The organism is Devosia sp. UYZn731 (genome assembly GCF_040546795.1).
Lineage (GTDB): Bacteria > Pseudomonadota > Alphaproteobacteria > Rhizobiales > Devosiaceae > Devosia.
On the sequence record NZ_JBEPOL010000002.1, the window covers coordinates 284969 to 340855 of the forward strand.

Annotated in this window: 56 protein-coding genes and 1 tRNA gene (2 of these 57 only partly in view); 35 read left to right on the plus strand and 22 right to left on the minus strand. The window is 62.6% G+C overall.

What is annotated here, in order from left to right; all coding sequences use genetic code 11:
- The 6 genes from ABIB57_RS05800 to ABIB57_RS05825 all read left to right on the plus strand — a co-directional run.
- Positions 1-808: the 3' portion of an aspartate carbamoyltransferase catalytic subunit gene (locus tag ABIB57_RS05800; protein ID WP_354039156.1), read on the plus strand. It extends 182 nt beyond the left edge of the window; only the last 808 of its 990 coding nucleotides appear in the window; its start codon lies off the left edge, out of view; the stop codon is at positions 806-808.
- Complete coding sequence (pyrC, locus tag ABIB57_RS05805; RefSeq protein ID WP_354039158.1) at positions 805-2106, plus strand: dihydroorotase; 1302 nt, start codon at positions 805-807, stop codon at positions 2104-2106. Before ABIB57_RS05800 ends, pyrC begins: the two co-directional genes overlap by 4 nt.
- On the plus strand, positions 2103-2708 hold the full coding sequence (plsY, locus tag ABIB57_RS05810; RefSeq protein WP_354039159.1) for a glycerol-3-phosphate 1-O-acyltransferase PlsY: 606 nt from the start codon (positions 2103-2105) through the stop codon (positions 2706-2708). The genes pyrC and plsY overlap by 4 nt, the downstream gene beginning before the upstream one ends.
- Entirely contained in the window at positions 2705-3835 is a 1131-nt protein-coding gene (gene dprA, locus ABIB57_RS05815) for a DNA-processing protein DprA (RefSeq protein WP_354039160.1), read from the plus strand. Before plsY ends, dprA begins: the two co-directional genes overlap by 4 nt.
- 292 nt (positions 3836-4127) lie before the next feature.
- On the plus strand, positions 4128-6770 hold the full coding sequence (gene topA / locus ABIB57_RS05820; protein ID WP_354039161.1) for a type I DNA topoisomerase: 2643 nt from the start codon (positions 4128-4130) through the stop codon (positions 6768-6770).
- 68 nt (positions 6771-6838) lie between these two features.
- A complete protein-coding gene (locus ABIB57_RS05825; protein ID WP_354039162.1) occupies positions 6839-7549 on the plus strand; it encodes a polysaccharide deacetylase family protein in 711 nt (236 codons plus the stop codon).
- Here the strand turns inward: ABIB57_RS05825 and ABIB57_RS05830 are convergent.
- Positions 7546-8583 (minus strand): dipeptidase, encoded by a 1038-nt coding sequence (locus ABIB57_RS05830; protein ID WP_354039164.1) that lies wholly within the window; start codon positions 8581-8583, stop codon positions 7546-7548. The two genes, ABIB57_RS05825 and ABIB57_RS05830, sit on opposite strands and share 4 nt — an antisense overlap.
- 142 nt (positions 8584-8725) lie before the next feature.
- Between ABIB57_RS05830 and rnr the strand changes: the two genes are divergently transcribed.
- The 3 genes from rnr (at position 8726) to rpmG (ending at position 11698) form a co-directional block, all read left to right on the plus strand.
- Positions 8726-11023, plus strand: coding sequence for a ribonuclease R (gene rnr / locus ABIB57_RS05835; protein ID WP_502914359.1), 2298 nt, complete (start codon positions 8726-8728; stop codon positions 11021-11023).
- A 4-nt stretch (positions 11024-11027) separates the two neighbouring features.
- The gene (locus ABIB57_RS05840; protein WP_354039168.1) at positions 11028-11423 is read left to right on the plus strand and encodes a DUF983 domain-containing protein; all 396 of its coding nucleotides are present in this window, start codon (positions 11028-11030) and stop codon (positions 11421-11423) included.
- Positions 11424-11530: 107 nt separating this feature from the next.
- Positions 11531-11698 (plus strand): 50S ribosomal protein L33, encoded by a 168-nt coding sequence (rpmG, locus tag ABIB57_RS05845; protein ID WP_299723999.1) that lies wholly within the window; start codon positions 11531-11533, stop codon positions 11696-11698.
- A 535-nt stretch (positions 11699-12233) separates the two neighbouring features.
- Here the strand turns inward: rpmG and ABIB57_RS05850 are convergent.
- Entirely contained in the window at positions 12234-13601 is a 1368-nt protein-coding gene (locus ABIB57_RS05850; protein ID WP_354039170.1) for a PleD family two-component system response regulator, read from the minus strand.
- Between the two features lie 80 nt (positions 13602-13681).
- The gene (locus ABIB57_RS05855) at positions 13682-14053 is read right to left on the minus strand and encodes a response regulator (RefSeq protein ID WP_299723993.1); all 372 of its coding nucleotides are present in this window, start codon (positions 14051-14053) and stop codon (positions 13682-13684) included.
- Positions 14054-14140: 87 nt separating this feature from the next.
- Between ABIB57_RS05855 and ABIB57_RS05860 the strand changes: the two genes are divergently transcribed.
- The 10 genes from ABIB57_RS05860 to ABIB57_RS05905 all read left to right on the plus strand — a co-directional run bounded on the left by ABIB57_RS05860 (position 14141) and on the right by ABIB57_RS05905 (position 22205).
- Positions 14141-14431, plus strand: a complete 291-nt coding sequence (locus ABIB57_RS05860) for a DUF3572 family protein (RefSeq protein ID WP_299723991.1) — start codon at positions 14141-14143, stop codon at positions 14429-14431.
- 3 nt (positions 14432-14434) lie between these two features.
- The gene (locus ABIB57_RS05865) at positions 14435-15793 is read left to right on the plus strand and encodes a DNA polymerase IV (protein ID WP_354039172.1); all 1359 of its coding nucleotides are present in this window, start codon (positions 14435-14437) and stop codon (positions 15791-15793) included.
- Positions 15790-16254 carry a RidA family protein gene (locus ABIB57_RS05870; RefSeq protein ID WP_354039173.1) on the plus strand — a complete coding sequence of 155 codons (465 nt, stop codon included), beginning with the start codon at positions 15790-15792 and terminating at the stop codon, positions 16252-16254. The genes ABIB57_RS05865 and ABIB57_RS05870 overlap by 4 nt, the downstream gene beginning before the upstream one ends.
- 203 nt (positions 16255-16457) lie before the next feature.
- Entirely contained in the window at positions 16458-17219 is a 762-nt protein-coding gene (locus ABIB57_RS05875) for a glycerophosphodiester phosphodiesterase family protein (protein WP_354039174.1), read from the plus strand.
- Positions 17155-18384 carry a GNAT family N-acetyltransferase gene (locus ABIB57_RS05880; protein ID WP_502914349.1) on the plus strand — a complete coding sequence of 410 codons (1230 nt, stop codon included), beginning with the start codon at positions 17155-17157 and terminating at the stop codon, positions 18382-18384. Before ABIB57_RS05875 ends, ABIB57_RS05880 begins: the two co-directional genes overlap by 65 nt.
- Positions 18385-18578: 194 nt before the next feature.
- Positions 18579-19703 (plus strand): hypothetical protein, encoded by a 1125-nt coding sequence (locus ABIB57_RS05885; protein ID WP_354039177.1) that lies wholly within the window; start codon positions 18579-18581, stop codon positions 19701-19703.
- 79 nt (positions 19704-19782) lie between these two features.
- Positions 19783-20202, plus strand: a complete 420-nt coding sequence (locus tag ABIB57_RS05890; RefSeq protein ID WP_354039178.1) for an HIT family protein — start codon at positions 19783-19785, stop codon at positions 20200-20202.
- A 96-nt stretch (positions 20203-20298) separates the two neighbouring features.
- The gene (locus ABIB57_RS05895) at positions 20299-21171 is read left to right on the plus strand and encodes an alpha/beta hydrolase family protein (protein WP_354039180.1); all 873 of its coding nucleotides are present in this window, start codon (positions 20299-20301) and stop codon (positions 21169-21171) included.
- Positions 21172-21230: 59 nt separating this feature from the next.
- Complete coding sequence (locus ABIB57_RS05900) at positions 21231-21881, plus strand: YoaK family protein (RefSeq protein ID WP_354039182.1); 651 nt, start codon at positions 21231-21233, stop codon at positions 21879-21881.
- Between the two features lie 75 nt (positions 21882-21956).
- Positions 21957-22205 carry a helix-turn-helix domain-containing protein gene (locus ABIB57_RS05905; RefSeq protein WP_354039184.1) on the plus strand — a complete coding sequence of 83 codons (249 nt, stop codon included), beginning with the start codon at positions 21957-21959 and terminating at the stop codon, positions 22203-22205.
- 235 nt (positions 22206-22440) lie between these two features.
- On the opposite strand, the gene clpA is transcribed toward ABIB57_RS05905, so the two are convergent.
- The 3 genes from clpA to maiA all read right to left on the minus strand — a co-directional run bounded on the left by clpA (position 22441) and on the right by maiA (position 26006).
- The gene (gene clpA / locus ABIB57_RS05910) at positions 22441-24795 is read right to left on the minus strand and encodes an ATP-dependent Clp protease ATP-binding subunit ClpA (protein ID WP_502914350.1); all 2355 of its coding nucleotides are present in this window, start codon (positions 24793-24795) and stop codon (positions 22441-22443) included.
- A 9-nt stretch (positions 24796-24804) separates the two neighbouring features.
- On the minus strand, positions 24805-25230 hold the full coding sequence (gene clpS, locus ABIB57_RS05915) for an ATP-dependent Clp protease adapter ClpS (protein ID WP_354039185.1): 426 nt from the start codon (positions 25228-25230) through the stop codon (positions 24805-24807).
- A gap of 131 nt (positions 25231-25361) precedes the next feature.
- The gene (gene maiA, locus ABIB57_RS05920; protein ID WP_354039187.1) at positions 25362-26006 is read right to left on the minus strand and encodes a maleylacetoacetate isomerase; all 645 of its coding nucleotides are present in this window, start codon (positions 26004-26006) and stop codon (positions 25362-25364) included.
- Between the two features lie 245 nt (positions 26007-26251).
- On the opposite strand from maiA, the gene ABIB57_RS05925 reads away from it, so the two are divergent.
- The 3 genes from ABIB57_RS05925 to ABIB57_RS05935 all read left to right on the plus strand — a co-directional run bounded on the left by ABIB57_RS05925 (position 26252) and on the right by ABIB57_RS05935 (position 28993).
- Positions 26252-27826, plus strand: coding sequence for a serine hydrolase (locus ABIB57_RS05925; protein ID WP_354039188.1), 1575 nt, complete (start codon positions 26252-26254; stop codon positions 27824-27826).
- Between the two features lie 130 nt (positions 27827-27956).
- A complete protein-coding gene (locus ABIB57_RS05930) occupies positions 27957-28226 on the plus strand; it encodes a hypothetical protein (protein ID WP_354039190.1) in 270 nt (89 codons plus the stop codon).
- A 59-nt stretch (positions 28227-28285) separates the two neighbouring features.
- Positions 28286-28993 (plus strand): hypothetical protein, encoded by a 708-nt coding sequence (locus tag ABIB57_RS05935; RefSeq protein ID WP_354039191.1) that lies wholly within the window; start codon positions 28286-28288, stop codon positions 28991-28993.
- Here ABIB57_RS05935 and ABIB57_RS05940 read toward each other — a convergent pair.
- From ABIB57_RS05940 to mgtE, 6 genes are all read right to left on the minus strand, one after another.
- The gene (locus ABIB57_RS05940) at positions 28990-30210 is read right to left on the minus strand and encodes a GGDEF domain-containing protein (RefSeq protein WP_354039193.1); all 1221 of its coding nucleotides are present in this window, start codon (positions 30208-30210) and stop codon (positions 28990-28992) included. The two genes, ABIB57_RS05935 and ABIB57_RS05940, sit on opposite strands and share 4 nt — an antisense overlap.
- A gap of 180 nt (positions 30211-30390) precedes the next feature.
- A complete protein-coding gene (locus ABIB57_RS05945; protein WP_354039195.1) occupies positions 30391-31281 on the minus strand; it encodes a division plane positioning ATPase MipZ in 891 nt (296 codons plus the stop codon).
- A 220-nt stretch (positions 31282-31501) separates the two neighbouring features.
- The gene (locus ABIB57_RS05950) at positions 31502-32362 is read right to left on the minus strand and encodes a division plane positioning ATPase MipZ (RefSeq protein ID WP_354039196.1); all 861 of its coding nucleotides are present in this window, start codon (positions 32360-32362) and stop codon (positions 31502-31504) included.
- Between the two features lie 273 nt (positions 32363-32635).
- Positions 32636-33061, minus strand: a complete 426-nt coding sequence (locus tag ABIB57_RS05955; RefSeq protein ID WP_354039197.1) for a DUF1489 family protein — start codon at positions 33059-33061, stop codon at positions 32636-32638.
- Positions 33058-33735, minus strand: coding sequence for a glutathione S-transferase family protein (locus ABIB57_RS05960; protein WP_354039198.1), 678 nt, complete (start codon positions 33733-33735; stop codon positions 33058-33060). Before ABIB57_RS05960 ends, ABIB57_RS05955 begins: the two co-directional genes overlap by 4 nt.
- 365 nt (positions 33736-34100) lie before the next feature.
- A complete protein-coding gene (gene mgtE, locus ABIB57_RS05965) occupies positions 34101-35516 on the minus strand; it encodes a magnesium transporter (protein WP_354039199.1) in 1416 nt (471 codons plus the stop codon).
- A gap of 171 nt (positions 35517-35687) precedes the next feature.
- On the opposite strand from mgtE, the gene ABIB57_RS05970 reads away from it, so the two are divergent.
- Entirely contained in the window at positions 35688-36056 is a 369-nt protein-coding gene (locus tag ABIB57_RS05970) for an MmcQ/YjbR family DNA-binding protein (protein ID WP_354039200.1), read from the plus strand.
- Positions 36057-36307: 251 nt separating this feature from the next.
- Complete coding sequence (locus ABIB57_RS05975; RefSeq protein WP_354039201.1) at positions 36308-36538, plus strand: hypothetical protein; 231 nt, start codon at positions 36308-36310, stop codon at positions 36536-36538.
- Between the two features lie 42 nt (positions 36539-36580).
- On the opposite strand, the gene ABIB57_RS05980 is transcribed toward ABIB57_RS05975, so the two are convergent.
- The 6 genes from ABIB57_RS05980 to ABIB57_RS06005 form a co-directional block, all read right to left on the minus strand.
- A complete protein-coding gene (locus tag ABIB57_RS05980) occupies positions 36581-38122 on the minus strand; it encodes a DHA2 family efflux MFS transporter permease subunit (RefSeq protein WP_354039203.1) in 1542 nt (513 codons plus the stop codon).
- A 97-nt stretch (positions 38123-38219) separates the two neighbouring features.
- A complete protein-coding gene (locus ABIB57_RS05985) occupies positions 38220-39362 on the minus strand; it encodes an HlyD family efflux transporter periplasmic adaptor subunit (protein ID WP_354039205.1) in 1143 nt (380 codons plus the stop codon).
- On the minus strand, positions 39359-39859 hold the full coding sequence (locus tag ABIB57_RS05990; RefSeq protein ID WP_354039207.1) for a MarR family winged helix-turn-helix transcriptional regulator: 501 nt from the start codon (positions 39857-39859) through the stop codon (positions 39359-39361). Before ABIB57_RS05990 ends, ABIB57_RS05985 begins: the two co-directional genes overlap by 4 nt.
- Positions 39860-40041: 182 nt before the next feature.
- Positions 40042-40482 carry a pseudoazurin gene (locus tag ABIB57_RS05995; RefSeq protein ID WP_354039209.1) on the minus strand — a complete coding sequence of 147 codons (441 nt, stop codon included), beginning with the start codon at positions 40480-40482 and terminating at the stop codon, positions 40042-40044.
- 161 nt (positions 40483-40643) lie between these two features.
- A tRNA-Leu gene (locus tag ABIB57_RS06000) sits at positions 40644-40728 on the minus strand.
- A 359-nt stretch (positions 40729-41087) separates the two neighbouring features.
- Positions 41088-41321, minus strand: coding sequence for a FliM/FliN family flagellar motor switch protein (locus tag ABIB57_RS06005; protein ID WP_299723924.1), 234 nt, complete (start codon positions 41319-41321; stop codon positions 41088-41090).
- Between the two features lie 137 nt (positions 41322-41458).
- Between ABIB57_RS06005 and lipB the strand changes: the two genes are divergently transcribed.
- Positions 41459-42223, plus strand: a complete 765-nt coding sequence (gene lipB, locus ABIB57_RS06010; protein WP_354039210.1) for a lipoyl(octanoyl) transferase LipB — start codon at positions 41459-41461, stop codon at positions 42221-42223.
- Positions 42224-42363: 140 nt separating this feature from the next.
- Positions 42364-42894, plus strand: a complete 531-nt coding sequence (locus tag ABIB57_RS06015) for a DUF4282 domain-containing protein (RefSeq protein WP_354039211.1) — start codon at positions 42364-42366, stop codon at positions 42892-42894.
- A 60-nt stretch (positions 42895-42954) separates the two neighbouring features.
- On the opposite strand, the gene ABIB57_RS06020 is transcribed toward ABIB57_RS06015, so the two are convergent.
- A complete protein-coding gene (locus tag ABIB57_RS06020) occupies positions 42955-43332 on the minus strand; it encodes a DoxX family protein (RefSeq protein WP_354039212.1) in 378 nt (125 codons plus the stop codon).
- Positions 43333-43571: 239 nt separating this feature from the next.
- Between ABIB57_RS06020 and rimO the strand changes: the two genes are divergently transcribed.
- Positions 43572-44903, plus strand: a complete 1332-nt coding sequence (gene rimO, locus ABIB57_RS06025) for a 30S ribosomal protein S12 methylthiotransferase RimO (RefSeq protein ID WP_354039214.1) — start codon at positions 43572-43574, stop codon at positions 44901-44903.
- A gap of 201 nt (positions 44904-45104) precedes the next feature.
- Here rimO and ABIB57_RS06030 read toward each other — a convergent pair whose 3' ends face one another.
- On the minus strand, positions 45105-47012 hold the full coding sequence (locus tag ABIB57_RS06030; RefSeq protein ID WP_354039216.1) for a diguanylate cyclase: 1908 nt from the start codon (positions 47010-47012) through the stop codon (positions 45105-45107).
- Between the two features lie 322 nt (positions 47013-47334).
- On the opposite strand from ABIB57_RS06030, the gene cysP reads away from it, so the two are divergent.
- The 3 genes from cysP to cysW all read left to right on the plus strand — a co-directional run bounded on the left by cysP (position 47335) and on the right by cysW (position 50059).
- Entirely contained in the window at positions 47335-48333 is a 999-nt protein-coding gene (gene cysP / locus ABIB57_RS06035) for a thiosulfate ABC transporter substrate-binding protein CysP (RefSeq protein WP_354039218.1), read from the plus strand.
- A gap of 68 nt (positions 48334-48401) precedes the next feature.
- Complete coding sequence (cysT, locus tag ABIB57_RS06040) at positions 48402-49244, plus strand: sulfate ABC transporter permease subunit CysT (RefSeq protein WP_354039220.1); 843 nt, start codon at positions 48402-48404, stop codon at positions 49242-49244.
- Positions 49244-50059 carry a sulfate ABC transporter permease subunit CysW gene (gene cysW, locus ABIB57_RS06045; RefSeq protein WP_354039222.1) on the plus strand — a complete coding sequence of 272 codons (816 nt, stop codon included), beginning with the start codon at positions 49244-49246 and terminating at the stop codon, positions 50057-50059. The genes cysT and cysW overlap by 1 nt, the downstream gene beginning before the upstream one ends.
- Positions 50060-50122: 63 nt before the next feature.
- Here cysW and ABIB57_RS06050 read toward each other — a convergent pair whose 3' ends face one another.
- Positions 50123-51058, minus strand: a complete 936-nt coding sequence (locus ABIB57_RS06050) for a phytanoyl-CoA dioxygenase family protein (RefSeq protein ID WP_354039223.1) — start codon at positions 51056-51058, stop codon at positions 50123-50125.
- Positions 51059-51189: 131 nt separating this feature from the next.
- Between ABIB57_RS06050 and ABIB57_RS06055 the strand changes: the two genes are divergently transcribed.
- The 5 genes from ABIB57_RS06055 (at position 51190) to folK (ending at position 55323) form a co-directional block, all read left to right on the plus strand.
- Positions 51190-52047 (plus strand): helix-turn-helix domain-containing protein, encoded by an 858-nt coding sequence (locus ABIB57_RS06055; protein WP_354039225.1) that lies wholly within the window; start codon positions 51190-51192, stop codon positions 52045-52047.
- A 75-nt stretch (positions 52048-52122) separates the two neighbouring features.
- Positions 52123-53277: a hypothetical protein gene (locus tag ABIB57_RS06060; RefSeq protein WP_354039227.1), complete on the plus strand. Its 1155-nt coding sequence runs from the start codon at positions 52123-52125 to the stop codon at positions 53275-53277.
- 338 nt (positions 53278-53615) lie between these two features.
- Entirely contained in the window at positions 53616-54488 is an 873-nt protein-coding gene (gene folP / locus ABIB57_RS06065) for a dihydropteroate synthase (protein ID WP_354039228.1), read from the plus strand.
- Positions 54489-54492: 4 nt separating this feature from the next.
- A complete protein-coding gene (gene folB, locus ABIB57_RS06070; protein ID WP_354039229.1) occupies positions 54493-54873 on the plus strand; it encodes a dihydroneopterin aldolase in 381 nt (126 codons plus the stop codon).
- 6 nt (positions 54874-54879) lie between these two features.
- Positions 54880-55323 (plus strand): 2-amino-4-hydroxy-6-hydroxymethyldihydropteridine diphosphokinase, encoded by a 444-nt coding sequence (gene folK / locus ABIB57_RS06075; protein WP_354039230.1) that lies wholly within the window; start codon positions 54880-54882, stop codon positions 55321-55323.
- On the opposite strand, the gene ABIB57_RS06080 is transcribed toward folK, so the two are convergent.
- On the minus strand, positions 55320-55887 hold the 3' portion of the coding sequence (locus ABIB57_RS06080) for an ATP12 family chaperone protein (protein ID WP_354039231.1). Its footprint extends 209 nt past the window's final position; only the last 568 of its 777 coding nucleotides appear in the window; the start codon falls outside the window, past its right edge; its stop codon occupies positions 55320-55322. The genes folK and ABIB57_RS06080 overlap by 4 nt on opposite strands.

The following is a 55887-nucleotide window of genomic DNA, read 5'->3' on the forward strand; positions in this document are numbered from 1 at the left end:
TACCCTTGCGGGTAAGACCCAGATCAACCTGTTCTTCGAGGCCTCGACCCGCACCCAGGGCTCGTTCGAAATCGCCGGCAAGCGCCTTGGCGCGCTGGTGATGAACATGTCGGTCAAGACCTCTTCGGTCTCCAAGGGCGAAACCCTGATCGACACGGCAAGCACCCTCAATGCCATGCGCCCCGACGTCATCGTCGTTCGCCATTCGGCTGCGGGGGCGGTGGAATTGCTGAGCCAAAAGGTCGGCTGCGCCGTCATCAATGCCGGCGACGGTGCCCATGAGCACCCCACCCAGGCCCTGCTCGACGCGCTGACCATCCGCCGCCACAAGGGCCGCATTTCCGGGCTGACCGTCGCCATCTGCGGCGATATAGCCAATTCCCGCGTCGTCCGCTCCAATCTGCTGCTGCTCGGCGCGCTCAACGTACGCACCCGCGTTATTGCCCCGCGCAACCTGCTGCCCGCCGGCATCGAATCGCTCGCCACGGAAGTGTTCACCGACATGCGCGAGGGCCTTGCCGGCGCCGATGTCGTCATGATGCTGCGCCTGCAGCACGAACGCGCCAATGGCCGCATGATCCCATCGGTGCGCGAATATTACCGCTTCTACGGCCTCGATGCCGAAAAGCTCGGCTTCGCCAAGCCCGACGCCATCGTCATGCATCCCGGCCCGATGAATCGCGGCGTCGAGATCGATCCCGCCATTGCCGATGGCGTGCAATCGGTCATCAACGAACAAGTCGAAATGGGCGTCGCCGTCCGCATGGCCGTGCTCGATGCGCTGCTACCCGCCGGAGACCAGTCATGAGCCGGCCCGTCCTCATCGAAAACGCCCGCATCGTCGATCCGGGCTCCATGACGGACCACCAAGGCGCGGTGCTGATCGAAAACGGGCTGATTTCGGACATCGTCCAAGGGGGCCCGGTCGGCGTGCCCGAGGATGCCGAAGTCATCAATGCCAGGGGCCTGATTCTCGCCCCGGGCCTCATCGATATGCGCGTTTTCACCGGCGAGCCCGGCAAAGAATATCGCGAAACCCTGCAATCGGCCGGCGAAGCCGCCGCCGCCGGTGGCATCACCAGCTTCGTCATGATGCCCGATACCACCCCAGTGGTGGACGATGGCGCGCTGATCGACTTCCTCATCCGCCGGGCCGGTGCCACCAGCAAGGTCAACGTCCTGCCGGCCGGCGCGATCACCAAGGGGTTGAACGGCTCCGAAATCACCGAATTCGGCCTGCTCAAGGAAGCCGGCGCGGTCTGCCTCACCGATGGCCGCCGCTCGATCCAGTCCAACAGCCTGCTGCGCACCGCCTTCAGCTACGCCGCCAATTACGACATGCAGATCATCCACCACGTCGCCGATCGCGAACTGACCGGCGATGGCGTGATGAACGAGGGACTGTTCGCCACCATTCTGGGCCTGCGTGGCATTCCGCTGGAGGCCGAAACCATCCCGCTGGCCCGTGACCTCCAACTCGCCGTGCTCACCGGCACCCGCTACCACGCAGCGCAAATCTCGACTGCATATTCGGCCTCGCTGGTCCGCGAAGCCAAGCGCCGGTCGAAGAAAATCACCTGCGGCATCTCGATCAACAATCTGTCGCTCAACGAAAACGACATCGGCCGCTACCGCACTTTCTTCAAGCTCGCGACCCCTCTTCGCACCGAGGACGACCGCCAGGCCATGATCGAAGGTCTCCGCTCCGGCGTCATCGACACCATCCATTCCGATCACGATCCGCAGGATAGCGAGGTCAAGCGCATGCCCTTTGCCGAAGCGTCGGACGGTGCTATCGGCCTCGAAACCCTGCTCGCCGCCGCGCTGCGCCTGGTGCATTCGCGCGATGTCGACCTGATGACTGTGCTGCGCGCTATGACCTTCCGCCCAGCGCAAATCCTCGGCTTGCCGTCCGGCCGCATCGCCAAAGGCGCCCCGGCCGACCTCATCCTGTTCGATCTCGACTATCCCTGGCAGGTCGCCGAGCGCGATTTCCACTCGCGCTCGCGAAATACCGCCTTTGAAGGCGCGCGACTTGCTGGCAAGGTGATGCGAACCATCGTGGGCGGCCAAACCGTCCACACCTTCGCCGAGGAGATTTCGTGACCATCACTTTTCTTTACGCCGCCATCCTCGGCTATTTCTGCGGCTCCGTGCCATTCGGCCTGCTGCTCACCCGTGCCGCCGGCCTGGGCGATGTCCGGTCGATCGGCTCTGGCAGCATCGGCGCCACCAACGTGCTGCGCACCGGCAATCGCTGGCTGGCCGCCGCCACGCTGATTCTCGACGCTAGCAAGGCCGCGCTGCCGGTTCTGTTCGCTCGCTACTTCTGGGGCGAGCAGGCCGCCATGCTGTGCGCTATCTTTGCTTTTCTCGGCCACTGCTTTCCGGTCTGGCTCAACTTCAAGGGCGGCAAGGGCGTCGCCGTGATGATCGGCTCGCTACTGGCTTTGTCTTGGCCCGTGGGGCTGATCTTCTGCGCGGTCTGGCTGGTCATCGCGTTCGCCCGCAAGATGAGCTCGCTGGCCGCCCTGACCGCCGCCGCGACGGCCCCGATCTTTGCCTATGTGGTGGTCGATGAATGGCTGGCGGCCACCGCGGCAGTGATGGCGATTTTGTTGTTCTACCAGCACCGCGCCAATATCGCTCGTCTGCTCAACAATACTGAGCCCAAGATCGGCTCGGAGAAGAAAGCCCCCACGGCGTGAGCCTCGTCGCGCCAGGCCTGGTCCTGACGCGGTCGCAACGCACGGCTTGGCTTCGGCTGATCCGCACCGAAAATGTTGGCCCCGTCACCTTCCGCCAATTGCTCAACCGCTTCGGCTCGGCAGAAGCCGCTATCGAGGCACTGCCCGGCCTGCTCAAGCGCACCGGCAAGGCCCCTCGCATCACCACGCAAATGCAGGCCGAGGACGAACTCGCCGGCCTCGAACGCTACGGTGCCAAGCTCGTGGCCACCGGCGAAGCCGACTACCCGGACCTGCTCAATTACATCCCCGCCTCGCCGCCGCTGGTCACCATGGCCGGTGGCGAAAACCTCGATTGGGCCCGCACCGTCGGCATGGTGGGCGCCCGCAACGCGTCCTCTGCCGGCATCAAGATGACGCGCATGCTGGCGCTTGACCTTGGCGAGCGCGGCTACACGGTCGTCTCCGGCCTCGCCCGCGGCATCGACACAGCCGCCCACCGCGCGAGCCTCAACACCGGCACCATCGCCGTCCTCGCCGGCGGCTTCGACAAGATTTATCCCGACGAGAATATCCCGCTCGCCCACGACATTCTCGACAATGGCGGCGCCCTGCTCACCGAAATGCCACTGGGCTGGGAGCCCCGCGCCCGCGATTTCCCGCGCCGCAACCGGCTCGTCTCGGGCCTGTCGCTGGGCATCGTCGTGGTCGAAGCCGCCAAGCGCAGCGGCTCACTGATCACCGCCCGGCTAGCGCTGGAGCAGAACCGCGACGTCTTCGCCGTCCCCGGCTCGCCCCTCGATCCGCGCGCTGAAGGCGGCAACGCCCTGATCCAGCAAGGCGCCAAGCTGATCACCAATGCGCAGGACATAATCGACTCTCTCGGCAGCGCCGATCCCGCTCGCAATGCGCTGTTTGATCCCGACTGGGAACCCAATTTCAGCCAAACCGAACCCGCCGAAGCTCCGACCGACAGCGACAAGTCCCGCCTGCTGTCCTCGCTCAGCACCACGCCGGTCGAGGTGGATGAGATCATCCGGCAGACCGGGCTTTCGGTTTCGAGCGCTCAGTTGTTGCTGCTTGAGCTAGACCTGGCTGGCGAAATCGAATGGTCCAGCGGCCAGTTGGTGGCGCTGCGGTATAAGTAAAACCGCTGACACCAATACCTCAGTCGACACCTCCCCCTTCCAGGGGGAGGACCAAGGTGGGGGGCCTCGCTGACAAATTCGGGACTATCCAACCCCCACCCGGCCTCCCCCTGGTAGGGGGAGGAGCCAGACGGTGGCGCTGGAAAGATGGCGCTACCACCCTCCTCAAACACCCCCAAATTTTCCTCTCTCTTAGAGAGACCCCCACACCCTCATTTCATCCCGTTGACACGCCCGCTCGGCTTCACCATGTTGCGCCACTTCCAGAAGACGTGTGCGGATTGGGTAATTCATGAAGGTCGTGGTCGTTGAGAGTCCGGCTAAAGCCAAGACAATCAACAAATATTTGGGCTCGGGCTATGAAGTCCTGGCCTCGTTCGGCCATGTCCGCGATCTGCCGGCCAAGGACGGCTCGGTGCGTCCCGACGAAGATTTCGCCATGTCCTGGGAGGTCGATACCGCCTCCAAGAAGCGCATTGCCGACATTGCCAACGCCCTCAAGGGCGCAGATGAACTGATCCTCGCAACCGATCCGGATCGCGAAGGCGAAGCCATTTCCTGGCACGTGCTCGATGTGCTGCGTCAGAAAAAGGCGCTCAAGAAGGACACTCCCGTCCGCCGTGTGCTGTTCAACGCCATCACCAAGGATGCCGTTACCGCCGCGATGCTGCTTCCGCGCGATATCGACCAGCCGCTGGTGGATGCCTACCTGGCCCGCCGCGCGCTTGATTACCTCGTCGGCTTCACCCTCTCGCCGATTCTCTGGCGCAAGCTGCCGGGCTCGCGCTCGGCTGGCCGCGTGCAGTCCGTTGCCCTGCGCATCGTCTGCGACCGCGAATCCGAGATCGAAAAATTCAAGGCCGATGAATATTGGTCGGTCGAAGCCAAGCTGGCCCAGGCCGGCAAGAGCTTCCTCGCCCGCCTCTATTCCGTCGACGGCAAGAAGACCGACAAGCTCGGCATCAAGACTGGCGAAAACGCCGCTGAGCTGAAAGCCCTCATCGAAGCGGGCCAGTTCAACGTCTCGTCGGTCGACAAGAAGCCCACCAAGCGCAATCCGTATGCACCGTTCACCACCTCCAGCTTGCAGCAGGACGCCTCCTCCCGCCTCGGCCTCAGCCCCTCGCGCACCATGCAGATCGCTCAGCGCCTGTATGAAGATGGGCTGATCACCTATATGCGAACCGACGCCGTGCAGATGGCGCCCGAAGGCATTGCTATGGCCCGCAGCGCCATCGGCAAGTTCTACGGCGACGACTACCTGCCGGAAAAGGCGCGCATCTATCAGACCAAGGCCAAGAACGCCCAGGAGGCGCACGAGGCTATCCGTCCGACCGACATGTTCAAAAAGCCCGAGGCGCTCCACCTCGATGCGGACCAGTCCAAGCTCTACGGCCTGATCTGGCGCCGCACGCTGGCGTCGCAGATGAAGTCTGCCGAGATCGACCGCACCACCGTCGATATCGCTGTCAACGTCCCCGGCCGCGCCGTTGAACTGCGCGCCATCGGCTCCGTCGTCACCTTCCCAGGCTTCCTCGCGCTCTACGGCGTCGAGGCCAAGTCGGACGAAGACGAGGTCGATGAGGACAGCCGCGAACTGCCCGCGCTCGCCGTCGGCGACAAGCCCGCTTTGCAGGCCGTCGAGATCGAGCAGCACTTCACCCAGCCGCCCCCGCGCTATTCCGAAGCCAGCCTGATCAAGAAGATGGAAGAGCTCGGCATCGGCCGTCCCTCCACCTATGCCGCGACCCTGACCACGCTGAAGGACCGCGACTACGTCAAGCTGGAAGGCAAGGCGCTGCATCCCGAGGATCGCGGCCGCATCGTCACCGCCTTCCTCGAAAGCTTCTTCAACCGTTATGTCGAATACGGCTTCACCGCCAATCTCGAAGAGCAGCTCGACCAGGTCTCGGCCGGCGCGCTCGACTACAAGACCGTGCTGCGCGATTTCTGGACCGAATTCTCGCGCCACACCGCCGAGATCAAGGATCTACGTGTTACCGAAGTTCTGGACGCGCTGAACGACCTGCTGCAGGACCACATCTTTCCGCCCAAGCCCGATGGCGGCGACCGTCGCCTCTGCCCCACCTGCGGCACCGGCCAGCTCTCGCTCAAGCTGGGCAAATACGGCGCCTTTATCGGCTGCTCTAACTATCCCGAATGCAAGCACACCATGCAGCTTTCGGACGCCGCCACCGGCCAATCCTCGGAAGCCGCAGCCGGCGACGGCATTCTGGGCACCGATCCCGTTTCCGGTGAGGAAGTCCACCTCAAGGCCGGCCGTTTCGGCCCCTATGTCCAGCTCGGCGACGGCAAGGAGCCCAAGCGCTCATCCCTGCCCAAAGGCTGGGAGCCTGCCGCGCTGACCCTCGACAAGGCCCTGCAATTGCTGTCGCTCCCCCGCGATGTCGGCCCGCACCCCGAAGGCGGCCTACCCATCGTCGCGGGTCTCGGCCGCTATGGCCCGTTCATCCTGCATGATGGCAAATACGCCAACCTGCCCGATGTCGAGGAAGTGTTTACCGTCGGCCTCAATCGCGCCGTCGATCTGCTCGCCCAAAAGGCCGCTGGCGGCTTCAAGCGTGGTGGCTCGGCCGTCGCGGCCATCCAGACGTTCGAACACGACAATGGCCCCATCACCGTGCGTAGCGGCAAATACGGCCCCTATGTCAATCAGGGCAAAGTCAACGCCACTATCCCCAAAGATGTGGCCCCCGAAGCAGTTACCCTCGAGCAGGCACTGGTCTGGATCGCCGCCCGCGCCGAAGCCACCGGCACCAAGATCAAGAAGGCGCCCGCCAAGAAGGCTGCCGCGAAAAAGCCGGCTGCTGCCAAAGCCACTGCTGCAAAGAAGCCTGCTGCCGCCAAAAAGGCGCCAGCAAAAAAGCCGGCTGCCAAGAAGGCCACCGTTGCTGACGAAGATGTGCCTTTCTAGGTGCTAGCGCCCGCCTGACCGAAAGCGTAAACCGTCGCCGCGGCACATGCCGCGTCGACGGGGTTTCGATGGTTCGCATAGTGCTCGCCGCGCTTTTGGCACTGGTCTCGGTTTCGGCTGCGCATGCCGACAAGCTGCTGGAGCCGACGCTCCACATCCCGCACTCGAGCGATGCCCACCCCCATATCGCGGTGACGTTGGATGCCTGCTCGGGCAATGTCGACCACCGCATCCTCGATGTGCTGGTCGAACAATCCATCCCCGCCACCATCTTCGTCACCCATCGCTGGCTGGTACGCAATGCCGACGCGATAGCGATCCTCGCCGCCCATCCCGATCTGTTCGATATCGAGGATCATGGCCGCGACCATATTCCGGCCGTCACCGGCACCGAAAGGCCCTACGGCATCAAGCCGGCGGGTACGCTGTCGGCAATCGACGATGAAGTGAACGGCGGCGAGGCGGCCATCGTGTTGGCCTTTGGCAAGCACGCAAAGTGGTTCCGTGGCGCCACGGCGCTCTACACGCCGGACGCAATCGATGAAATCCACCACCTCGGTTACCAGGTCGCCGGCTTTTCGCTCAACGCCGATCTCGGTGCCTCGGTCTCAACCAAGATCGCTACCCAACGTCTAGAAGGCGCCAAGGACGGCGACGTGGTCATCGCCCACATCAACCAGCCCAAGCGCGCCTCGGGCGCCGGCATCGCCGCCGGCCTGCTCGATCTCAAGCAGCGCGGCTACGACTTTGTCCGCCTCTCCGACGTGGCCGCAAGCTAGCCGATCGTCCGCTCGAGCACCGATAGCCAATTCCCCAGCGCGATCTTGCCCACCAAGTCTGCGCCATAGCCCTTGTCCAGTAGCGCCTGCAGCAGCTTTTGCACGCCGGTGATGTCCCCGATCGCTTCGGGCATCATCGCTCCGTCGAAATCCGAGCCCAGTGCCACGCCGTCCTCGCCGAGCGCCTCCACCAGCGCATCGACATGGCGAACCATCAGCTCGATCTCGGTATCGGCGCGGAACAGTCCGTCCGGCCGCAAGAATCCGACGGCATAGTTCAGCCCCACCACGCCACGGCTTTCGGCGATGGCCGCCAGTTGCCAATCCACCAGATTGCGCGCATGCGGGCAGATCGCGTGCACATTGGAATGCGTCGCCACGATCGGCTTGTCGCTGATCGCCGCCACGTCCCGGAAACCAGCAGCATTGAGATGCGACATATCCAGCATCACGCCCATTGCATTGCAGACGCGCACCAATTCCTTGCCAGCGTCGGTCAGGCCCGGCCCGATATCGGGATCGACATTGTGGCGAAACGGCACCCCGGTCGCGAAGGCGTTCTGCCGGCTCCAGACTAGTCCCACCGACCGCAGCCCCGCCGCATAGAGCACGTCCAGCGACCGGAAATCGGTATCGATCGCCTCGGCGCCCTCGATGTGGAACACCGATGCCAGCGTCCCCGCATCGATCGCTGCGCGCAGTTCGGCGGCACTGCGGCAGACCGCCAGCGCCCCGGCCCGCTCCAGTCGCAACAGGATCGAGGCCATGCCATTGGTTGACTGTTGCGCATCGGCCCAAGCCAACAGCGGCGGCAGGTTTTCCGACAGCCCCACCGGGGGTGGGCCAGCCGTCTTCAACGGCGGCGGGAACATAGCAAAGAACCCACCCACCATGCCGCCGGCCTTGGCGCGCGGCAAATCGATATGCGCCCCCGCCATCCCCTCGATGAACGGCTTTTCCTTATCGGCCCCCTCCGCCATCCACAGTTTGAGCAGCGTATCGTTGTGACCGTCGAAGAAAGGGATATTGGGCATGAGGGGACCTAGCAGGGAGTCGGTTGGCAAACGATAGGGGCAAGCGACGGGCGATGCCAACCTCTTGCGCTGAACAACTCAAGATTTCGCGCCCAACCGGCACCCTCACCCCAAAATTGTCGAATCCGCCGGGATGCCCTACATATCGCTTATGCCCACACAAAAACCTGCCCCCAGAACGCCCCGCACCTCCGGTCCCAAGCGTCCGCGCCAGCCCGCCGCCGGTGAATTGCCCACGCGCGAGCAACTGCTCGAAGCGCTCGCCAATAGCGATGACATCAAGGGCAAGCGCGATCTTGCCAAAGTATTCGGCATTCGCGGCGATATGCGGCGCCCGTTCAAGGCCATGCTGGCCGAGCTTGAGGGCGAAGGCGTCATCACCCGCACGCGCAAAGCCTTGCGCCGCACCGCCGCCCTGCCCGCCGTCACCGTGCTCGATATCCCCACCGATGCCGATCCCGAAAACCTGCACGCCTATCCGGCCCAGTGGAACCCCGAGGAAGGCGATCCGCCGCGCGTCACCGTGCTGAGCGGCCGCGACGCCCGCGTCGTACCCGGCCCCGGCGATCGTATCCTGGCCCGCATCGATGCCGGCGAGGCCGAAGTGCCGGTCTACACCGCCAAGGCGATGAAAATCCTCGACAAGCCGCGTCGCGGCCAGATCGGCATCGTGCGCCTTGACGATGAAGGCGCCCGCCTGATCCCGGTCGATCGCAAGCAGAAGGAAATGCGCATCCCCCTCGGCGATCTGATGAATGCTGGCGAAGGCGACCTGGTCGAAGTCGAGGTCAAGCTCTCCGGCCGACTGATGATTCCACGCGCCAAGGTCACCGCCGTCATCGGCAATCCGATGTCCGAAGGCGCTATCAGCCTGATCGCCATCCACAACCTGGAAATTCCCTTCCGTTTCCCGCCCGCTGTCATCCGCGAGTCGGAGGAAGCCAAGGAAGCCACGCTCAAGGGCCGCGAGGACTGGCGCGACCTGCCGCTCGTCACCATCGATCCATATGACGCCAAGGACCATGACGACGCCGTCTATGCCGAGCCCGACACGGACGAGAAAAACCCCGGCGGCCACATTGTCTATGTCGCCATCGCCGACGTCGCCGCCTATATCCGCCCCGGCACCGCGCTCGACCGCGAAGCCTATCTGCGCGGCAATTCGGTCTATTTCCCTGACCGCGTAGTGCCCATGCTGCCCGAGCGCATCTCCAACGACCTCTGCTCGCTCAAGGAAGGCGAGGCCCGCGCCTCGCTAGCCGTGCGCATGGTCTTCGACAAGGGCGGCCACAAACTCAGCCACACCTTCCACCGCGTGCTGATGCGGTCGGCCGCCAAGCTCAGCTACCAGCAGGCCCAGGCCGCAATCGACGGCCGTCCCGACGACAAGACAGGCCCGATTCTCGAACCGATCCTCAAGCCGCTCTACGCCGCCTATGCCGTCATGGCCAAGGCCCGCGACCAGCGCGGGCCCCTGGACCTCGATCTGCCCGAGCGGAAAATCATCCTCGACGACAAGGGCATGGTGAAGGACATCCGCGTCCCCGAACGCCTCGATGCCCACCGCCTGATCGAAGAAATGATGATCGCCGCCAACGTCGCCGCCGCCCAGACGCTGGAGCAAAAGAAGTCGCCCCTGCTCTACCGCGTCCACGACGTCCCCAGTTCCGAAAAGCTGATGGCCCTTCGCGACTTCCTTGGCTCGCTCGATATCTCGGTGAAGAAATCCGACGCCGTCCGCGCCAGCGACTTCAACGGCATCCTCGCCCAGGCCCGCAAGGCCGGCAATGTCGAGCAGGTCTCGGAGATGGTGCTGCGCAGCCAGGCGCAGGCCGAATATTCCGCCGAGAATTACGGCCATTTTGGCCTCAACCTCGAGCGCTATTCTCACTTCACCTCGCCCATCCGCCGCTATGCCGATCTCATCGTCCACCGCGCTTTGGTCAAGGCCATGGGCTTTGGCGACGACGGTCTCAGCGACAATGAGGGGCTAAAACTCCCCGGCATCGCCCAGCACATCTCGTCCACCGAGCGCCGCGCCATGCTGGCCGAACGCGAAACCGCCGATCGCCTGCTGGCGCAGTTCCTCGCCGGCCAGATCGGCGCCCGTTTCGAGGGCCGCATTTCCGGCGTCACCCGCTCCGGCCTGTTCATCCGCCTGCGCGATACCGGCGCCGACGGCTTCATCCCCGCCTCCACTCTCGGGCAGGATTACTACCGCTTCGAGCAGGAGCAACAGGCCATGATCGGCGACCGCACCGGAGAGAAATTCACGTTGGGCGACAACGTCACCGTGCGCCTGCTGGAAGCCGCTCCGGTGGCCGGCGCCCTACGATTCGAACTGCTTTCGGAAGGCGTCCGCGGCAATCCGTCATCTGCTAAACGCAGCGGAAAGCGCCCATCTAGTAGTTACGGCCCCAAGGGCCGCAGAAAGAGGTGACGCGATGGGTGTGCAGGTCAAGACCATGGAAGATCGTAAGGTCGGCCAGGCGATGTGGCGCGGTGCGCTGTGCAAATGTCCGAACTGCGGCCAGGGCCATATGTTTCGCGCCTACTTGAAAGTCGCCGATAGTTGCGACGTTTGCGGCGAAGAACTTTTCCATCACCGGGCCGATGATTTCCCGCCCTATATCGCCATCATGATCGTCGGCCACCTGCTGGTTGGCCTGATGCTGCATATGGAAATGACCTGGCACATGAACCCGGCGGTTTATCTCTACACCCTGGTACCACTCGCCATCGTCCTGCCGCTCGCCATCCTGCCCTCGATCAAGGGCGCCATCGTGGGCATGCAATGGGCCGCGCGCATGCACGGCTTCGATCCCGCGCATCGGGCCTGAGCCCAAGTCAACTCTGGCTTGACAATCTGCGGCAAATCCGTAGGTTGCGCCCAAATTCAGCGTCGCTTCCAAGCGGCGCCATTTGTTTTCGTAAAAGGTAGTCCCAAATGGCCAAAGCCGCTTCCGTCAAGATCAAGCTCGTGTCGACGGCTGATACTGGCTTCTACTACGTCACCAAGAAAAACGCCCGCACCCAGACCGAGAAGCTCTCGTACAAGAAGTACGATCCGGTTGTGCGCAAGCATGTCGAATTCAAGGAAGCCAAGATCAAGTAATCCACGCCTGATCAAGCTGCTCTAAAGTAAAAAGCCCCGCATCAATGATGCGGGGCTTTTTCATGCTCGTGACGTGAGCTTTGGAGTGCAGTTTGAACGAACCACCCAGTTGCGGCGAAATTTAGGTGAAATAAACCCTCACGCCCGGAATCAAGGATGGGGTAGTTCACGTCAGGCCGAGTCGAAAATGATGATCTTCGAGAACCGGAGCGGAGCGTAAGTACGTGAGCACCGGAAGCGCAGAAGATTATCATTTGCAGACCGGCATCACGTGAACAGTGGCTGGTCCGGAGCGGCATGTCGAAGAGGCCACTCTGTCCGCGTCCGGACCAACCGCCCTACGGACCCAAGCGTTGCGGCGGACTTGGGTGGATCGTAGGGAACTGTGAGCGAAACCACGTAGATGATTGCGGCCCGCTGTTGAGGCGAACCTACGCCACCGCGGCAAAAACTCAAGCAATACCAGGCCTTTCGGCTCGGCAATGCTTTGTTAAGTATAAGAGATAACCCTAACGCGGCGGAATTGACTTATGAATCAAGCCGCATCGAACACAACGCGGTTCCGCCCCTCGCGCTTGGCGCGATACAGCGCCACGTCCGCCCGCTTGATCAGCGTCTCGGGCGTATCGGCCAGGCTTTCCTGCAGCGTGACACCCACCGATACGGTGACGGTCAGCGGCCGAGCCGTGCCCACTTCGAAGCCGCGATCCGCCACCGCTTCGCGCACCCGCTCGGCGACGGCTTCGGCCTGTCGGAAATCGGTATCGGGCATCAGGACCACAAATTCCTCGCCGCCGAACCGGCAGGCCAGGTCCACGCCACGAATATTGCGCTTCAGTCGCAGGGAGAATTCCTTGAGCACCGCATCGCCGATATCGTGGCCATGGGTGTCGTTGACGCTCTTGAAGTGATCGATATCGAGCAACATCACCGCCATGTCGCGCTCTTGCGACTGCGCCTTGCCCAGCATCACGCCAAGATGCCGGTCGAAATAACGCCGGTTATAGAGCCCCGTCATATCGTCGGTGACCGCTAGCGCCATGGTGTTGCTGACGCTCTGGCGCAGTTCCAGCGCATAGCGCTGCCGCCGGATCTGCGTGCGCACCCGGGCCGCCAACTCGTTGCGCTCCACAGGCCGCGAAATGAAATCGTTGACCCCAAGGTCCAGCGCCCGCACCACGCGCGGCTTGTCGCCCTCATCGGCCATCAAGATGATGGGGAGAGTGCGTGTATGCTCCAGCGTGCGAATTTGCGAGCACACCCGCAGTGGATCGAAATCGTCCAGCGCCATCGACACCAGCGCTAGCTCATACTGCGCACCGGTCACCTGGAATACCGCATCGGCTGGCTGCGTCAGCACGTCGACCCTGTGGTCGCCCAGATAGCCCTTGATCCGCTCGGCATGGCGCGCATCGGTATCGATGATCAGGATCGAGCCACCGGTGGTGGTGATCTGGTCCATCACCCGCATGGCGTCTTCGATGGCAATCTGTTGGCCGGTCAGTGCCCGTGCCCGCAATTCGTCGGTCAGCGACTTCAGCCGCACCAGGCTTTTGACGCGCGCCATCAGCTGCATGTCGTCGACAGGTTTGGTTAGGAAATCGTCGGCGCCCACTTCCAGGCCCTTGACCCGGTCGGACGGCTGGTCGAGCGCGGTGATCATCAGCACCGGCACGTGATGGGTCTTGGGATTGGATTTCAGCCGCCGGCAGACCTCGAAGCCGTCCATGTCCGGCATCATCACGTCCAGCAGCACGATATCGACGTCGGAATTATTGCAGATTTCCAGCGCCTGCGGTCCCGACGAGGCGGTGACCACTTCATAATATTCGGCCGTCAGCCGCGCTTCGAGCAGCCGCACATTGGTCGGAATGTCATCGACGATCAGTACACGTGCGGTCACTGCAGAGCCCCGGAATACAGCAAGGGCCCGTAGCGTCCACCACAGGCGTCCAGCTTAGCGCTTGAGGCCGTTTGACGGCCTTAAGCGGGTCCAATGTAGCGGGCAATAGTTTCCAAAAAGTGAGGCACGGAGATCGGTTTACTGATGTAACCCTCGCAACCGCCTTGCAGAATCCGCTCCTCATCGCCCTTCATCGCAAATGCGGTGACGGCAATAACCGGAATGTGAGCCAGCTCATCATCGTCCTTGAGCCATTTGGTCACCACCAGGCCAGAAACCTCCGGCAGCTGGATATCCATCAGGATCAGATCGGGCCGATGCGCGCGCGCCAGATCGAGTGCTTCCATGCCATTGCGGGTCTGGATCACGGCGTAACCACGCGATTCGAGCAGATCGTTGAAGAGCTTCATGTTGAGCTCGTTGTCTTCCACGATCATGACTGTCTTGGGCATTCGTCCTCGCTTGCGCTTATCAGCGCTGGCAGCACTTCGTTTTGCCGCCTATCTCGGGTAACATTGAATCTCTTTACAAAACACCAAATGAGCCTGCCGGTGCCCATCCAGAAGTCCGTCTCAATCGATGCAACCCAGCTGGCTGAACTTTGCCTCGGCTACCTGGCCGAAAACAGCGACGAACTGCTGCGCTTCATGGACTTTGTCGGCTACGATCCCGCTTCGCTTCGACTTTCCGTCGGGTCCACCCAACTGAATTCTGGTCTCATCGACTACTTTGCCTCAAACGAATCGATTCTGCTCGCCCTCTGCGCAAATGCCGGGATCACGCCCGAACAATTCATGCGCGTCTGGGCCAAGCTGAACCCGGCAGGATGATATATGGGTGCGCCCTGGCTCTGCCGCGATTGCCTGGAAAGCGGCTACGCCGCCGCCGCTCCCGCGCGCTGCCCGGCCTGCGGCTCGCCGCGCATTCGCAGCCATGACGAGCTGTTCGCGCTCTCCATCGCCCACGTCGATTGCGACGCCTTCTACGCCTCGGTCGAAAAACGCGACGACCCCAGCCTGCGCGACAAGCCGCTGATCATCGGCGGTGGCACGCGCGGCGTCGTCTCGACCTGCTGCTACATCGCCCGCCAGTTCGGCGTCCGCTCCGCCATGCCGATGTTCCAGGCCCGCAAGCTGTGCCCCGATGCCGTCATCATCAAGCCCAACATGGCCAAATATGTCGACGTCAGCCGCCAGATCCGCACCTATATGGATGCGTTGACGCCGCTGGTCCAACCCATCTCCATCGACGAAGCCTTCCTTGATCTCACCGGCACCCAGGCGCTGCACAAAGCCCCGGCTGCAGTGGTTCTTGCTCGCTTCGCCAAGGCCATCGCCAACGACATCGGCGTCACCATTTCGGTCGGTCGCAGCCACAACAAGTTCCTCGCCAAGCTCGCCTCCGATCTCGACAAGCCGCGCGGCTTTGCCGCCATCGGCGCCGCCGAAACCCTGAGCTTCCTCGCCCCCAAGCCGATCAGCATGATCTATGGCGTCGGCAAGGTGTTCACTGAAACGCTGCGGAAGGACGGGCTCGTCACGATCGGCCAGCTCCAGGAAGAGCCGCCGGAAAACCTGATGCGCCGCTATGGCGAAATGGGCGCGCGCCTCGCCCGCCTGTCCCGCGGCCAGGACAGCCGCAAGATTTCCAGCGACGGCGAGATGAAGACGGTCTCGTCCGAGACCACGTTCAACAGCGATATCAGTACGCTGGAAGCCCTTTCCACCGAACTGCTGCAAGTGACCGAGCGCCTGTCGGAACGCCTTAAGGCCAAGAACATCGTCGGCGACACGGTGACGCTCAAGCTCAAGTCCGCCGGTTTCCGCTTGCGCACCCGAGCGCGCCACCTGATGATCCCCACGCAATTGGCCAATGTTATCTACGAGGCCGGCCTGCAATTGCTGGCCCGCGAGATCGACGGCACCGCTTTCCGGCTGATTGGAATCGGCGTTTCGGGTATCGATACTGCCGATGGCACGGATCCGGCCGATTTGCTGGAGCCGGCCATCGCCCGCAAGGCGGCAGCCGAGCGCGCCATGGATCGCGTTCGCACCCGGTTCGGGCGTGACGCGGTGGTGCGTGGCAAGCTATACAAGCTCAAGCCGGTGCTCGATCCGGCCGAGGCCGATACCAGTCCGGAACACGCTTTAGACGTGTCCGACCCCGACCAAACGCAAGGTAAGACGCGATGACCAGCCCGATCGAAAAGCTCCGAGAATACGGCTACGAACTCCCCGCCCCCAAGCCCCCCGTCGCCAGCTATGTACCGATCACTCGCAGCGGCAACATCGTCTATGTCTCGGGCCAGATTTCCAGCGGCGAAGGCGGCGTCGTCACCGGCCGCCTTGGCGAAAACATGAACGTGGTGCAGGGTGGCAATGCCGCCGAACTCTGCGCGGTCAACATCCTGGCCCAGGTCGTCCATATGGGCGGCATCCGTCTCGAAGACATCAAGCGCGTGCTCAAGCTGACCGTCCTCGTTGCCTCGGACCCAGAATTCTTCGAACAGCACCTGGTCGCCAACGGCGCTTCCAACCTTCTGGTTGGCGTCCTCGGCGATAAGGGCAAGCACGCCCGCGCCGCGTTTGGTGTTGTGGCTTTGCCGTTTGGCGCGGCGGTTGAAATTGACGCGGTGTTTGAGATCGAGGGATAGGCCCCCCTCACCCTGCTTACTTCGCTGAACGCGTCGGAAGCTGTCCCTCTCCCACAAGGGCGAGGGTTGATGACTGAGAGGTATCGGCTCCATCCCTTCTCCCCTCGTGGGAGAAGGTGCCCGAAGGGCGGATGAGAGGGCCGTTACACCCCCGTCACATTCCCCTGCCACACGAGACCCCGTCCCCATTCAGGAGGTCCCTTATGACCACCGCTCTGTTCCCCCGCCCCATCGCCCATCGCGGCCTGCACAATCGCGCCGCCGGCATCAACGAAAACAGCGCCGCGGCCTTCGAGGCCGCGATTGCGGGCAATTTCGCTATCGAATGCGACCTGCAACTGACCAGCGACGGCGTCCCCGTCGTCTTCCACGACGATGATCTGGAGCGCCTCACCGGCAAAACCGGTCCCGTCTCAGCGATCACCAGCGCCGAACTCACCAGCACCCCCCTGCTCGGCAGTGCCGATGGCAATTGCCCACAGCGCTTCACCGATTTCCTGACCCAGATCGGCGGCCGGACCCTGCTTCAGATAGAGTTGAAGCATCAGACCGATGTCGCCGGCACCCAGCTTCTCGCCCGCAGCGCCGCCGAACTCCTCAAGTCCTATACCGGCCCCGTCACAGTCGAATCGTTTGATCCGAACCTGCTCACCCAGATCCGCCAGTTCGGCTTCACTGGCCCGCGCGGCATCATCACTTATGATTACGAACCCAATGAATGGGACAGTCACCTCAGCGACGACCAGCGCTATACATTGCGCCATCTGCTGCACTGGCACGAAACCCAGTTCGATTTCATTTCCTGCGACAAGGACGCCCTGGAATTGCCCGCCATCAAGTTCTGGCGAGCGCTCGGCAAACCCGTGACCGCCTGGACCATTCGCAGTAAGGTTGAAGCCGATGCGGCTGCCCCTTACATTGACCAGATTGTTTTCGAAGGGTTCGATCCCGAACTTGCCAGCTAATTCCTATACGGCGACGATCCATGCGACCACGGCGGCCATTCCCGCCGCGGTCTGGAACAGCCTTGTGCCGTCCACGGGCGGCAAGCCCGACAACCCCTTCCTCGATCACGCGTTTTTCCTCGCTCTCGAACAGTCCGGCTGCGCCACGGGCAAAACCGGCTGGCAAGCCCAGCACATCACCATCGACGATGCGGACGGCAAGCCGATCGGCCTGATGCCACTATTCCTCAAATCCCATTCCATGGGTGAATACGTCTTCGACCACGGCTGGGCCAATGCGTTGGAACGCGCCGGCGGCCACTACTACCCCAAGCTGCAATGCTCGGTGCCATTCACCCCGGCCACCGCGCCCAAACTGCTGGTGCCATCGGGCGATGCCAATATCGAGGCCGCCCTACTTTCAGCTGCCCAACAATTGGCCATTCAGCGCGACGCCTCCTCTGTCCACGCCACCTTTGTGCCCGAGGCCGAGGCCGATTTGATCGAATCGGACGGCTGGCTCAAGCGCGTCGACACCCAGTTCCACTGGCACAATGACGGCTTTGCCACCTTCGACGACTTCCTCGAAACCCTGTCCTCGCGCAAGCGCAAGACCATCCGCCGCGAGCGCCGCGACGCATTGGCCGATGGGCTCACAGTCAAATGGCTGACCGGCAGCGACCTGATGGAGCACCATTGGGACGCCTTCTACGATTTCTATGAGGACACCGGCGCCCGCAAATGGGGCCGCCCCTACCTCAATCGCAAGTTCTTCTCGCTATTGAACCAGACCATGGCCGACCGCATCGTGCTGATGCTGGCCTATGACGGCGACACCCCCATCGCTGGCGCCATCAACTTCCTCGGCCATGACCGCATTTTCGGCCGCAACTGGGGCGCCATCCGCGAAGTGCCGTTCCTGCATTTCGAGCTGTGCTACTATCAGGCCATCGATTTCGCCATCCAGCACAAGCTCAAGGTCGTCGAAGCCGGCGCCCAGGGCGAGCACAAACTGGCCCGCGGCTACGCCCCCGCCAGCACTTATTCCGTCCACTGGATCGCCCATCCGGGCCTGCGCGCCGCCGTCGCCGACTTCCTCGAACAGGAACGCGTCTCGGTCGAGCACCAGCAGGAAATGCTCGAAGAATACACGCCGTTTAGGAAGGGCGAGCGGACGGACAAGTAGCCTCTTCACCTCTCCCTCCGGGGGAGAGGTCGACCCCCTTGGGTCGGGTGAGGGGGCCTTTCCCAAGCACCTCACCCAGTAAAGGCCCCCTCACCCGTCGCTACGCGCCGACCTCTCCCCAAAGGGAGAGGTGAACGACAGCCGTGGCACCGTGCCCCCTTCCCTCCGCCTGCCATCGGCCTTATCTAAATCCGATGATCTGGGACATAATCACCTTCGCGCTCCAAGCCATTTTGGCCTTCGTCGTCTCGACGGCGCTGTTCGATGCCCTGCATTGGGTTCTTCACCGATGGGAAAGCTCGCGCTTCCAGCTTCTGCGCACCTTTTCGTCCTGGCATTGGGTGCATCACAAGTTCCTCGGGCTCGATATGCAGATCAACCCGGCCTATGCCCGTCAGAACATCTGGTTCCACATCCTGCCCGAATACCTGACCTCGATCCTGGGCACGCTGATTTTCCTCGTGATTTTCCCCTGGCCACCCATCGCCCTGGTCGTGGTCATCCGCACCATCATGCTGGGCATGACGCTCAAGGAAGAGGGGCTCGACTACAACCACATGTCGATGTCCCGCGTCGGTGGCCAGCAGGGCCTGCTCTGGGTGGATAACAATTACCACGCCATGCACCACGTCTATCCGCACAACTTCTTCTCGTCCTTCACCAATGTCTTCGACCTGATGGCCGGCACGTCATGCCAGATCAAGGGCCGCAACTTCCTCATCACCGGCGCCAACGGAGCCTTCGGCTCCGCCATGGTCGAAAAATTGCAAAAGGCCGGCGGCATTGTCGAAACTGCCAAATCCGGTGTGGATTTCTCCGCCGGCAATTACGCCGCAATGCGCGAAAAACTCGACCGCGCCGACGTCCTCATCCTGGCCCACGGCGCCAAATCCGAAGACGCCTGGAACGCCAATTACGTCACCTTCACCGACCTGATCGACCTGTTCACCGATCTCGGCAAAGCCCGCCTCGCCCCGCCCGAAGTGTGGGCCTTGGGCTCCGAAGTCGAGTTCCACGGCGATATGGGCATGGCCGAGCTCAAGGATTATTCCGCCTCCAAGCGCGCCTTTGCCCTCCGCGCCCGCGATTACTACCGGTCCGATGCCCTGCTCTACCGCCATATCGTTCCCTCGTCCTTCACCTCCCCCATGGGCAAAGGCCCCATGAGCGCCGGCACCGCCGCGTCCATCGCCCTCTTCTTCATCCGCCGCGGCTTCAAATATGTCCCCGTCACCCTCACCGGCCTCGCCGTCCTCAACTACTTCCGCTTCCGCTATGTCCAGAAGCCGGCCGCCGAAGCCTTGACGCCTGCTGAGTAGCGCTCGGTTCCATCGCCCCCTTGAGGGGAGGGCCAGGGTGGGGGTAAGCCTGATCAACCTCGAACAGCGAGAATCACCGGTGACCTACGACCCCTCCAACATTTTCGCCAAAATCATCCGCGGCGAAATTCCGGCGCATAAGGTCTACGAGGACGAGGCCGCCCTCGTGATGATGGACATCTTCCCCCAGTCCCGTGGCCATCTCCTGATCATCCCCAAGACCGCCTCCCGCAACCTGCTCGACGCTGATCCCGCCACGCTCTCCGCCGTCATGCCACTGGTCCAGCGCGCCGCCAAAGCCCTGCTCGCCGTCACCGCTGCCGATGGAATTCGTTTCGTCCAATTCAGCGAGGCACCGGCGGGCCAGAGCGTTTTCCACCTGCATTTCCATCTGATCCCGGCCTATGAGGGCATGTCCCTAGCCCCCCATGCCGCAGGCAAGGCCGATGATGCCGAACTGGCTGCCTTGGCCAAGACTATAGCGGCGCACCTGGCCTAATCTTGCATCCGACCAATGCACTGGTTGCCAGGCCGCTGATTTGGCTAAACACTCGTTCCGGCGCTCCAAGGCGCGTAGCAATGGGATGGTGCAACAATGTTCAAAGCCTTGATACCCGCCTGGATGGCAATCGGTTTGACAGTGAGTTCCGTGCAGGCACAGACGACAGAAGAGACGATCAACTACCCGGTCGACGGTCTCAATATCGTCGGCACCCTGTCGGTGCCCGCCGGCGATCCGGCGCCGGTCGTCCTGCTCCTGCACGGCTTCGGCGGCACCCGCGACGAATTGGAAATACCGGCGGTCAAGGAGGGCATTTACACCCGCGCTGCCCGCCAGTTGGCTGAGGCCGGCTATGCCAGTCTCCGCATCGACTTCCCCGGTTCGGGCGACAGCGGCGGCGAATTCGCCGACATGACCTATTCCGGCCAGATCGCCGCCGCAACCGCTGCGCTCGACTTCCTCAAGGCGGATCCGCGCGTCAATGGCAGCAAGATCGCCGTGATCGGCTGGAGCCAGGGCGGCCTTGTGGCCAGCGCCATTGCCGGCCGCACAGGTATTCCCGTCGCTACCGCGCTCTGGGCCGCGGTCGGTGAGCCCGAAGTTACCTTCGCCAAGCTGCTCGGTGCCGACAAGATCGCCGCCGGCCTCAAGACCGGCGCGACGCCCCTCGAACTGCCCATGCCCTGGGGGTTCTCGCTCTATCTCAAACAGCCCTATTTCGAGGAAATCCTCACCACGCACCCGCTCGAAGAAATCGTGGCCTATAAAGGCCCGCTCTTTGTCGCCGAGGGACTGAATGACGAGGCGATCCCGGTCGGCACCGGCGAAAAGTTCATCGCCGCCCATGACGGCCCGGAGGAACTGTGGATTCGCCCGATGGACCACGGCTTCAATTCCGCGACCGGCGTGGAAACCGTCGACGAAATGGTCGCCGCCACTATCGCCTTCTTCAAACCCTATCTCTAACGCACGGGGGCCGCGAGCAATCCCCGCTCACGCCCTTCCTCCAACGGACCGACCGTAACGTGACCCCTGCCCCCCAGCTTAGCCTCGGCCTCCTGCTGACCGCCGCGGCAGGGTTCATCGACGCCATCGGCTTCATCAAATTGGGCGGCTTCTACACCTCGTTCATGAGTGGTAATACCACCCAGCTTGGCGATGCCCTCGCCAATGGCGTCTGGCCGGCCGCGCTGCTCACCGCTTCGCTGGTGCTGCTATTTTTCCTTGGTAGCGTTGCCGGCTCGGCGCTGGCGCTCACCGGCCGCCGCTGGGGCCCAGTCTTTACCCTCGCATTGGTACTGCTCGCCCTCGTCACCGCACTGTCGCTCACGCTGACCGGGTATCCCGCCTCCCAGGCCATGCTGGCGCTCGCTATCGCCGCCGGGGCACAGAATGCCGTGCTGCTCTCGGAAGGCTCGGTGCGCCTTGGCACCACTTTCGTCACCGGCACCTTGTTCACCGCGGGCCAGGATCTCGCCCGCGCCTTGCGCCGCGAGGCGCCGCCCTGGCGCTGGGCGCAGCACCTGCTGGTGTGGGCGTCGTTGCTGGCGGGCGCAGCCGGTGGCGCTCTAGGCTACCGCGCCACCGACATTTATGCCCTCGCCTTACCCCTGGCGGTCTATGCCGCCTTCCTCGTCGGCTTTGTCATCTTGGGACCGCGCGCCGCCAAACTCTAACCCTGACTCGCCCGCAGTTGAACTTTTTCCCCGCCGCCGGCTTATCTCCTCACCACACAGCACGAGGAGGTGACAATGACCGAGCCAGTCTATGACGACGAGCGATCACCCAAAGGCGACCACAATCGCCGTATCGCCCTCGGCTTCAGCCTTGAGGAGTTCGCCGCCGAGGCCGGGGTGATCCCCGAGGCCCTGCGCGAATACGAAACCACCGGGCCGGACGACGACTTCAATCTCGCCGTCGCCCACCAGGTTGGTGTGACCCTGGACCGGCTGGAAGCCCTCGCCAACCAGCCCAGTACCAACCCGCCAACGTTTATCTAAAGGCGACACGCGCTACGGACTAAACGTACCGCTCTTCCTGCCTTCCCGCGGGGTTGACCCGCGGGCCACTCTCAGTGCGGCATGCGCGGCGAGAGGCCCGCGGATCAAGTCCGCGGGAAGAAAGGCAGAACGGGAAAGAAGATACGCGTCAAACCGGGCCCTCAGCACCTTAATACTTCAAATACAAAAAAGGCCGGGATCGCTCCCGGCCTTTTCAATTCATATCGAGCTTGGCCTAGTTGTCTTTTTCGACAGTCGCCTTGCTCTTCTTTGGCCGCGGCAGCGCCTTCGGCTTGGCCGGACGCGGCGGCACAGCCACCAGCTCCAGCTTGGCTTCCGAGCCCTCGCCGACGACGGCCACCGTCACCGAACCGCCATTGACCAACTCGCCGAACAGCACCTGCTCGGCCAGCGGCTTCTTGACGTATTCCTGGATAACCCGGCCCAGCGGGCGGGCGCCCATGCGTTCATCATAGCCATGCTCAGCCAGCCAATCGGCGGCTTCTGGCGTCAGGTTGATGGTCACGCCACGCTCGGCCAACTGGCCTTCGAGCTGCAGCACGAACTTCTCGACCACGCGACGCACGACTTCGCGCGGCAGCGGAGCAAACGAAATGATCGCGTCCAGACGGTTGCGGAATTCCGGCGTGAACAGGCGGTTGATCGCCTCTTCGTCGTCGCCCTGTTCGCGCTTGCGGCCGAAACCGATCGGGCTCTTCTGCAAGTCCATGGCCCCGGCATTGGAGGTCATGATGAGGATGACATTGCGGAAATCCACCTGCTTGCCGTTATGGTCGGTCAGCTTGCCGTGGTCCATCACCTGCAACAGGATGTTGTAGAGATCGGGATGCGCCTTCTCGATTTCGTCGAGCAGCACCACGCAATGCGGATGCTGGTCTACGCCATCGGTGAGTAGGCCGCCCTGGTCGAACCCGACATAGCCCGGAGGCGCGCCGATCAAGCGCGACACGGTGTGGCGCTCCATGTACTCCGACATGTCGAAGCGCAAAAGCTCCACCCCAAGGGTGTCGGCGAGCTGTTTCGCCACTTCGGTCTTGCCGACGCCGGTCGGGCCGGTGAACAGGTACGAGCCGATCGGCTTTTCCGGTTCACGCAAGCCAGCACGGGCCAACTTGATCGCCGAGGCCAGCGAGGTGATCGCCACATCCTGCCCGAACACCACGGTGCGCAGGTTGGATTCAAGGCTCCGCAGCATTTCGGAATCCGACTTGGAGACCGATTTTGGCGGAATGCGCGCGATGGTCGCGATGGTCGCCTCGATGTCCTCGACGTCGATGATCGCCTTGCGATCCTCGAGCTTGAGCAGCATCTGGCTGGCCCCGGTCTCGTCGAGCACATCGATGGCCTTGTCCGGCAACTTGCGGTCGTTGATGTAACGGGCCGATAGCTCGACCGCCGCCTTCAGGGCTTCGTCGGTATACTTGATCTTGTGGAACTCTTCGAAATAGGGACGAAGGCCCTTCACGATCTCGATGGCATCGGGGATCGACGGCTCATTGACGTCGATCTTCTGGAAACGACGCACCAGCGCCCGGTCCTTCTCGAAGAACTGGCGATATTCCTTATAGGTGGTCGAACCGATGCAGCGGATCGCGCCCGAGGCCAAAGCAGGCTTGAGCAGGTTCGAAGCATCGAGCGCACCGCCCGAAGTGGCGCCGGCACCGATCATGGTGTGGATTTCATCGATGAACAGCACGGAATTGGGAAGCTTCTCCAGCTCCTTCATCACCGCCTTGAGGCGTTCCTCGAAATCACCGCGATAGCGCGTGCCGGCCAGCAGCGAGCCCATATCGAGTGAGTAGATCACGGCTTCCTTGAGCACTTCAGGCACATCGCCCTCGACGATCTTGCGCGCAAGACCCTCTGCGATAGCCGTCTTGCCCACGCCGGCATCGCCAACATAGATCGGATTGTTCTTGGAGCGACGGCACAGGATCTGGATGGTCCGCCGCAGTTCGGCATCGCGGCCGATCAGCGGATCGATCTTGCCGGCTCGCGCCTTGGCATTGAGATCGACGCAGAAATCGGCGAGCGCCGAGCTCTTGGCGTTCTCGCCGCGGCCACTTCCGCCTTCGCCATTGCCTTCATTGCCGTCCTCGGCTCCGCGCACTTTGCGTTCCTCGCTGGCACCCGATTTGGTAATGCCGTGGCTGATGAAATTGACCGCGTCCAGCCGGCTCATGTCCTGCTGTTCGAGGAAGTATGCTGCGTGGCTCTCGCGCTCGGCGAAAATAGCGACGAGCACATTGGCACCGGTCACTTCTTCGCGGCCCGACGACTGGACATGGATGACGGCGCGCTGAATGACGCGCTGGAACGCGGCGGTCGGCCGCGCGTCCTGGCCATTGGCCACGATCAGGCTGTCCAGCTCTTCATTGATAAAATCTTCGAGGTCGCTCTTGAGCGCGTCGACATCGACATCGCAACCGGTGAGCACCGCAATGGTCTCCCGGTCGTCGGTGAGTGCGAGCAGCAGGTGCTCGAGGGTTGCGAACTCATGGTTGCGCTCACGCGCCAGGTTCATCGCCTGATGCAGAGCCTTTTCAAGTCCGCGAGAAAATGAGGGCATCTGATGTTCCTATTGCTTTTCCATCACGCATTGCAGCGGATGCTGGTTTTTGCGTGCAGTATCCATGACGCGGGTCACCTTGGTTTCGGCGACCTCGTATGGAAAGACGCCGCATTCACCCACCCCCTTTTGGTGAACGTGCATCATGATCTGCATGGCCTCTTCACGCGATTTGTTGAAGACGTCCTGCAGGACCAGAACGACGAATTCCATGGGCGTGTAATCGTCGTTCAGCAGCAGCACTCGATACAGGTTCGGCCGCTTGGTCTTGGTCCGCGTTTTGGTCGCGGTTCCGGTTTCGGTGCCGCCTCTCCCGCCCCCGTCAGTGCCCTTGTCGCCGTCATCGTCCTTTGGCCCGGCCCAGGCAGGAACCGCAGACAACCGCAGGGCGGTGTCCACTTCGGGATTCTGGGCGAGCAGGCGGGATGGCGTCATGGCGATACATCTGTCGTGGGAGAAACGAAGCAGCATGGTGGACCCATTATGTAGGCAAAATCCAGCCGGTGTTAAGGGCCAATCCTTCTCTAATTCGTGACCGGCCAAAACGCCCTGAAATCGGGCGATTGTCAGCGTGGGACGGGTTCACCTGGATAGTCGGGCTGCATTTGCGGCTCCGCCAGGCGGAACGGCTCGAGCCGGCGACACCGATCAGCGATTTCCGTCACGCGCCGATAATCCCCCAGCTCGATTCCAAGCCGGCGGCCATTCGCGACCTGCGGAACCATGAATAGATCGGCCCAGCCGGGCTCGTCACCGAAACAAAACTGCCAATCTGCCGAGCGCGCCGCCAGCAATCCCTCCAGCGTGGCAAAACCCAGCCCCAGCCAATGCGCCACCCAGTGCTGCACGCGGGCCTCGCCGGCACCCATCTCACTCGTCAGGAACCGCCGCACGCGCTGCACCGTCAGCGCATGCATCTCCGCGGCAACCACGGAGCCAAAGGCGAGGGCCTGTGCTCGCACTACGGGATCGGCCGGCAACAACGGTCGTTCGGGAAAAGCCACCTCCAGATAATCGAGGATTGCCGCCGACTGCGTGATGACGCGCCCGTCGACCTCCAAAGCCGGCAGCAGTTCCTGGGGATTGATCCGGGAATACTCGCCGGGGCCAAGCATCGAGACCGCCACATACTCATAGGCGATACCCTTGAGGTTGAGCGCGATACGCACCCGCTCCCCGGCCGAATTCTGCGCCCTTGTATAAAGCTTCATGTCCATCCTTCCCGCTCGCTTCTACCCATCAGCTGCCTCCCAGACACACTCTCACCCAAATCGTTCGCATTTTACGGATTCGTAACACGCTGTAGCTAGATTGCCCCGGTAACGGATGCATTGGCGGATGGGGGCATCGTCAGGCCCCGGCTTTGTAAATTGTGTACGGGCGGTGTTTGCGCCCGAGAGTTATGTTGGAGTACCGGGTGGCTTCCCAGGCGAAATCCCCTTGGCGCGCAGTTCTTATGCGCACCCTTGCCGCAGTCCTTGTGTCCTTCGCCATCCTGGCGCCCATGGTCGCGCCGGCTCAGGCCATTGAAAATCTTCGTAAATATGCCGGCATCGTGGTCGACGCCAAATCCGGCAAGGTCATGTACGAAGAAGCCGCGGACAGTAAGCGCTATCCCGCCTCGATCACCAAGGTGATGACGCTCTACATCCTGTTCCAGGAACTGTCGGCCGGCAATCTGAGCCTGACCACCAAGATGACGGTCTCGCGCCATGCCGCCGCTGCCGAGCCAACCAAGCTCGGCCTGCGTGCCGGCGCCACCATTTCGGTGGAAGACGCCATCAAGGCCATCGTCACCTTGTCGGCCAATGACATGGCCCGCGTCATCGCCGAGCACATTTCGGGCTCGGAAGAAAAATTCGCCCAGCGCATGACCGCAACTGCCCGCGCGCTCGGCATGCGCAACACCACATACCGCAATGCCTCGGGCCTGCCCGATGGCGGTCAGCTCACCACGGTGCGCGATCAGGCCGTTCTCGGCATTGCCATTTATCAGCACTTCTCCAATTATTACGAATTCTTCCAGACCCGCAGCTTCAGCTATGGCCGCCGCACTTATGGCAACCATAACCGCGTGCTGGGCTACATGGACGCCGTCGACGGCATCAAGACCGGCTATATCAATGCCGCCGGCTCCAATCTGCTGACAGCCGCCCGCAAGGATAATCGCCATATCGTCGTCGTCGCCTTCGGCTTTAACAGCGGCGGCGCTCGCGACCAGAAGGTGCGCGAACTCGTCGCCACCTATCTGCCGAAGGGCCGCCAGGGCAATTATCTGCAGACCGCAATGATCCCGCAGCCTGGCCGTCAGGGCAATATTCAGGTCGCCGTGGCGCAATCGCCCGCCGAGACGCCAGCCGTCGGCACCTTTGTCATGCCCATGCCCCTGCCCGGCTTCCGCCTGGCGCAGCTCGTCGCCGGCAACGGTGCCCAGCCACAGCAAGTGCCGTTCCAGCAGGCCGCGCCCGAAGTCACCCTCGCCAGCGTCGCGCCGCAACCGGCTCCCATGCCCGCCGATCTGGGCCTGCAGCCGGCCGTCCAGGCTGCCAATACGCTCGCTGCGCCGAGCCAGGCGCCATCGCCTGAATATCCCAGCCAGGACGTCATCGGCGCTTGGCTCAGCGATACCTATAGCCTTGGCGCGCCGCCGGCTGCGCTCGGCCAGACCGCCCCGTCCGCGCCGCTGCTGCCACCTGTCGGCGTTGGCGCCGAGGGCCAGCCGGTCGATCTGTTGACCAGCGGTTCGATCGGCACCGCCGCCAATGACAACAAGGCAGCCGTGCCGCCCGGTGGCTGGATCGTCCAGATCGGCGCCGCTCCGTCCGAATCCAATGCCCAGGGCATGTTGACCGACGCCGCCGGCAAGGTCGCCAACCTTGGCGATTTCCGCTCCTACGTCGAACGCTTCGAGAAGAACGGCAAAGTGTTCTACCGCGCCCGCTTCGTCGGCTTCGGTGGCCGCGATGCGGCGACCGACATGTGCAACCGCCTCAAGCAGCAGAACCTCTCGTGCCTGGCAATGCAGGGCTGATCGCCAGCCCAACCGTGGCGGACCTGCTGCTGCGGCGATTGAAACGACAATGAGCCGGACGCGCCGTGTATGAGCGTCAAATGTTCGGCCGATAGGGAAGCAAATTGGTGCCTGTGTTTGGAGTAGCCCAATGAGCGAACGTACTGCCTTGAACGAGCTGGCCAATTTCGTCGGCCGTTCCAAGCTTGCCTCCCCCGATCCGAAAGTGCGTCGTCGCACCATGGACGGGATTTCCGCTCGCCTGCTGCATCAGCGCCGCACCGTCGGCGAGCTGCTCGCCGCCGTGCTGGCCCTCTCCTCCCGGACCCGCCGGGTGGTACAGCCGCGCGTTACCATCGAGATCGATGTTTTTGCCCCCGGCGGCAAGCGCGCCCTCGATCTCACCTTCGGCCAGGACTGAACCGCTTCATTCCCGGTTCACGCAGCTTGGGCTAGCCATCCTTCAACCGGAGGCTGCCAATGTCCAAGCTCACTCTCGCCGCGCTGCTCTGCCTGCTGGCTAGCCCCGCTATGGCCGCCGATTGCGACGGCCTTAGCGACCTGCGCGGCGACAATCCCCACCCCGAGACCTATCAGGTCTCCGGCCCCGGCCTGCTGACACTGCAACCCACTGCCATCGAGGGCTGCCCGCAAGGTGGCGAGGCCTGTGCACCGGTCAGCCGCCAACTGCATCCCGGCGCCGTCGTCATCGTCACCAGCAGGATCGGCGACATGGTCTGCGCCTCGATCCTGGGCGAGGCTCCCAATTACGTGCTTATCAGCGCCCTGCTGCCCAGATCGGCGCTGGTGACGGCCGATTACTCCGGCGCGGTCTGGACCGGCTCCTGGCGCTATTCCATCGAACAGCAGATCGTCATCAAACCCGCCCCTGAAGGCAAGATCGCCATCGACGGCATGGCCACTTGGGGCATGTTCGATCCGCTGCGGGTCTCCAGCGGCGGGGTCAACCAAGGCAGCATTGTCGCCACCGTGCAGCCCAAGAAGAGCCGCGCGTCCTTCACCCAAGACGATGACGAGACACCGCTGCCCTACGATCCCGCATCCACCAACTGCTCGTTCCGCATGTGGCAGCTCGGCCCCTACCTGGCCGTCGCCGACAACAACGCCTGCGGCGGCATGAACGTCACCTTCACCGGGCTTTACGCCCATGGCAGTTGGGCAGATTAGGCCCGCAACTTGGCCCGGATATCGGTGACGTTATCAATCGTCGGCGTTACCGCTGCCACCGGCTTGGCAATTGCAACCACTGCGCGATTGCGCCCGCTCGCCTTGGCCTCGTAGGTCGCGGCATCGGCCTCGTTGAGTAGGTCTTCCAGCACATAACCGCAGATATCGGTCGAGGAAATGCCGATGCTCACAGTGCCGCGCACCGAGCCGCCTAGCACTTCCACCGTGGTTGCCTGGAACGCCTCGCAAATCCGTTCGGCCGTCGCCTGCGCCTCGCGGATGGTTAGCCCCGGCAACAGGCAGCAGAATTCCTCGCCGCCCATACGGTAGCGGAAATCGTCTCGCCGCAGAGCGCCGTCGAGCACCGCCCCGAATTCCACCAGCACCCGGTCGCCGGCATCGTGCCCAAAGCGGTCATTGATCGACTTGAAGTGATCCAGATCCAGAATCAGCAGCGCCAGCGGCGCTCGGTTATATTTCTGCCGGCGCATTAGCCGCTCGGCCTCGGTCGCAAAAGCTCGCCGATTGGGCAAGCCCGTCAGGGCATCGCTTTCCGCCAATGTCCGCTGCGTGGACTCGCGGCGTTCCTTGGTCATGCTGATCATCAGCACCGTCAGGAACATCGCATGCACGAACGTGATGAAATTAAATGCCGCCGTCGCCAGTGGATGGATGCTCAGCCCGCCCAGCGGAAACGGCAAAGCACCCACGGAGACAATGCGGAACGCAAAAAATAGTCCCGCACTAACGTGAAATGCGATGGCTGCCTTGCGCGATGGCAGAATCTCGAACCGGCCGCGCCAGAGTTCCAAGCCGCCCAGCAACAGGAAGGTCGAGGCCGGGATTGAGGCAATCACCACCCTCAGGCCCAGCATATTGCTGAACTCGGGGATCAGAAAAGAAGACAGCCATAGCGCGGGAGCCATGACCAGCGCCCACCACACAGCCTTGCGGCGCTCGAAGGCCCGCGCGCCCGTCCACATGCAGCCGAAACACAGCAGCAGCAATGCGGTGGCCACGCCGGTATTGAAGAAGGTTGGGCCGCTGGCGCGCGTCCCCAGCAGGATCGCCGCCGATGCTCCGAATATATAAGCCAGTCCCAGCCAGCCGAACCATGGCGCGCTGCGATCCTGGCGCCACATGTAAAACAGCACGAAACCGAGTACGCAGATCACCGCGCCCGATGCAGCCACCAGTGTGAAATTGTCGATGGCCATCCGGGCTCCGCTTCGTCCAGCGCCGCTACCGGCTAGAAGCCGGCAGGTCGGTCACTCGAACAATCGCGGCCAGACTCGTTTCACCCGAAACGGCCACCCGCATGTTCATCCTATGGTGCGATGGTTTCCGCAACCTGAACGGGGCGACCCCGATAGGGATTTCTTTGTATGGCCAGGTTTCTAGATTTCGCTGCCCAGCATTTCTTCAAAGCCCTGCAAATCCGCATCCCCCGGCACATCTGCGACCCGTGCCGGCTTGCGCATCGGCAAATGCAGCGCCGCCACCAGCGTGCGATATTCCTGCCGCGCGCTCATATGCGACATCGACGGCAACCCGCCCAGCAAGTCGTCATCGAGCGTATCGAACACCGTCATCCCCGTTGGAAACAACGAGCGAAAGATCACCCGCTCGGCAATGCCATCGACCACCCGGCACCCCAGCCGCGCCGCGATTCGCTCCAGCAGGGTCTGCACCTGCCGCGTATTGCGGGACGACAACATCGAAATGCGATTACGCACCAGCACCCAGTCGATGCTCTGCCCGTCGACCGCCATCCGCTCCGAACGCGCGCGCTGCACCAGCCGCGCATAGTGGCTCATCTCGGTCGGTTCGCCGCTGACCGGATCGATATGGGCCATCACGTTGATATCGATCAGGCTGTCATTGACCGGCGTCACCAGCGTATCGGCCAGGCAATGCGCCAACCGCGTCATATGCGTGTCGAAACCCGGAGTATCGATGATGAGGAAATCCACCTCATGCTCGACGTCCCCGATAGCCTGTCGGAACAGGTCGAACTCGGCGCCCTGGTTTTCCTTGATGGAATCCCCGCGTGCCAGCGGCAGGTGATAGTGAATGGGATGCAGCAGCGTCAGGCCCTTGTTCCGAGCCCAGTCGCGGCGGTTGCGCACGTAATGCGTCAGCGTCTGCTGCCGGCTATCCACGTCCATGGTAGCCACGCTATGGCCCTGATGCAGTAGATAGACGGCCAGATGAAAAGCGGTCGTGGACTTGCCCGACCCACCCTTCTCATTGCCCACGACAATGACATGCGCCCCGTTCCGCGTCATCCCATACCCCAAATCACTCGGCGCGGAGTGTTGCCGCTTCCCCCGTCGCATACAAGGGGCGGCAAACCGCTCAGACGCGTTTGGAAACTCGCTTTGGGGAGTCAGTTGCCGTGGTTTTCGAGACCGGAGCGCAGCGTATGTTAGGTACGTGAACACCGGAAGCACAGAAAATCGCGGCATATGGCCGCCAAAGTAGAGTTTCCAAACGGCCTCTAAGGACTTATGCGGACAACAGCAACGGTTCGGCCGGCAGATCCGCCTTGGGCTTGATGATCGGCAGGTGCATCGCCGCCACCAGGTCGCGATACTCGTTGCGGGCCGTGATATGGGAAACCGATGAAGGTCCGCCCATTGAATCGCCATCCAGCGGATCGAACACCGTCATTCCCGTGGCAAACAGCGAGCGGAAAATCATCCGCTCGGCAATGCCATCGGCAACCCGGCAGCCGAACCGCTCGGCGATCCGCTCCATCGTCGCATGCACCTGCTTGGCATTGCGCGATGCCAGCATGGAAATGCGGTTGCGAACCAGCACCCAGTCAATGGTCTTGCCGTCCATGTTCAGCCGCTCAGCGCGGGCCCGCTGCACCAGCCGCGAATAATGGCTGGCCTCGACCGGGCCGTCCCCGCTCGGGTCGATCCGCGCCAGCACGTTGAGGTCGATCAGGCTGTCATTGACCGGGGTCAGCAGCGTATCGGCCATGCAATGCGCCAACCGCGTCAGATTGGTGTCGAAGCCCGGCGTATCGATCACCAGGAAATCGACATTGTCCTCGACCTCAGTCACTGAGCGGCGGAACACGTCGAATTCGGCCTTCTGATTTTCCTTGACCGAGTCGCCCCAGGCCGATGGCAGGTGGAAATGCCGCGGCGTCGGCACCGCCAGCCCTTTTTCCTTGGCCCAACTGCGGCGGTTGCGCACATAGTGGGTAAAGGTCTGTTGCCGGCTATCCGCATCGATGGTGGCGACCCGATGCCCCTGATAGCTCAGATAAATGGCCAGGTGGAACGCGGTGGTCGATTTTCCCGACCCGCCTTTTTCGTTTCCCACCACAATGACATGCGCGCCTTGACGCCCCATCGCTGTCCCCAAATCAAGGATAATTCCTATCCTCCAAACAGGGCCGTTATGGTTAACACCGCCTTAACGCCATCGGTGTGAAGGCTGGGCAACGAGCAAATATCGGCCTTGACCATGGTGCCCAGCTTTCCGCTTCCGCATACCGCCCCGACGCTGCCGCACCCACCGCCCTTCCCGCGGGCTTGACCCGCGGGCCACTCTCAACCCGGCACGGGCGACGAGAGGCCCGCGGGAGGCACACGGAGGGATTGGTGAGCGGGAAAGCAGAAACCCCTAAATAAGCCCCAACCGCGCCAGATCCCGCGCGATCTCTTCCGCCCCTTCATTGCCGTTCGCCGCCAGGTCCGGCGGCGCATCGGCGGGGGGCAGATAGCGCCAGCCCTGGAACGGTCGCTTCGGATACGGCACCGTCCGCACCATGTCGGGGCTCATGATGATGTCGCAATAATTCTTGCCCTCGCCATCGGTGTATTGGGCCAGCCGCAAAATCGGCTGCCGCACCCCGATCACCCCGGCAATCACCCAATAGATCGAGGCCTTGCCCTCCATCTCGGCGGCGCGCTTGGGCATCATCCGGGTGCGGTTCACATGCACGTCCTCGCCATAATCGGCGTCCCACCAATGCGCCCGTTCGTTGCGATAGCTCTCCAGCTCCTCGATGCTGGACACGCCGACGCACAATTTCACCATATGGATCATGCCAGCGCGCCCCGTGCCACACGGCCCTGAATGACGTCGATCTCGTCGTCGTCGACAATCCATGGCTCATGCAGCGCCAGCCCCAGCCATTGCTGGAACGCCGGCAGGCTGTAGATCGCCTCGACATACCCGCTAGCCACGTCCGACACCGCCAGCCCATAGGTGCGAATGCGCGTCGCCATCGGCGCAAACATCGCGTCCGCCGCCGTGAACTCGCCGAACAGGAACGGGCCGCCCGACTTGGCCAGCAACTCGCCCCACAGCGTCTCCAGCCGGTGCATGTCCGTGGCCACCGACTCCGGCGAAACCTTGCCCACATGCGACGCCCGCAGATTCATCGGCGCATGGCTGCGCAGCGCCATAAAACTCGAATGCATCTCGGCGCTCACCGCCCGCGCCATCGCCCGTTGACGGATATCGGCAGGCCAGATCGCCTTGTCGGGAAACCGGTCGGCCAGATATTCGATGATGGCGATGGTTTCGGGCACCACAAGTTCGCCATCGATCAGAACCGGCACCCTGCCGGTCGGCGAGCGCTCCGCCAACGTCTCCCGCCAACCTTCGCCCGCCAACATCAGCACTTCGTCCTCGAACGGGATGCCGAAATGCGCCAGCACCAGCCACGGCCGCAGCGACCAGCTGGAGTAATTGCGATTGCCGATCAGCAGCTTCATGGAATTGTCTCCTAGACGAGCAGAAGGGCGCCCCGTGGCCGGGCGCCCTTCCTTATTCGTTTCGCTAATAAGTGGGGTCCTAAACCCCTGCGACGACGGAAAAAACCAGTCCCATTGAAAGCAGGCACACCAGTGTCCAGGTTGCAGCCCGCCAGATATTGGCCTTTGGTTGACTTCGCATATGCCGCTCCTTGTCAGCCTCATCCCCCGCGGACTGCCAGTGGTGTGACCCCCCAGCAGCACCCGGTCATAAAGCGTTAACTGCGACATAAACTCTTGGCAAGCGGCAGAGTTGCCACACTCCACAGCCTTGGAGTGAATTTCGTTAACCGTCCGAAACCACGATCTGTAAAGGTTTAGCGACCTCAGAACAGGTGGAACCACAAGCCCGCGATCCCGAGGAACGCGAAAAATCCGACACAGTCGGTAATCGTTGTCACGAACACCGACGACGACACCGCGGGATCGGCCTTGACCTTGTCCAGCGCCACCGGGATCAAAATCCCCGCTGTGCCGGCCACGATCAGGTTGATCACCATGGCCAGCGCGATGACGATACCCAATTGCACATCGCCGAAGCGAATTGTCGTCACTATCCCGATCAGGATGGCGAAGATAACCCCATTGACCAGCCCGACGATCATCTCGCGGGTGATCAGGCGGCGCAGCCTTCGCCCGTCCAGTTCGCGCATCGCCAGCGCCCGCACCGTCACCGTCATGGTCTGCGTGCCGGCATTGCCGCCCATCGACGCGACGATCGGCATCAGAACCGCCAGCGCCACCATCTGCTCCAGCGTCGCGTCGAACAGGCCAATCAGCAGCGAGGTCAGCACCGCCGTGATCAGGTTCACCACCAGCCAGGGCGAACGGCTGCGCACGGTGTCGAACGTGTTGTCGGAGGTGTCTTCGTCGCCGACGCCGCCAAGCAGCTTCATGTCCTCGTCGGCTTCTTCGTGGATGACGTCGACCATGTCGTCGATGGTCAGCACGCCGACCAGCCGCCGGCTCTCGTCCACCACGCCCACTTCGACCAGATCGTAGCGCTCAAAATCGCGCGCGGCTTCTTCCTGGTCCTCGCTGGCATCCACCAGGATCACCTGGCTGTTCATGATGTCCTCGATCCGCGTCTCGCGGTTCGAGCGCAGGAACTTGTCCAGCGGAATGGTGCCCTGCACCTGATAGCCCGCATCCACCACATAGATCTGGTAGAATTCGTCCGGCAGGTCCTGATCGGTGCGCAGATAGTCTATGGTCTGCCCCACCGTCCAGAATGGCGGAATGGCGATGAAATCGGTCTGCATCCGCCGCCCGGCGGATTCCTCGGGAAAGTCCAGGCTGCGCTTGAGGCTGAGCCGCTCGAATGTCGGCAGCTTGGACAGGACCTCTTCGCGGTCCTTGTGTTCCAGGTCCTCGAGAATGAATACGGCGTCGTCATTGTCGAGGCCCGACACGCCGCGCGCGATGTCGGCATTGGGCAATGCCTCCATCAGTTCGACGCGCACGCTCTCGTCGATTTCGGTCAGCGCCGAATAATCGAAGCGGTCGCCCAGCGTCAGCACCAGCGCCAGCCGCTCGTCGTGATCCAGCGATTCCAGCACGTCGCCGGTATCGGCGGCATGCAGCGGCTCCATCAGCGCGACGACGTCCTCGACCTCACCTTCAGCCAGCGCTTCGCGTAAATTCCATAGCCAGTTCGCACTGATGCGGTCTTCGCTGTCGCGAAGCATATTGGCATTGATCCCGGTCTCGGTTCCGGGTGCAGTATCTGGCTCTGTGCTCATTGGGAGCCCTTTGCGTGTCGCGGGTTTCAGGGGCACTCCAAGCCATAGCCAATGCTGTTCCGATGCGCCAGACTCAGGCAGCGCCTTTCCGTCCGCACGCGATCATTTTTTAGGGGTCGCATCTTAGGGCCCGGCCGGCGCATTGTGTTTGCAGCAGAAGGAGTTGATCGCATGACCGATCTCGACGCCGCCTTCGCCCGCATCCTCGCCTTAGCTGAGGCCCGCGGCTTGCCGGGCCTGACGCGCTCCACCAGCTATGGCACTCCTGCTCTCAAGGTCGCCAGCAAGTCGTTCTGCCGTCTCAAGGACGGGCAGACCTTGGTGTTGCTTTGCCCGGCCGAACAGAAGACGCTGCTGATGGAAATTTCCCCCGAGATCTATTTCGAAACCGACCACTATGTCGGCTGGCCAGCGGTGCTGGTCCGTCTCGACGTCATTGTCGATGAGGAACTGTCACTGCGGCTGGAAGACGCCTGGCGCTCCAAGGCGCCCACAGCCTTGGCCCAACAACGCCCGCTCACCACACGCGCGCCGGACTGAACATCAAGGTAAAGGGCAGGCACTTTGCCGCCGCCCACTGCAACCGCCAAGAATCGGCAAAACGCCAGCCGGTTTTCCGGCGTCGGTCGTCCGGCGATTATTGGCCCGCGCGCCCTCTGACTCGGAACAATCTTGTCCTGATATGCAACGATTCAGCACCTGGGGCCATTATGGTCGCATCTTTGCCTTATTAGGCCACGACGTTCACGTGCGCTTGAACACAAATTCAAAAGCAAATCATAAGGTGACTAATGTCCAAATTCCTGCTCGTCCCCGCTGCCTTCGCGCTTGCCCTGACCCTGGCCGCTTGTGGCGGCGACGCTCCGAAAAATGCGACACCGCCGGCAGCCGAAACCACGGCGCCCGCCACCACTCCGGCACCAGCGACGCCAGCCCCAGCGACCACGCCGGCGCCGGCCACCACCACCCCCGCTCCCGCCGATACGATGGCGCCTGTGGCTCCGGCTCCAGCCTCCCCCTGATCCAAACAAAAGGCCGCCCCTCGGGGCGGCCTTTTTCTGTGTCTAGTCGGCTATCGCGTGCGCCGGATCGACCTTCACCGGACCTTTCGCCGGTCGCAACAGGAACACGATCGGCATCGATACCAGCGTCACGATCATCATCAGCTTGAAATCGTCGAGGAAGCCCAGCATCGCGGCCTGCTGGGAGATCATGCCGTTGAGCGCACCAACCACGTTCTCGAACCCGCCATGGGCCGCCGCAAAGTCCCGCAGCGGCGCTGAATCCAGCGTAATTCGCGCCGTCAGTTCGCTGTAGTTCACCATCTGCATCTGCGCCAACACGGTCGTGACGATCGAGATGCCGACGCCCTGCCCCACATTGCGTACCAGGCTGAACATCGCCGTGGCATCGACCCGGTACTTGGCCCCGATAGTGGCGAATGCCAGCGAGTTGAGCGGCACGAACACAAAGCCCATGCCCACGCCCTGGATCAGCCCCGATATCAGAATCGGCCCGCTGCCCATGACGATGTCGAACTGGGTCATCATATAGAGCGAATAGCCCATCAGGAGCGTTCCGCCGATGATCAGGATGCGCGGATCGACCTTGGCCACCAGCCGACCCACCACGATCATCGACACCATGGTGCCAATACCGCGCGGCCCCATCAGTATGCCGGTTTCGATCACCGGGAAGCCCATCAGGTTCTGCAACATGGGCGGCAACAGCGCCAGGCCGGAGAACAGCGTGATGCCCGTGGCAAAGATCAGGATCAGCCCCATGACCAGGTTCCGGTCCTTGAACATCGCCAGGTCGATAAACGGGTTGTCGGCCGTCATGCAGTGCGTGACGAACACCCATAGGCCCGAGATCGCAAGCAACAGATAGGTCCAGATTTCGATCGAGTTGAACCAGTCCGCGCCCTGCCCGCGGTCGAGCAGCATCTGCGTCGACGCCACCGCCAGCGCCAACATCCCGAAGCCAAAAAAATCGAAACGCCGGATCTTGATCACGGTATTGGGCATCAGCGCGAACAGCATGAAGAATGCCAGCGCGCCCACCGGCAAGTTCACCAGGAACACCGCGCGCCAGTTGAAGGTCTCGGTCAGCCATCCGCCCAAAGTCGGCCCAATGATGGGCCCGAACATGATGCCGGCGCCAAACAGCGCCATCGATTGGCCCAGCTTTTCGCGCGGATTGATATCCATCATCGTCGCCTGCGCCAGTGGCACGAGAAACGCGCCGCAAATGCCCTGAACCACCCGGAACAGCACCATCTGCACCAGGTTGCTGGCGACACCACACAGCAACGAAGCACCGGTGAAGCCTACAATGGCGATGAGCAGCAGGTTGCGCCTGCCCAGCCGGTCGGAAACCCAGCCCGTCAAGGGCGTGGCGATGGCCGCGGCCACAATATAGGACGTCAGCACCCAGTTGATCTCGTCTTGGGACGCACCCAGGCTGGCACGCATATGCGGCAGCGCCACATTGGCGATCGTGGTGTCAAGCACCTGCATGATGACCGCAACCATGATCGCGGCCGTCAGCAAGCCCTTGTTCTTCACCACCACCGTGGGCAGCGAGTCGGGTGTTTGTTGAGCCATTTTTATGCGGCTTTCCGCTCTGTTCAGAGCACGTGCGAGATCAAGCACCGGCCCACATCGGGCCGGCGCGATCATCAGGAATTAAGGCGCTTTAAGCCTAGAGCAGCTTGTCCAGCACGGTCTTACCCGTATCGACCGCCACGACGGCGCTCATGCCGGCGCGCAGCAAGTCGGCGTCCTTCTGGTCGTCCAGCTTGACCCGCACCGTGATGCGCTGGGTCACCTTCACCCAGTTGCCCGTCGCATTCTGCGCCGGGATCAGCGCGAACTGCGACCCCGTCGCCGCACCGATGCTGTCCACCGCGCCATGCAGCTTCAGCCCCGGATAGGCATCAACGCTCACTTCGACCGGCTGGCCCAGTTTCAGGCCATCCAGCTGGGTTTCTTTGAAGTTGGCTTCGATCCAGGTGTCGGTCGATTTGATCAGGCTGGCGATCGTCGTGCCGGTGGAAACGAATTGCCCGATATTGAGGCTGGCCATCTGGCTGATCACGCCAGCCGCCGGAGCGACAACAGTGGTCTTGGCCAGGTCACGCGCCGCGCTTTCGCGCGCTGCGATAGCAGTACGCACCGCAGGGTGCATATCAGTCTCGATATTCGGATCACCGGCCAGCGCCGCAACTGTGCCCGCCAGCTCCTGCTGCGCCAGTGCCACATCGGATTTGGCGTCCTGCAGCGACAGCTTCACGGCATCCAGGCTCGCCGTCGCCGACACGCCCGTATTGACCGAAGTTTGCTGCCGATCGAACTCACCCTGCCGCAGATCGAGCGTCCGCTGCGCTGCCGTCAGTTTGGCCTGCGCAGTGCCATAGGCCACGCGCAATTGCTCGACATTGACGCGTGCCGATGCCAGCGCCGCTTCGGCCTGGTCCATGGCGATGCGATAGGGCTCGGGATCGATCTTGAACAGCACGTCGCCGGCCGCGACCTCCTGATTCTCCGCCACATCGACCTCGGTCACGCGCCCCGCGACATCGGCCGACAGCGACACCTTGACCTGCTGCACATAGGCATTGTCGGTGTCCACGAAACGCCCGCCATTCAGGTAAAAATACGCCCCGCCCCCGGCCAACACCAGCGGCAGGCCGAACATCAGCAGATTGCGGCGCAGCTTGCCCTTCTTCTTGGGCGGCGCGACAGGCTCAACCGCTTCGGGCGCCGGCGGCACTGCCGTTACGGGCTTTGGGGCAGCCACTGGCGTAGCATCTGCCTCGGCATTCTTCTTCATGGGAGCGTTCATTTGTCTGCGTCCTTTTGCCGGTCGCTCTGACCGGCCAAATTGTCCGAAATCTTGTTGAGGGAGCGGACCAGAACCTCCTTGTCCGCCTCCGAAATACCGTCGAGCATCGTCTCGTGCAGCTCGCCTGCCACGGCCTTCATCGCCTCGACCATGGCCGTAACCGGCGGCGTCGCCCGCACGATCTTGGCCCGGCTATCGGCCGGGTCCGGCAGCCGCTCGATCAGCCCGCGCGTCTCCAGCAGTCGCAATATCTTGCTGGTGGTCATCTGATCGGTCTCGATCAGCGTGGACAGAGCCGCCTGCGAGAGCCCGTTCGATTGCACCAATTGCCCCAGCGCCCGCCACTGTGGCAGCGTCATGTCCTGCAACCGTGCTTGCTGCTCGAAAACCCGGCGCATCTGCTTGGTCACCGAGAAAATCAGTTTGCTGATCGGCGCCACGTCGGCGATGCCGCTCGCGGGCTTGCAGTCCAGTGTCTGAGTATCTTGCTGATCCATAACCGCACATATAGTAAGTACACTTAGTAAGTCAATTGCGCCCATACGTCGTCTGTCATGCGAGCGTCGCATAGCTGCGCCGACGGTTAAGCAAAAAACAAAGGCCACTCCGAAGAGTGGCCTTGTTCATCGTCGACAAATCGAAGGCAGGGCGCATCCGCGCCGCCGCCTCAAAGCTCGATTTACTGCGTGATCTGCGGGTAGAGCGCTTCGAAACGCTCAGCGGCCTTGGGTGGCACCTTGACCGCCTTGACGGCATCGAGATTGGCGGGCGCGTCGCCCACAACCACCAGTGCAACCATGCCCATGCCGAAGTGCGGCAGGCACTTGATGCCATAAGCGCCGGGGACCGTGAACGTCACCGTGACGTCCTTGCCCGAAGCGCCCTTGAAGGGCTCGGCGCCCTCGGGAAGCATGCCCGGGATGGTCTCGGCATTGTGCCCCTTGTCCGTTGCCACGAAGGTCACGGTATCGCCGGGCACGATCTTGGTCAGCGCGGGCTCGAAAACCATCCGGCTGTCGTCGCTGCCCTTGTTGAGCATTTGCACCTGGTAGTCGGCCGCCATGGCCGACGACGAGAACAACAGCGCTGCGCCAAAAATTATCCGTCCAATATGCATCATAGTTCTCCTAAAGCAGATTTGGATGATCATGTTTTCCGTGCGTGGTCAACGCACCGGCGCGTGACCTGGCTATCAAAAAACCAATGAAAGCTATTGGAGTTCCGCAAACAAAAAAGCCACCCAAAAGGGTGGCTTGTTTTCGTGTCGCTTTTGAAGGCGACTGGTGCGGTCGAGAAGACTCGAACTTCCACATCTTGCGATACAGCGACCTCAACGCTGCGCGTCTACCAATTCCGCCACGACCGCACGCCATGGTAGAGCTTCCCCCTGCGGCGAAGCGTGATGGGCATGTAGCAAAGCTCATCCGTAACCTCAAGCGGTTAAATCACCGATTTGGTGACAACTCGAGTTTCTACAGAAGAACCCCTCATCCGCCCTTCGGGCACCTTCTCCCACAAGGGGAGAAGGTGAACTCGCTGTTAGCCCATACTCCGAGCCATCCCTCGCCCCCTGTGGGACTTCGACCCGTGCCGAAGGCCAAATCGCTCCAGTGGAGCGATTTGAGGCAAGAAGGCCATGAGAGCTACGCTCGAATGGCCGGGACAGACATTTCTGCGTTCAGCAGAAATGACAGGGTGAGGGGTGCGAAACGCAGATAATGCGCTCTATCCCCTACGATAAACCTTCTCCGAGATCAGAACCCGCAACCGGCCCTCATCAACCCGCACTTCGCCGTGCGCAACCAGCGTATTGTTCGCATAAATCCGCAGCGGGTCGTTTTCGGTGGTGTCCAGCTCGATCACGGCGCCGCGGCCCATGCGCAGCAGATGATGCACCGGCATCGTCGTCGCGCCGAGTTCGACGGTGATGTCCACTTCAATATTGTCCAGAGTGCTCATAGATATGTCTCGAACCTTTATCCGGCGCGCCACCTGGCGTTGTCGAAATTCAGGGCCGCTTCAGCTAAGCTGCACCGTGACTCTCGGGCGGAATCTCTCCGGGTAATCTTCTGGCAACTATGGTTATCAAAGTGTTAATGGCGCCACCCGACATCGAGCCCCCTGCCAATAAAATGCTGCGGCCCGACGCCAAGCCGGTCGAGTGGATCATTTCCGCAACGCCCGTGCCCTACCCCGAGGCGCTCGACGCCATGCGCGCCCGCGCCGCCGCCATTGCCGCGGGCGAGGCTGGCGAGGCCGTCTGGCTGCTCGAACACCCGCCCCTTTATACCGCGGGCACCTCGGCCCACGCCGCTGACCTGCTGTCCGACCGTTTTCCGGTCTACGACGCCGGCCGCGGCGGTCAATACACCTATCATGGCCCCGGCCAGCGCGTGGCCTACATCATGCTCGACCTGCGCGAGCGCGGCCGCGATATCCGCGCCCTGGTGCAGTCCCTCGAACAATGGGTCATCGACACAATGGCCGCCTTCAACATCTGCGCCGAACGCCGCGCCGGCCGAGTCGGCGTTTGGGTCGCCCGCCCCGACAAGGGCATCGGGCGCGAAGACAAGATCGCCGCCGTCGGCGTGCGGGTGTCCAAATGGGTCACCTTCCACGGCATCTCGCTCAACGTCTCGCCTGACCTCAGCCACTACGACGGCATCGTCCCCTGCGGCATCGCCGACCAGGGCGTTACCAGCTTCGAGGACCTGGGCCACCTCGTCTCCCTGCCGGAAGTCGATTCGGTCCTCCGCCAGGCATTCGAGGCCCAGTTTGGGCCGACCGTGACTCCCTTCACCTCTCCCTTTGGGGGAGAGGTCGACCCTCTTGGGATGGGTGAGGGGGCCTTTACTGGGTGAGGTGCCTCCGGAAGGCCCCCCCACCCGGCGCTGCGCGCCGACCTCTCCCCCATAGGGAGAGGTGAAGGCACCCCAACATTTGCCAGCCCCGCCCCAAATAGTGCAGACATGGCGAAACGGCCTGAATCGTGGAGACCGAAATGACCCTGGACGACCTGAAGCGCCTGTTTACGAGACAAACGCTGTTCAAGCTCGACTCTATCCTGTCGCCCCGTCTGGTGCCGATTCTCTATGCACTCGGCCTCTGCGCCATCCTGCTCTGGGCAATCGGCCATCTGTTCTTCACCTTCGGCTCCGGCTTCGGCAATGGCCTGTGGGGTCTGCTCGAAATCGCCGTCTTCAGCCTCCTGTCCTGGATTTTGCTGCGCATCGGCTGCGAAGCGCTGCTGGTCTATTTCAAGGCCCACGAATCCAGCAGCGACAGCGTCAACCGCTCGCGCTATTCGGCCTCGCTGCTCGATGAAGTGCGCGACGCCATTCGCGATCTCGCCGAGGAAGGCGAAGACCGCGACTATGCCGAGGCGGACGAATACATCACCCCGGCCACCGAGCCAGGCCCCTATTACCCGACCCCGCCGACCGCCCCGCCGATGCGCGCCCCGGCCACCGAGCCCGGCGAGGTCTTCAAGCCAAAGCGTACTGCCAAGCGCACGCCGACACCACGGACGTAAAGAAAAAGCCGCCACGAACTCAATCGTGGCGGCCTTCTTCATCTTCAGGCCAAAAAGACCCTACTTCTTGTTGACGCTCCAGGCGCCCGGCCCGGCAAACACCAGGTACAGGAACACGAAGCAGAACAGGATCGCCGCGTCCCCGCCATTGTTGGACGGGAACAGGCTGCTGGGGGCATGCGCCATCCAATAGGCAACAGCCATTTCGCCAGCGGCGATGAATGCGGCCGGGCGCGTGAAGAAGCCGACGAGGATCAGCAGGCCGCCGACGATCTCGATGAGGCCGGCCAGACCGAACAGGCTCATCAGCGGCGGGGAGAATTCTGCTGCGGGAAAGCCGATAAGCTTCTGCGTGCCATGCAGGATAAACAGGATTGCAGCCACGATGCGGAGCACCGCGAGGGCCTGCGGCGCGTAAACGGAGAGACGATCGAACATTGGTGGACTCCATGGATGTGACGGCGCCACCTCAACTGACGCTCGAATATCTTCCCCACTAGCTCAGTCGATTGCAACCCATAACCAGCACAGTAACGATCACACTGTTCACAGATCCCGGCTTTCAACCCTGCGTGTTCACCGCTGTGCACACTCCAGCCCCGCGACAGTCACATTGCGTAACCGTCAACTTTTCTGTATGACGCCGCCAACCATCCAACATTGGAATACAAGCTCACATGAGCCAAGCGCCAAAAATTGGCCTCGTCAGCCTCGGCTGCCCCAAAGCCCTCGTCGATAGCGAGCGCATCATGTCCACCCTGCGCTCGCAGGGCTATTCGTTCAGCCGCGACTATGCGGGCGCCGATATCGTGCTCGTCAACACCTGCGGTTTTCTTGACTCCGCCAAGCAAGAATCGCTGGAAGCTATTGGCGAAGCGCTGGCCGAAAACGGCCGCGTCATCGTCACCGGGTGCCTCGGCGTCGAAGAAGAGCTGATCCGCAAGACCCATCCGTCCGTGCTCGCCATTTCCGGCCCGCATCAATACGAGAACGTCGTCAGCGCCGTTCACGAACATTTACCGCCTGTGCCGAACCGCTTCGTCGATCTGGTGCCCGAGCAGGGCCTCAAGCTGACCCCGCGCCATTACGCCTATCTCAAGATTTCCGAAGGCTGCAACAATCGCTGCTCCTTCTGCATCATCCCCCAGATCCGAGGCGATCTCGCCTCGCGTCCGGCCGCGGGCATCCTCGGCGAGGCCGAAGGCCTGATCCGCGGCGGCGTCAAGGAGCTGCTGGTCATCTCCCAGGATACCAGCGCCTACGGCGTCGATATCAAATACGCCGAATCCAATTATCGCGGCCGTCCGGTCAAGGCGAAGTTTTACGATCTCGCCAAGGAACTCGGCCAGCTCGGCGCCTGGGTGCGCCTGCACTATGTCTATCCCTATCCCCACGTTGATCAGGTCATGGAACTGATGGCCGAAGGCCTGGTCCTGCCTTACCTAGACATCCCCTTTCAGCACGCTTCGCCGAAAATCCTCAAGGCCATGCGCCGCCCGGCCCATCAGGACAAGACGCTCAACCGCATCCTCAAGTGGCGCGAGCAGGTTGCGGACCTGACCGTTCGTTCCAACTTCATCGTCGGCTTCCCCGGCGAGACCGAAGAAGATTTCGAGATGATGCTCGACTTCATCGAAGAAGCCGAAATCGACCGCGCCGGCTGCTTTAAATACGAGCCCGTCACCGGCGCCCCCGCCAACGAACTCGCCGATATCGTCCCCGACGACGTCGCCCAGGATCGCTTCGAGCGCCTGATGGAAGTCGCCCAGACCGTCTCGACCGGCCAGCTTGCCAAAAAGGTCGGCCGCACCATCCAGGTGCTGGTCGATGACGTGCAGCCCGACGCCAACAAGGCCATTGCCCGCTCGAAGTGGGACGCCCCCGAAATCGACGGCCAGGTCATCGTCTCCAACGCCACCGGCATCAAGCCCGGCGACATGATCGATGTGCTGGTCACCGACAGCGACGAATACGACCTGTTCGCAACGCCCGTAAAAGCGCTGAACTAGCCTCGAACTCGATGTCACCCCGGCGCAAACCGGGGTGCATCCCGAGCCGCTCGATCTTAAAAAACTGTCTGGCGACCACCGGAAACTGCGTTGAGATCAGGTCAGGGCGAGTTGAGCACGACGGGCATCGAGAACCGAAGCGGAGCGAACTCACGTCCGTGAGCACCGGAAGCGCAGAAGCCTACCGTTTGCAGACCGCCCTCACCCGAAACTCAGCGCAGTTTTGTCGCGTGCTCCGCGCCAGCCCGTGAGCCGATCCCGCCCGGCGAGCTTGGCGCCATACAGCGCCTGATCGGCCCGCCCCACCAGCTCTACCGCCCCGCGCCAATCCTCGTCCGGACGATAGCACGCGATGCCGATGCTGGCCGTGACAATGCCCTTCTCGCTGCCGGCATGGGCCATCCCCAGCGCCCGCAAGCCCTTAAGAAACTCATCAGCGATGGCGAACGCCCCGTCCTCGTCGGTATCTGGAAGGATCGCCACGAATTCCTCGCCGCCATAGCGCGCCGCCACGTCGCTCGACCGCTTCAGCACCCGCTTGAACTCGGCACTCACGGCGCGCAGGCACGCGTCGCCTTCCTGATGGCCATAATGATCGTTGAACGCCTTGAACCGATCGATATCCATCAGCAACAGGCTGATCCAGCTCTTGTCGCGCGCGCTGCGCGCCAGTTCGCTTTCCAGCGCCTCGTCGAACGCCCGCCGGTTCAACAGCCCCGTCAGCCCGTCGGTCACCGCCTGCTGCTGCAGCAGGTTGGTCAGCGCCCGCAGATTAGTCTCCGCCGTTTTGATCTTAGTGATATCGGAGACCACCACCATGCTGGCCCCGTCGGGCGATGCACTGGTGCGAAACTGAACCCAGCGTCCGCCAACCAGCGGCACGTCATGTTCGGTGGGCGTATAGAGCGCCGCTTCCGTCAGATTGACCCATTCTTCCAGGTCATCCACTTCCAGCACGGTCTGCTCGCCGCGTTGCGCCGACGTCCGCAGGATATCGCGCACATGATTGCCCGGCACGCGTACGTCCCGCGTCAGCGGAAAGTTGTCGCGATATTGGTCATTGCAGAACACCATGATCCCGTTGCGGTCGAACATCGCCACGCCATCGGCCATCTGCGCCAGCGCGTAGGACAATTGCTGCTGGCTCTGCTCCAGCGCCCGTTCCAGGTTGCGCCGCTCGGTCACATCGCGATTGAGAGTGATGATACCCGCCGCCGCACCGCTCTCATCGAACAGCGGCACCTTAAGCGTCGACAGCCACTTCGGATTGCTGTCCAGATTAGGTAGCTTCTGTTCGATACTCGTCATCACGCCCCTGGCCATGACGTCCAGTTCATCCTGCCGGAAGCGGCTCGCCACCGGCGGCGCATAGAAATCCGCGTCGGTCTTGCCGATCAGTTCGGCCGCGCTTTTGGCATGCATCAGCGCCGCTGTCGCCGGATTGGCGGCGATGAACCGGCCATCGCGATCCTTGACGTTGAGGCTGTCTGGCAGCGACTCGATGATGGTGCGGTAAGTCTGGTTTTCGCGCACCGCAATGCGCCGGCGCTCGTCATAGAGCAGCGCCAGCCCCGCCAGCAGGCTCGATATGAAATGCAGCACGGCGCTTGGCACCGCGGTCTGTGCCAGGGCAGCATCGCGCTGCTGGCTCGGCAGCACGAACACAATGATGATGCCCATCGCCGCTATCAGCAGGGCGAGAACCAGCACATCGCGGCGCCGCAATTTTCGCCCGCGCACCGCGGCATAGAGCGCCAAGCTCAGCCCCACGGCCACCGCGATACCGAGGCACCCGCCCCACGCTCCCGCACCGCCCATATAGAGCCTATACCCCGCAGCGATCAGCGCCGCCGTCAATCCCGCAACCGGCCCGCCAAACAATCCGGCCGATGAAATCAGCGTCGTCCGCAGGTCGATGAACACGCCTTCATCCAACATGAAAGCGCTCAGCATCGCCACCACTGCGCCAATGCCGAACAGCGTTCCCAGCGCCAGCGCGCGCACCCACGGCGACCAGCGGTCGAACATGGCCTGTAGGTAGGCCCAACTGGAGACGAAAATCGTCACCACTGCCAGATTTGCCAGGAGTCCGGACCAGACAGGATGCATTCGGTGTTTCTACTGACTGTTAGAAATGGTCACTATGTCACTGAACCAGTTTCGCATTTTGCCTATAACGAATGCTTACGCTTTTGCCCGGCATCCACTGTTGTCACCCTGTAATTGGTCTCATATCGGCCGGTCAGGCCGCGCCCCGCCACCCGGCGCACGCAACAATTTCGCCCGAGACCTCGTTCCCGCGCAACGCCATTGCCCCTTCCGGTAACATCGTAAATTACTCATCCACATCAATGCTTTACGTTTGACGCGCGCAAACCCGCTGTTAGGTTCCCTCCACCTTTCCCGCACAGCCCTTCGGAGCCCGCGTCACATGAAGAAGTTCTTCGCCATCGCCATGGCAGCCCTGGCGTTGGGCGGCACGCCCGCATTCGCCCAGCCAACGCAGATTCTGAACGTCTCCTACGACATTTCCCGCGAGCTGTTCGAAGCCGTCAACGCCGCCTTCATCCCCGCCTACAAGGCCTCCACCGGCGTCGATCTCACTGTCGACCAGTCCCACGCCGGCTCGTCCGCCCAGGCCCGCGCCGTGCTCGAAGGCCTGCAGGCAGATGTCGTCACCTTCAACCAGGTCCCCGATATCCAGAAGCTTGCCGATGGCGGCTTCGTTGCGGCCGATTGGGCCACCCAGTTCCCCAACAACGCCTCGCCGTTCTACTCGTTTCCCGCTTTCCTCGTGCGCGCCGGAAACCCGAAAGGCATTAAGGACTGGGGCGATCTGGCCGCCGATGGCGTCCAGGTGATCTTCCCCAATCCCAAGACTTCCGGCAATGGCCGCTACACCTATCTGGCCGCCCGCGCTTGGGCCGATGAGGAATATGCCGGCGACGAAACCAAGGTCGAAGCCTTCCTGACCAAGCTGTTCGCCAATGTCCCGGTGTTCGAAACCGGCGGGCGCGCCGCCACCACCGCCTTCACCGAGCGCCAGCAGGGCGATGTGCTCGTCACCTTCGAAGCCGAAGTGCAGGGTGTGCGCAAGCAACTCGGCGCCGACAAATACGATGCCGTGATCCCTAGCGTCAGCCTGCTCTCCGAGTTCCCCGTCGCCATCGTCGACAAGGTCGCCGATGCCCGTGGCAGCCGTGATATCGCCAAGGCCTATCTCGATTTCCTCTACACCCCCGAAGGCCAGGAAATCTCCGCCGCCAACTTCCACCGAGTCAACAATCCCGAAATCATGGCCGCCCACGCTGCCGATTTCCCCGCCATTCGCCTCGTCACGGTCGAAGACGCATTCGGCGGCTGGAAGAAGGTCTCCGAGGAGCATTTCGCCGATGGCGGCCTGCTCGACAAGGTCTTCGCCAATCAGTAAGCACCTGAGCAATCATGACTCTCGACGGCGTGGCACCAAGCCACGCCGTTCGCACTTGATGGGATAGTATGACCACCCGCGCCCGACGCTCCAAGCATCTCCTGCCCGGTTTCGGCCTGACCCTCGGTGTCACGATGCTCTATCTCGTCATCATCGTCGTGCTGCCGTTGCTCGCCATGCTGCTCAAGGTGGGCGGCATGGGCTGGCCGGAATTCTGGCGCATCATCTCTATGCCGCGCTCGCTCGCCGCCTATCGCGTCACCTTTGGCTCGGCCCTCGTCGCCACCGCGGTCAACGGCGTCTTCGGCATGCTCATGGCCTGGGTGCTCACGCGCTACCGCTTCCCCGGCAAGCGCCTGCTCGATGCGCTGATCGACCTGCCTTTTGCCCTTCCCACCGCCGTGGCCGGCCTGACCCTCGTCACGCTGTTTTCCCAAACCGGCTGGTACGGCCAGTTGCTCGAACCGCTCGGCATCAAGGTCAATTACAGCCAGCTCGGCATTATCGTCGCCATGATCTTCACCTCGATCCCCTTTGTCGTCCGCACCGTTCAGCCGGTGCTAGAAGACCTCCAGGTCGATCTCGAGGAAGCCGCCAAGACCCTCGGCGCCACCAACTGGCAGGTCTTCACCCGCATCATCGCCCCGGTCATCCTGCCCGCCTTCATGGCCGGCTGCGTGCTGTCCTTCGCCCGCAGCCTCGGCGAATTCGGCGCTGTGGTGTTCATCGCCGGCAACCTGCCCGGCCTCACCGAAATCGTCTCGCTGCTGATCTTCATCCGCCTCGACGAATACAATTACGAAGCCGCCGCCGCCCTGGCGCTGATCCTGCTGCTGACCGCCTTCGCGACCCTCTTCATCACCAACGCGCTCCAGGCCTGGCAATTGCGCTACACCGACCGGACCCGCTGATGACCGAACTCGTCCACCGCCGCAGCCTCGCCGAGCGCATTTTCATCGCGCTGGCCTTCGCCGTCTCTGGTCTGGTCCTGATGGTCCCGCTCGCCGTCATCTTCGCCTTCGCCTTCCGCGAGGGCGTCGGCGTCTACTTTTCCAATATCCTTGAGCGCAACACGCTCCACGCCATCGGCCTGACGGTGCTGACCTCGCTTGTCGTCGTCCCGATCAACATCGTCTTCGGCGTCTGCGCCGCCTGGCTGGTCACCCGTTTCAGGTTCCCTGGCCGGCAATTTCTCATCACCGTCATCGAGATTCCGTTCTCGGTCAGCCCCATCGTCGCCGGCGTCATCTACCTGTTCCTCTATGGTGGACAGGGCTTGCTCGGGCCCGCGCTCGCCAGCGTCGGCATCCAGTTGATGTTCACCCTCTCGGCCATTTTCCTCGTAAGCCTCTTCGTCACCGCCCCCTTCGTCGCCCGCGAACTGATCCCGCTGATGCAACAACAAGGCTCTGAGGATGAGGAAGCCTCGCTCTCCCTCGGCGCCAATGGCTGGCAGATGTTCTGGTTCGTCACCCTGCCCAATATCCGCTGGGCCCTGCTCTACGGCGCCATCCTCTGCAATGCCCGCGTCATGGGCGAATTCGGCGCCGTCTCCGTCGTCTCCGGCGCCATTCGCGGCCAGACCAATACCCTGCCGCTGCAAATCTCGCTGTTGTTCAACGACTTCAACGTCACCGGCTCCTTCGCCGCCGCCTCGGTGCTGGCTTTGGCCTCGGTGATCACCTTGGTGCTCAAGACCCTCGTCGAATCCAAAGGCCGTCACTAGCCGGAATCAAAGGCGCAGGAGACCCTGGTAACACCCAGACTCTCCTGCGCAATTCAGCCCAACTTACCAGCTTTTGAGCCCCAGCAGCTTCTCCCCCAGCGGGTTCAGCTTGGCCGTCTGAGCGTGGTTCTTTTCCCACTCGCGCGGATCGCCGGGAAACGCATCGCGCTTCGGCGAATCCAGCTCCCGCCACAGCCGCACCCGCTCGGCTCGGTCGATCACATCGCCCTCATTGGCCGGATACATCGAAATATACTGCGCCATCCGCACCCGGTCCTTGGAGTGGTTCGGCCGCACGCCATGCGCCAGCAGCGTGTTGAAGATCATCAGGTCGCCTGGCTCCATCTCGATATTGGTGATGCTCAGCCCGCTTGTATCGGGGTGCATCGGGTCGCGATCGGTCGGCTGCGTCTTCACCCACTCGTCGAAATTGTAGAACAGCTCCGGAATGCACTGGAACCCGCCCACATCGCCATCCTGCTTGACCAGGCTCAACACCCCCTGCACGCCGATCGGCAGCGGATCGAGCGAGGTGTCGCTGTCCCAGTGGATAAACCCGTTCGGATTGCCATGCACCTTCTTGGGCACATTCAGGTTCGCCCGATCGATCGACACCCACAGCTCTTCCAGATCCCAGATGTCCACGAACGCATCATAAATGCGCTGTTCCATCCGGTTGTCCCACAGATACTGGTGGTTATAGATTTCCACCATGCCGGTGCCGTTCAGCTCCTTCATGATGTGGTCCCGGCGCTGCGGCGCATACCAGGTGCTTGCATCGGCCGGATGCTTTTCATCAAAATCCCACAGTAAAGCCTTGAGCCGCTCGACATTTTGCTGCGGCACCGCATCTCGAACAATCACATAGCCCTTCGTCACCCAGTGCTCCCAGTCCGCCGGACTGAGCACCCGCAGGGGCAGCGTCTTGACGATATCCTTGAGCTGCGTGGTCACGACCTGCGTCGTCGGATGGCTGTCGCGCTTGGCTTCGGCTTGCATGAAACTCTCCCATGTCTCGTCCCCTCAGGACTGTTCGATGGGTAGAGGCTAACCCCGCCACGCCGCCAAGGCTTGCCCTGGACCGGCAATAATCGATACTATTCTGGCGTCAACGACCGCCCTGGTGCCAGATGAAGCCCTATCTCGAACACCTCACCGTCACCGAGGACGCCTCATGGGCGATGCTCAACCGCCGCCTTGACGACGCCATTCCGTTCCAGTGGCACCACCATCCCGAATACGAGCTGACCCTCACCCTCAACTCGCGCGGTCAGCGCTTCATCGGCGACCATATCGGGGAATACGAAGACGGCGACCTCGTCCTCATCGGCCCCTACCTGCCCCACACCTGGTCCTCCATCGACAAGCCCGACCCCGCCCAACCCCACATCGCCCTCGTCATGTGGTTCCTGCCCGATTGGGCCGACCACCTCACCGCCAAATTCCCCGAACTGCGCAGCGTCGGCGCCATGCTCACCCGCGCCTCCGCCGGCCTGCGCTTTTCCCCCGCCACCTCCGCTGCCGCCCGCCCGCTCATCGAAATCCTGTTTCAGCGTCCCGCCACCGAACGCTTCCTCCTCCTGCTGCAGGTCCTCAGCCTCCTCGCCGCCGACCGCACCGCCACGCCCCTCGCCGCCACCGCGCCCAACACCACAAGCCCCACCGCCGAGCGCACCCGCATCGACCGCGTCCTCGATCACATCCACCAAAACTTCGCCGAGCCGATCACCATCGCCGCCCTCGCCGATATCGCCGCCCTCAGCCCCTCGGGCCTGCACCGCACCTTCCTCCGCCATACCAGCCAGACCGTCAGCCAATACCTGATCCGCCTGCGCATCGGCCGCGCCTGCGCCCTGCTCTCCTCGACCACAATACCCATCGGCCAGATCGCCGGCGACGTCGGCTATGACAGCCTCGCCAATTTCAACCGCCAGTTCAAAGCCCTCAAGCAAGTGACTCCACGCCAATACCGATTGGCATTTGCCTGACGCGCCGCCACCAGCGCAACAATCTGCGCCACAATACAGCCAGTCGACACCTCCCCCTCGAGGGGGAGGATCAAGGTGGGGGTTTCTGCAAATTCAGCTCCCATTCACCCACCAACAGGCACTCCACCTCAAACACCCCCCGGAGCGCCCGCCATCCTCACCAAAATCCTCGCTGCCACGCACATCCTGGTCGGCTTGGCCTGCTCCGCCATCGCCATCCCCTTCATCGGCCTCTTCCTTTCCGATCCCGGCGCCAATCCCGGCTACCGCGCCGACGGCGGCTTTTTCCTGCTGCTGTTCGCGGTCTACTTCGCCCCCAGCGTCATCGGCGGCCTCGGCCTGCTGTTCAACGCTCGCTGGGCGCGTCTGCTGCTTCAGGTTCAGGCATTCGCCTATCTCTTCCTGATCCCGCTCGGCAGCATACTTGGCATCGTAACGCTGGTTGTGCTCCTGGGCGGTCAGATGCCCTCAAACGCCACCATGGATCAATCCGGCGACCCCCTGCCCACTCCCGGCGCTCTGCACAGGGTCCTGAACCACCCCCTTGGTAGCCTCGGCAGCGTTATCGCCGCCATGGCCATTGTCGGCCCCGGCTTCATCATCGCCATCGCCCTGCTCTATCACCTCAACGAACCCCGCACGCCGCCATACCTTGACCAGGCCGCCATCATCGCCCTGCCAATCTTGCTGGTCGCCATGGTCGTGCTGATCCGCTCCATCCTGATGGCCGACGGCACCACCGCGCCCAATTGGGCCGGCATCGACTTTTTCCATGCCCGCAAGCGCCGCTGGGCACGCGAATCCCGTCTTCTCACTCAGGCGGAGCACCAGCGCGTCAAACGCCTCGCCGCCGATCCGGCCCTGCGTAAATATGCCGACCTGATCGCCCACGGCCAGCACTGGTCCGACGCGCAGATCGCCTACGACCGCGATCCCACGCGCCTGCTCACCTGCACCCACATCCAGCCCATCGAACGCGCCATGCGCGACGCCGGCATTCTCGTCCGCCCGCTCCACGGCGCCCTCGTCAACGCCGCCTGCTGCGTCGATGGCACGCGCCTGCAAACCCAGTTCTCGATCCAGCTGCCCGTCTGGTTCAACGACGACATCCCCGGCGACCGCCCCTACGACCCCGAAGGCGCCGCCATCATGTGCCGCGAGCACGGCTCCGGCATCTGGCTCCTCCACCCCCGCGACGCCAAACCCGCTACGCCGGTATTCCCAAACTAGAACCCTGAACGATCAGTCGACACCTCCCCCTTCCAGGGGAGGATCAAGGTGGGGGGTGTCTATTTCCCATGCAGCCGCCCGCACTCTCCCTCTCCTGCCAAGCCTCCACCCCAGCAGTCGACACCCTCCCCCTTGCGTGGAGGGCGTTCTTCGCCCGTAGTGCTACGCGCGAAGGGCTATGGGTGGGGGGACGTTTGGCCCCAATCCAACCATTCCCCTCGTCTCATCTCGCGCAGTAGCGCGCCTGCGTTTCTCACCTCCACCCCATCAGTCGATTTCCCTCCCCCTTGTGGGGAGGGTCAGGGTGGGGGTATGCCGGGTCAAACCGAGGCCACGCCATGCCCATCCACACCACCCGCACCATCCCCCTGTCCCATCACCGCGCCCTCACCCTCGGCCCCACGCCCACCATCATGGGCATCCTCAACGTCACCCCCGACAGCTTCTCTGACGGCGGTGAGCACGCCATGCTGGACGCCGCCATTGCCCACGCCCACGCCATGGTCGCCGAGGGCGCCGACATCATCGATATCGGCGGTGAAAGCACGCGCCCCGGCGCAACTCCCGTCTCGATCCAGCACGAACTTGACCGCGTCATCCCCGTCATCGAAGCCCTCGTCGCCGCCGGCATCACCACGCCGATTTCCATCGACACCTACAAGCCCCTGGTCGCCGACCAGGCCATCCAGTCCGGCGCCGTCATTGTCAACGACGTCCATGGCCTGCAAGGCGCGCCAGAAATGGCCGACATCGCGGCGCTGCACGGCGTTCCCGTCATCGCCATGCACTGGGACAAGGTCCGCGATCTTACCAAGCCCATCGCCGACGAAGTCCGCCGCTATTTCGACGCCACTATAGCCGTCGCCGAACGCGCGGGGATAAGCCGCACAAACCTGATCCTCGATCCAGGCTTCGGTTTTTCCAAATCCCTGGCCGAAAATTATCAGCTGCTTCAAGAAATCCAGCAAGCTTGTTCAGGAACCGCCCAAAACGACCAGTTTCCGATTTTGGTCGGCACCTCTCGCAAATCGATGATCGGCAAATTGCTCGGTAACGAGCCCCATGAGCGTCTCGCCGGCACCATTGCCACCAACGTCCTGGCGTACTCCAAGGGCGGGCATATCTTTCGGGTGCACGACATCCGCCCCAACCGCGATGCCCTTCGCGTGGCGCAGGCAACGCTGTATGGTCCCCCCGAAAACGCGAGGTGACCGCATGGCCGACCCCTACACTGGCGACCGTATCATCCTGAAAGACCTGGGCTTTTACGGCTACCATGGCGTCTTTGCCGAGGAAGCCAAGCTCGGCCAGCGATTCTTCATCGATCTGGAATTGGGTACGGATCTTACCGCCGCTGCCGAAACCGATCGCCTCTCTGCCGGGATATCCTACGCGGATATCTACGACGTGGTGAAAAGCAGCTTCGAAGGTCAGCGCATGAAGCTTCTGGAAGCCGTCGCCAACAACATCGTCGAGGCCTTATTCCAGTCTTTCCAAGGCGTTAGCTGGATTATTCTACGCGTCCGCAAGCCCGAGGCACCCATCGCCATGGTTCGCGGCGAGGCCGCCATCGAGCTCCACCGCGTCCGGAAATAGTCAACGATGTCAAAAGCTTGGCTCAGCCTCGGTGCCAATATCGGCGATCCGCCGGCCCAACTGGCCGACGCGGTCGATCGCATCATCTCGCAGCCCCAGATCGCCCTGATCGCCGCCTCGACCGTCATCACCACCAAACCCTGGGGCAAAACCGACCAGCCCGACTTCGCCAATATGGCGATGAGCATTGTCACCAGCCTCAAGCCATTGGAATTGCTTGACGTTCTGCAAGGCATCGAGCTCGCCATGGGCCGCGAACGCATCGAAGTCTGGGGCCCTCGCCTCATCGATATCGATATCATCGCCTACGATCGGCGCATCGAGTTGTCCCCGCGCCTGACCCTGCCGCATCCCTATGCGCACGAGCGCGATTTCGTCCTCGATCCTCTGCGCGAGATCGATCAGGACACGGCCGACTGGGTCATCGCCACGGCCGCGAGCAAAGCCTAATTCCGCAGCCATTCCAAGACGTTAGCGGCGGTATCAAACTCCAGCCGCCGCTTCACACGCCGCTCGGCCGCTTCCTCGTCCTGCCGCCAGGCGCGGATCTGGTGATCCTCATCCACATGCGCTGCCGCCCACACTTGGTCGGGCGTAAACAACTTATGCAACAGCCCGATCGCCAGCAGCCCCGACCCGGTCAGCCCGGTGATCGACACCAGTGCCGTCATCACCAGCAGCCCCTCGGCCTGCAGCGAATCGCCCAGCCGCGCCAGCGTCGCGGCCGGCTGCGCCTGATGGATAATTCCGATAGTCGGTTGAAAACTCACACCAAAATGGCGCGCCAGCGTCACCAGCGCCGCGTCCCAGCTAGCTTCCTGCTCATCAACCAGCGTCTGCGGCGCCTCGGCCCGATACAGCAGCGCATCGCCCGCGGCGAATTTCAGAACCTCCTCGCGGAACGCCGGGATCATCTTCTCGCCGCTCTCCAGCGCCGAATTGATCAATCTTACCATGGGCATAGGATCTGGATTGATAAACTCTCCCTGCGCTGCCCACTCCGCCGCCATCACC

What these genes read in the sequence shown, in the direction of transcription:
- pyrC (WP_354039158.1), top strand. Translation starts at nt 805, where the DNA reads ATGAGCCGGCCCGTCCTCATCGAAAACGCCCGCATCGTCGATCCGGGC.
- topA (WP_354039161.1), top strand. Translation starts at nt 4,128, where the DNA reads ATGAAGGTCGTGGTCGTTGAGAGTCCGGCTAAAGCCAAGACAATCAAC.
- ABIB57_RS05825 (WP_354039162.1), top strand. Translation starts at nt 6,839, where the DNA reads ATGGTTCGCATAGTGCTCGCCGCGCTTTTGGCACTGGTCTCGGTTTCG.
- ABIB57_RS05830 (WP_354039164.1), bottom strand. Translation starts at nt 8,583, where the DNA reads ATGCCCAATATCCCTTTCTTCGACGGTCACAACGATACGCTGCTCAAA.
- ABIB57_RS05840 (WP_354039168.1), top strand. Translation starts at nt 11,028, where the DNA reads ATGGGTGTGCAGGTCAAGACCATGGAAGATCGTAAGGTCGGCCAGGCG.
- rpmG (WP_299723999.1), top strand. Translation starts at nt 11,531, where the DNA reads ATGGCCAAAGCCGCTTCCGTCAAGATCAAGCTCGTGTCGACGGCTGAT.
- ABIB57_RS05855 (WP_299723993.1), bottom strand. Translation starts at nt 14,053, where the DNA reads ATGCCCAAGACAGTCATGATCGTGGAAGACAACGAGCTCAACATGAAG.
- ABIB57_RS05860 (WP_299723991.1), top strand. Translation starts at nt 14,141, where the DNA reads ATGAGCCTGCCGGTGCCCATCCAGAAGTCCGTCTCAATCGATGCAACC.
- ABIB57_RS05865 (WP_354039172.1), top strand. Translation starts at nt 14,435, where the DNA reads ATGGGTGCGCCCTGGCTCTGCCGCGATTGCCTGGAAAGCGGCTACGCC.
- ABIB57_RS05870 (WP_354039173.1), top strand. Translation starts at nt 15,790, where the DNA reads ATGACCAGCCCGATCGAAAAGCTCCGAGAATACGGCTACGAACTCCCC.
- ABIB57_RS05875 (WP_354039174.1), top strand. Translation starts at nt 16,458, where the DNA reads ATGACCACCGCTCTGTTCCCCCGCCCCATCGCCCATCGCGGCCTGCAC.
- ABIB57_RS05880 (WP_502914349.1), top strand. Translation starts at nt 17,155, where the DNA reads ATGCGGCTGCCCCTTACATTGACCAGATTGTTTTCGAAGGGTTCGATC.
- ABIB57_RS05885 (WP_354039177.1), top strand. Translation starts at nt 18,579, where the DNA reads ATGATCTGGGACATAATCACCTTCGCGCTCCAAGCCATTTTGGCCTTC.
- ABIB57_RS05895 (WP_354039180.1), top strand. Translation starts at nt 20,299, where the DNA reads ATGTTCAAAGCCTTGATACCCGCCTGGATGGCAATCGGTTTGACAGTG.
- ABIB57_RS05905 (WP_354039184.1), top strand. Translation starts at nt 21,957, where the DNA reads ATGACCGAGCCAGTCTATGACGACGAGCGATCACCCAAAGGCGACCAC.
- clpA (WP_502914350.1), bottom strand. Translation starts at nt 24,795, where the DNA reads ATGCCCTCATTTTCTCGCGGACTTGAAAAGGCTCTGCATCAGGCGATG.
- clpS (WP_354039185.1), bottom strand. Translation starts at nt 25,230, where the DNA reads ATGACGCCATCCCGCCTGCTCGCCCAGAATCCCGAAGTGGACACCGCC.
- maiA (WP_354039187.1), bottom strand. Translation starts at nt 26,006, where the DNA reads ATGAAGCTTTATACAAGGGCGCAGAATTCGGCCGGGGAGCGGGTGCGT.
- ABIB57_RS05925 (WP_354039188.1), top strand. Translation starts at nt 26,252, where the DNA reads ATGCGCACCCTTGCCGCAGTCCTTGTGTCCTTCGCCATCCTGGCGCCC.
- ABIB57_RS05930 (WP_354039190.1), top strand. Translation starts at nt 27,957, where the DNA reads ATGAGCGAACGTACTGCCTTGAACGAGCTGGCCAATTTCGTCGGCCGT.
- ABIB57_RS05935 (WP_354039191.1), top strand. Translation starts at nt 28,286, where the DNA reads ATGTCCAAGCTCACTCTCGCCGCGCTGCTCTGCCTGCTGGCTAGCCCC.
- ABIB57_RS05940 (WP_354039193.1), bottom strand. Translation starts at nt 30,210, where the DNA reads ATGGCCATCGACAATTTCACACTGGTGGCTGCATCGGGCGCGGTGATC.
- ABIB57_RS05945 (WP_354039195.1), bottom strand. Translation starts at nt 31,281, where the DNA reads ATGACGCGGAACGGGGCGCATGTCATTGTCGTGGGCAATGAGAAGGGT.
- ABIB57_RS05950 (WP_354039196.1), bottom strand. Translation starts at nt 32,362, where the DNA reads ATGGGGCGTCAAGGCGCGCATGTCATTGTGGTGGGAAACGAAAAAGGC.
- ABIB57_RS05955 (WP_354039197.1), bottom strand. Translation starts at nt 33,061, where the DNA reads ATGATCCATATGGTGAAATTGTGCGTCGGCGTGTCCAGCATCGAGGAG.
- ABIB57_RS05960 (WP_354039198.1), bottom strand. Translation starts at nt 33,735, where the DNA reads ATGAAGCTGCTGATCGGCAATCGCAATTACTCCAGCTGGTCGCTGCGG.
- mgtE (WP_354039199.1), bottom strand. Translation starts at nt 35,516, where the DNA reads ATGAGCACAGAGCCAGATACTGCACCCGGAACCGAGACCGGGATCAAT.
- ABIB57_RS05970 (WP_354039200.1), top strand. Translation starts at nt 35,688, where the DNA reads ATGACCGATCTCGACGCCGCCTTCGCCCGCATCCTCGCCTTAGCTGAG.
- ABIB57_RS05975 (WP_354039201.1), top strand. Translation starts at nt 36,308, where the DNA reads ATGTCCAAATTCCTGCTCGTCCCCGCTGCCTTCGCGCTTGCCCTGACC.
- ABIB57_RS05980 (WP_354039203.1), bottom strand. Translation starts at nt 38,122, where the DNA reads ATGGCTCAACAAACACCCGACTCGCTGCCCACGGTGGTGGTGAAGAAC.
- ABIB57_RS05985 (WP_354039205.1), bottom strand. Translation starts at nt 39,362, where the DNA reads ATGAACGCTCCCATGAAGAAGAATGCCGAGGCAGATGCTACGCCAGTG.
- ABIB57_RS05990 (WP_354039207.1), bottom strand. Translation starts at nt 39,859, where the DNA reads ATGGATCAGCAAGATACTCAGACACTGGACTGCAAGCCCGCGAGCGGC.
- ABIB57_RS05995 (WP_354039209.1), bottom strand. Translation starts at nt 40,482, where the DNA reads ATGATGCATATTGGACGGATAATTTTTGGCGCAGCGCTGTTGTTCTCG.
- ABIB57_RS06005 (WP_299723924.1), bottom strand. Translation starts at nt 41,321, where the DNA reads ATGAGCACTCTGGACAATATTGAAGTGGACATCACCGTCGAACTCGGC.
- lipB (WP_354039210.1), top strand. Translation starts at nt 41,459, where the DNA reads ATGGCGCCACCCGACATCGAGCCCCCTGCCAATAAAATGCTGCGGCCC.
- ABIB57_RS06015 (WP_354039211.1), top strand. Translation starts at nt 42,364, where the DNA reads ATGACCCTGGACGACCTGAAGCGCCTGTTTACGAGACAAACGCTGTTC.
- ABIB57_RS06020 (WP_354039212.1), bottom strand. Translation starts at nt 43,332, where the DNA reads ATGTTCGATCGTCTCTCCGTTTACGCGCCGCAGGCCCTCGCGGTGCTC.
- rimO (WP_354039214.1), top strand. Translation starts at nt 43,572, where the DNA reads ATGAGCCAAGCGCCAAAAATTGGCCTCGTCAGCCTCGGCTGCCCCAAA.
- ABIB57_RS06030 (WP_354039216.1), bottom strand. Translation starts at nt 47,012, where the DNA reads ATGCATCCTGTCTGGTCCGGACTCCTGGCAAATCTGGCAGTGGTGACG.
- cysP (WP_354039218.1), top strand. Translation starts at nt 47,335, where the DNA reads ATGAAGAAGTTCTTCGCCATCGCCATGGCAGCCCTGGCGTTGGGCGGC.
- cysT (WP_354039220.1), top strand. Translation starts at nt 48,402, where the DNA reads ATGACCACCCGCGCCCGACGCTCCAAGCATCTCCTGCCCGGTTTCGGC.
- cysW (WP_354039222.1), top strand. Translation starts at nt 49,244, where the DNA reads ATGACCGAACTCGTCCACCGCCGCAGCCTCGCCGAGCGCATTTTCATC.
- ABIB57_RS06050 (WP_354039223.1), bottom strand. Translation starts at nt 51,058, where the DNA reads ATGCAAGCCGAAGCCAAGCGCGACAGCCATCCGACGACGCAGGTCGTG.
- ABIB57_RS06055 (WP_354039225.1), top strand. Translation starts at nt 51,190, where the DNA reads ATGAAGCCCTATCTCGAACACCTCACCGTCACCGAGGACGCCTCATGG.
- folP (WP_354039228.1), top strand. Translation starts at nt 53,616, where the DNA reads ATGCCCATCCACACCACCCGCACCATCCCCCTGTCCCATCACCGCGCC.
- folB (WP_354039229.1), top strand. Translation starts at nt 54,493, where the DNA reads ATGGCCGACCCCTACACTGGCGACCGTATCATCCTGAAAGACCTGGGC.
- folK (WP_354039230.1), top strand. Translation starts at nt 54,880, where the DNA reads ATGTCAAAAGCTTGGCTCAGCCTCGGTGCCAATATCGGCGATCCGCCG.